At 72.9% G+C, this 57,671-nt stretch carries 54 protein-coding genes and 3 tRNA genes (1 of these 57 only partly in view); 37 read left to right on the forward strand and 20 right to left on the reverse strand.

Annotated elements, in window-relative coordinates:
* Positions 1 to 1,110, forward strand: the 3' portion of a protein-coding gene (locus tag OCU29_RS16275) for a PLP-dependent aminotransferase family protein (protein ID WP_261820742.1). It extends 204 nt beyond the left edge of the window; the window shows 1,110 of its 1,314 coding nt (coding positions 205-1,314); the start codon falls outside the window, past its left edge; the stop codon is at positions 1,108 to 1,110.
* 43 nt (positions 1,111 to 1,153) lie between these two features.
* A complete protein-coding gene (locus OCU29_RS16280; protein WP_261820743.1) occupies positions 1,154 to 1,921 on the forward strand; it encodes a 1-acyl-sn-glycerol-3-phosphate acyltransferase in 768 nt (255 codons plus the stop codon).
* A 161-nt stretch (positions 1,922 to 2,082) separates the two neighbouring features.
* On the opposite strand, the gene OCU29_RS16285 is transcribed toward OCU29_RS16280, so the two are convergent.
* From OCU29_RS16285 to rpmH, 8 genes are all read right to left on the reverse strand, one after another.
* Complete coding sequence (locus OCU29_RS16285) at positions 2,083 to 3,117, reverse strand: ParB/RepB/Spo0J family partition protein (RefSeq protein ID WP_261820744.1); 1,035 nt, start codon at positions 3,115 to 3,117, stop codon at positions 2,083 to 2,085.
* The gene (locus OCU29_RS16290; RefSeq protein ID WP_261820745.1) at positions 3,114 to 4,052 is read right to left on the reverse strand and encodes a ParA family protein; all 939 of its coding nucleotides are present in this window, start codon (positions 4,050 to 4,052) and stop codon (positions 3,114 to 3,116) included. The genes OCU29_RS16285 and OCU29_RS16290 overlap by 4 nt, the downstream gene beginning before the upstream one ends.
* A gap of 219 nt (positions 4,053 to 4,271) precedes the next feature.
* Complete coding sequence (gene rsmG, locus OCU29_RS16295) at positions 4,272 to 4,991, reverse strand: 16S rRNA (guanine(527)-N(7))-methyltransferase RsmG (RefSeq protein ID WP_261820746.1); 720 nt, start codon at positions 4,989 to 4,991, stop codon at positions 4,272 to 4,274.
* Between the two features lie 49 nt (positions 4,992 to 5,040).
* Entirely contained in the window at positions 5,041 to 5,568 is a 528-nt protein-coding gene (locus OCU29_RS16300; protein WP_261820869.1) for a R3H domain-containing nucleic acid-binding protein, read from the reverse strand.
* A 20-nt stretch (positions 5,569 to 5,588) separates the two neighbouring features.
* Positions 5,589 to 6,593, reverse strand: a complete 1,005-nt coding sequence (gene yidC / locus OCU29_RS16305; protein ID WP_261820747.1) for a membrane protein insertase YidC — start codon at positions 6,591 to 6,593, stop codon at positions 5,589 to 5,591.
* Positions 6,594 to 6,596: 3 nt separating this feature from the next.
* Entirely contained in the window at positions 6,597 to 6,905 is a 309-nt protein-coding gene (gene yidD / locus OCU29_RS16310) for a membrane protein insertion efficiency factor YidD (RefSeq protein ID WP_261820748.1), read from the reverse strand.
* Positions 6,902 to 7,246 (reverse strand): ribonuclease P protein component, encoded by a 345-nt coding sequence (gene rnpA / locus OCU29_RS16315; RefSeq protein ID WP_261820749.1) that lies wholly within the window; start codon positions 7,244 to 7,246, stop codon positions 6,902 to 6,904. Before rnpA ends, yidD begins: the two co-directional genes overlap by 4 nt.
* Before the next feature lie 19 nt (positions 7,247 to 7,265).
* Complete coding sequence (gene rpmH, locus OCU29_RS16320) at positions 7,266 to 7,403, reverse strand: 50S ribosomal protein L34 (protein ID WP_179614840.1); 138 nt, start codon at positions 7,401 to 7,403, stop codon at positions 7,266 to 7,268.
* Positions 7,404 to 7,953: 550 nt separating this feature from the next.
* Between rpmH and dnaA the strand changes: the two genes are divergently transcribed.
* The 18 genes from dnaA (at position 7,954) to OCU29_RS16410 (ending at position 29,090) form a co-directional block, all read left to right on the forward strand.
* Complete coding sequence (gene dnaA / locus OCU29_RS16325; protein ID WP_370463678.1) at positions 7,954 to 9,399, forward strand: chromosomal replication initiator protein DnaA; 1,446 nt, start codon at positions 7,954 to 7,956, stop codon at positions 9,397 to 9,399.
* A gap of 397 nt (positions 9,400 to 9,796) precedes the next feature.
* Positions 9,797 to 10,936, forward strand: a complete 1,140-nt coding sequence (gene dnaN / locus OCU29_RS16330; protein WP_179614842.1) for a DNA polymerase III subunit beta — start codon at positions 9,797 to 9,799, stop codon at positions 10,934 to 10,936.
* Between the two features lie 71 nt (positions 10,937 to 11,007).
* Positions 11,008 to 11,925, forward strand: coding sequence for a phosphogluconate dehydrogenase (NAD(+)-dependent, decarboxylating) (gnd, locus tag OCU29_RS16335; protein ID WP_179614843.1), 918 nt, complete (start codon positions 11,008 to 11,010; stop codon positions 11,923 to 11,925).
* A gap of 1 nt (position 11,926) precedes the next feature.
* Positions 11,927 to 13,099, forward strand: a complete 1,173-nt coding sequence (recF, locus tag OCU29_RS16340; RefSeq protein ID WP_261820750.1) for a DNA replication/repair protein RecF — start codon at positions 11,927 to 11,929, stop codon at positions 13,097 to 13,099.
* Between the two features lie 91 nt (positions 13,100 to 13,190).
* Positions 13,191 to 13,685 (forward strand): DUF721 domain-containing protein, encoded by a 495-nt coding sequence (locus OCU29_RS16345; protein ID WP_306799033.1) that lies wholly within the window; start codon positions 13,191 to 13,193, stop codon positions 13,683 to 13,685.
* Between the two features lie 254 nt (positions 13,686 to 13,939).
* Positions 13,940 to 16,093, forward strand: a complete 2,154-nt coding sequence (gene gyrB, locus OCU29_RS16350) for a DNA topoisomerase (ATP-hydrolyzing) subunit B (RefSeq protein ID WP_261820751.1) — start codon at positions 13,940 to 13,942, stop codon at positions 16,091 to 16,093.
* Between the two features lie 54 nt (positions 16,094 to 16,147).
* A complete protein-coding gene (gyrA, locus tag OCU29_RS16355) occupies positions 16,148 to 18,916 on the forward strand; it encodes a DNA gyrase subunit A (protein ID WP_261820752.1) in 2,769 nt (922 codons plus the stop codon).
* Positions 18,916 to 19,608 carry a DUF3566 domain-containing protein gene (locus OCU29_RS16360; protein WP_261820753.1) on the forward strand — a complete coding sequence of 231 codons (693 nt, stop codon included), beginning with the start codon at positions 18,916 to 18,918 and terminating at the stop codon, positions 19,606 to 19,608. Before gyrA ends, OCU29_RS16360 begins: the two co-directional genes overlap by 1 nt.
* 117 nt (positions 19,609 to 19,725) lie before the next feature.
* A tRNA-Ile gene (locus OCU29_RS16365) sits at positions 19,726 to 19,802 on the forward strand.
* A gap of 52 nt (positions 19,803 to 19,854) precedes the next feature.
* A complete protein-coding gene (locus OCU29_RS16370) occupies positions 19,855 to 19,980 on the forward strand; it encodes a DLW-39 family protein (protein WP_258017152.1) in 126 nt (41 codons plus the stop codon).
* Between the two features lie 48 nt (positions 19,981 to 20,028).
* Positions 20,029 to 20,101: transfer RNA gene (locus OCU29_RS16375), tRNA-Ala, on the forward strand.
* A gap of 96 nt (positions 20,102 to 20,197) precedes the next feature.
* Entirely contained in the window at positions 20,198 to 21,658 is a 1,461-nt protein-coding gene (locus tag OCU29_RS16380; protein ID WP_261820754.1) for a plasmid pRiA4b ORF-3 family protein, read from the forward strand.
* Positions 21,659 to 21,868: 210 nt separating this feature from the next.
* The gene (locus OCU29_RS16385; protein WP_261820755.1) at positions 21,869 to 24,907 is read left to right on the forward strand and encodes an amidase family protein; all 3,039 of its coding nucleotides are present in this window, start codon (positions 21,869 to 21,871) and stop codon (positions 24,905 to 24,907) included.
* A gap of 133 nt (positions 24,908 to 25,040) precedes the next feature.
* Positions 25,041 to 25,946: a hypothetical protein gene (locus OCU29_RS16390; RefSeq protein ID WP_261820756.1), complete on the forward strand. Its 906-nt coding sequence runs from the start codon at positions 25,041 to 25,043 to the stop codon at positions 25,944 to 25,946.
* 74 nt (positions 25,947 to 26,020) lie between these two features.
* The gene (locus OCU29_RS16395) at positions 26,021 to 26,815 is read left to right on the forward strand and encodes an SURF1 family protein (protein WP_261820757.1); all 795 of its coding nucleotides are present in this window, start codon (positions 26,021 to 26,023) and stop codon (positions 26,813 to 26,815) included.
* On the forward strand, positions 26,812 to 27,201 hold the full coding sequence (locus tag OCU29_RS16400; RefSeq protein ID WP_218876248.1) for a DUF3817 domain-containing protein: 390 nt from the start codon (positions 26,812 to 26,814) through the stop codon (positions 27,199 to 27,201). The genes OCU29_RS16395 and OCU29_RS16400 overlap by 4 nt, the downstream gene beginning before the upstream one ends.
* A gap of 19 nt (positions 27,202 to 27,220) precedes the next feature.
* On the forward strand, positions 27,221 to 28,063 hold the full coding sequence (locus tag OCU29_RS16405) for a patatin-like phospholipase family protein (RefSeq protein ID WP_261820758.1): 843 nt from the start codon (positions 27,221 to 27,223) through the stop codon (positions 28,061 to 28,063).
* 7 nt (positions 28,064 to 28,070) lie between these two features.
* Positions 28,071 to 29,090, forward strand: a complete 1,020-nt coding sequence (locus OCU29_RS16410) for a 1-acyl-sn-glycerol-3-phosphate acyltransferase (RefSeq protein ID WP_261820759.1) — start codon at positions 28,071 to 28,073, stop codon at positions 29,088 to 29,090.
* Positions 29,091 to 29,106: 16 nt separating this feature from the next.
* On the opposite strand, the gene OCU29_RS16415 is transcribed toward OCU29_RS16410, so the two are convergent.
* Positions 29,107 to 29,916, reverse strand: coding sequence for a hypothetical protein (locus tag OCU29_RS16415; protein WP_261820760.1), 810 nt, complete (start codon positions 29,914 to 29,916; stop codon positions 29,107 to 29,109).
* A 185-nt stretch (positions 29,917 to 30,101) separates the two neighbouring features.
* Here OCU29_RS16415 and OCU29_RS16420 point away from each other — a divergent pair, with 185 nt between their 5' ends.
* Positions 30,102 to 30,614: a peptidylprolyl isomerase gene (locus OCU29_RS16420; protein ID WP_179614854.1), complete on the forward strand. Its 513-nt coding sequence runs from the start codon at positions 30,102 to 30,104 to the stop codon at positions 30,612 to 30,614.
* Positions 30,615 to 30,658: 44 nt separating this feature from the next.
* A complete protein-coding gene (locus tag OCU29_RS16425; RefSeq protein ID WP_261820761.1) occupies positions 30,659 to 31,591 on the forward strand; it encodes a rhomboid family intramembrane serine protease in 933 nt (310 codons plus the stop codon).
* A gap of 365 nt (positions 31,592 to 31,956) precedes the next feature.
* Here OCU29_RS16425 and OCU29_RS16430 read toward each other — a convergent pair whose 3' ends face one another.
* Positions 31,957 to 32,415 (reverse strand): cell division protein CrgA, encoded by a 459-nt coding sequence (locus OCU29_RS16430; protein ID WP_179614855.1) that lies wholly within the window; start codon positions 32,413 to 32,415, stop codon positions 31,957 to 31,959.
* Between the two features lie 96 nt (positions 32,416 to 32,511).
* Between OCU29_RS16430 and OCU29_RS16435 the strand changes: the two genes are divergently transcribed.
* A complete protein-coding gene (locus OCU29_RS16435; protein WP_261820762.1) occupies positions 32,512 to 33,336 on the forward strand; it encodes a DUF881 domain-containing protein in 825 nt (274 codons plus the stop codon).
* Between the two features lie 4 nt (positions 33,337 to 33,340).
* Here the strand turns inward: OCU29_RS16435 and pknB are convergent, their stop codons facing one another.
* Genes pknB through OCU29_RS16470 form a run of 7 tightly spaced genes read right to left on the reverse strand, consistent with a single transcriptional unit; the run spans position 33,341 to position 42,315 of the window.
* Positions 33,341 to 35,167 (reverse strand): Stk1 family PASTA domain-containing Ser/Thr kinase, encoded by a 1,827-nt coding sequence (pknB, locus tag OCU29_RS16440; RefSeq protein WP_261820763.1) that lies wholly within the window; start codon positions 35,165 to 35,167, stop codon positions 33,341 to 33,343.
* The gene (locus OCU29_RS16445; RefSeq protein WP_261820764.1) at positions 35,164 to 36,876 is read right to left on the reverse strand and encodes a protein kinase; all 1,713 of its coding nucleotides are present in this window, start codon (positions 36,874 to 36,876) and stop codon (positions 35,164 to 35,166) included. The genes pknB and OCU29_RS16445 overlap by 4 nt, the downstream gene beginning before the upstream one ends.
* Positions 36,873 to 38,375, reverse strand: a complete 1,503-nt coding sequence (locus OCU29_RS16450) for a penicillin-binding protein 2 (RefSeq protein WP_179614858.1) — start codon at positions 38,373 to 38,375, stop codon at positions 36,873 to 36,875. The genes OCU29_RS16445 and OCU29_RS16450 overlap by 4 nt, the downstream gene beginning before the upstream one ends.
* Entirely contained in the window at positions 38,372 to 39,787 is a 1,416-nt protein-coding gene (locus OCU29_RS16455) for an FtsW/RodA/SpoVE family cell cycle protein (RefSeq protein WP_258017155.1), read from the reverse strand. The genes OCU29_RS16450 and OCU29_RS16455 overlap by 4 nt, the downstream gene beginning before the upstream one ends.
* Positions 39,784 to 41,124: a PP2C family serine/threonine-protein phosphatase gene (locus tag OCU29_RS16460; RefSeq protein ID WP_261820765.1), complete on the reverse strand. Its 1,341-nt coding sequence runs from the start codon at positions 41,122 to 41,124 to the stop codon at positions 39,784 to 39,786. Before OCU29_RS16460 ends, OCU29_RS16455 begins: the two co-directional genes overlap by 4 nt.
* A complete protein-coding gene (locus OCU29_RS16465) occupies positions 41,121 to 41,609 on the reverse strand; it encodes an FHA domain-containing protein (protein WP_179614860.1) in 489 nt (162 codons plus the stop codon). Before OCU29_RS16465 ends, OCU29_RS16460 begins: the two co-directional genes overlap by 4 nt.
* Positions 41,602 to 42,315: a DUF3662 and FHA domain-containing protein gene (locus tag OCU29_RS16470; protein WP_179614861.1), complete on the reverse strand. Its 714-nt coding sequence runs from the start codon at positions 42,313 to 42,315 to the stop codon at positions 41,602 to 41,604. The genes OCU29_RS16465 and OCU29_RS16470 overlap by 8 nt, the downstream gene beginning before the upstream one ends.
* 185 nt (positions 42,316 to 42,500) lie before the next feature.
* Here OCU29_RS16470 and OCU29_RS16475 point away from each other — a divergent pair.
* From OCU29_RS16475 to OCU29_RS16535, 13 genes are all read left to right on the forward strand, one after another.
* Positions 42,501 to 42,587 (forward strand) — tRNA-Leu (locus OCU29_RS16475).
* Between the two features lie 113 nt (positions 42,588 to 42,700).
* On the forward strand, positions 42,701 to 43,303 hold the full coding sequence (locus OCU29_RS16480) for a TetR/AcrR family transcriptional regulator (RefSeq protein ID WP_261820766.1): 603 nt from the start codon (positions 42,701 to 42,703) through the stop codon (positions 43,301 to 43,303).
* The gene (locus OCU29_RS16485) at positions 43,300 to 43,815 is read left to right on the forward strand and encodes an SRPBCC family protein (protein ID WP_261820767.1); all 516 of its coding nucleotides are present in this window, start codon (positions 43,300 to 43,302) and stop codon (positions 43,813 to 43,815) included. Before OCU29_RS16480 ends, OCU29_RS16485 begins: the two co-directional genes overlap by 4 nt.
* Complete coding sequence (locus OCU29_RS16490) at positions 43,812 to 45,026, forward strand: cytochrome P450 (RefSeq protein ID WP_261820768.1); 1,215 nt, start codon at positions 43,812 to 43,814, stop codon at positions 45,024 to 45,026. The genes OCU29_RS16485 and OCU29_RS16490 overlap by 4 nt, the downstream gene beginning before the upstream one ends.
* A 65-nt stretch (positions 45,027 to 45,091) precedes the next feature.
* Complete coding sequence (locus OCU29_RS16495; protein WP_261820769.1) at positions 45,092 to 46,075, forward strand: SDR family NAD(P)-dependent oxidoreductase; 984 nt, start codon at positions 45,092 to 45,094, stop codon at positions 46,073 to 46,075.
* A gap of 54 nt (positions 46,076 to 46,129) precedes the next feature.
* Positions 46,130 to 46,927 carry a DUF4129 domain-containing protein gene (locus OCU29_RS16500; RefSeq protein WP_261820770.1) on the forward strand — a complete coding sequence of 266 codons (798 nt, stop codon included), beginning with the start codon at positions 46,130 to 46,132 and terminating at the stop codon, positions 46,925 to 46,927.
* The gene (locus OCU29_RS16505; RefSeq protein WP_261820771.1) at positions 46,924 to 47,391 is read left to right on the forward strand and encodes a hypothetical protein; all 468 of its coding nucleotides are present in this window, start codon (positions 46,924 to 46,926) and stop codon (positions 47,389 to 47,391) included. The genes OCU29_RS16500 and OCU29_RS16505 overlap by 4 nt, the downstream gene beginning before the upstream one ends.
* On the forward strand, positions 47,392 to 48,363 hold the full coding sequence (locus OCU29_RS16510; protein WP_261820772.1) for a MoxR family ATPase: 972 nt from the start codon (positions 47,392 to 47,394) through the stop codon (positions 48,361 to 48,363).
* Positions 48,360 to 49,652 (forward strand): DUF58 domain-containing protein, encoded by a 1,293-nt coding sequence (locus OCU29_RS16515; RefSeq protein WP_261820773.1) that lies wholly within the window; start codon positions 48,360 to 48,362, stop codon positions 49,650 to 49,652. Before OCU29_RS16510 ends, OCU29_RS16515 begins: the two co-directional genes overlap by 4 nt.
* Positions 49,649 to 50,164 (forward strand): hypothetical protein, encoded by a 516-nt coding sequence (locus tag OCU29_RS16520; protein WP_261820774.1) that lies wholly within the window; start codon positions 49,649 to 49,651, stop codon positions 50,162 to 50,164. The genes OCU29_RS16515 and OCU29_RS16520 overlap by 4 nt, the downstream gene beginning before the upstream one ends.
* A gap of 46 nt (positions 50,165 to 50,210) precedes the next feature.
* Complete coding sequence (locus OCU29_RS16525; protein WP_261820775.1) at positions 50,211 to 50,912, forward strand: hypothetical protein; 702 nt, start codon at positions 50,211 to 50,213, stop codon at positions 50,910 to 50,912.
* A gap of 137 nt (positions 50,913 to 51,049) precedes the next feature.
* Positions 51,050 to 51,532: a glutathione peroxidase gene (locus tag OCU29_RS16530; RefSeq protein WP_179614884.1), complete on the forward strand. Its 483-nt coding sequence runs from the start codon at positions 51,050 to 51,052 to the stop codon at positions 51,530 to 51,532.
* A complete protein-coding gene (locus OCU29_RS16535) occupies positions 51,529 to 52,002 on the forward strand; it encodes an SRPBCC family protein (protein ID WP_261820776.1) in 474 nt (157 codons plus the stop codon). Before OCU29_RS16530 ends, OCU29_RS16535 begins: the two co-directional genes overlap by 4 nt.
* Before the next feature lie 94 nt (positions 52,003 to 52,096).
* Here the strand turns inward: OCU29_RS16535 and OCU29_RS16540 are convergent, their stop codons facing one another.
* Together OCU29_RS16540 and OCU29_RS16545 are read right to left on the reverse strand one after the other, a co-directional pair.
* Positions 52,097 to 54,466: an MMPL family transporter gene (locus OCU29_RS16540; protein ID WP_261820777.1), complete on the reverse strand. Its 2,370-nt coding sequence runs from the start codon at positions 54,464 to 54,466 to the stop codon at positions 52,097 to 52,099.
* Between the two features lie 87 nt (positions 54,467 to 54,553).
* Complete coding sequence (locus OCU29_RS16545; protein ID WP_261820778.1) at positions 54,554 to 55,180, reverse strand: TetR/AcrR family transcriptional regulator; 627 nt, start codon at positions 55,178 to 55,180, stop codon at positions 54,554 to 54,556.
* Positions 55,181 to 55,335: 155 nt separating this feature from the next.
* On the opposite strand from OCU29_RS16545, the gene OCU29_RS16550 reads away from it, so the two are divergent.
* Entirely contained in the window at positions 55,336 to 56,673 is a 1,338-nt protein-coding gene (locus tag OCU29_RS16550) for an NAD-dependent malic enzyme (RefSeq protein WP_261820872.1), read from the forward strand.
* Between the two features lie 27 nt (positions 56,674 to 56,700).
* Here OCU29_RS16550 and OCU29_RS16555 read toward each other — a convergent pair whose 3' ends face one another.
* Complete coding sequence (locus OCU29_RS16555; protein WP_261820779.1) at positions 56,701 to 57,513, reverse strand: hypothetical protein; 813 nt, start codon at positions 57,511 to 57,513, stop codon at positions 56,701 to 56,703.
* Positions 57,514 to 57,671 lie beyond the last annotated feature (158 nt).

Here is a 57,671-nt window from a genome sequence, read left to right on the forward strand (position 1 = left end):
GTGGAGCACCAGGGCACCGTGGCGATGCAGTACGGCTCGGGCCAGGGCGTCCCCGAGCTGCGCGAGCAGATCACCGACGTGATGCGCCTCGAGGGCATCGAGGCCCACCCCGACGACGTCGTGGTCACCGTCGGCTCCCAGCAGGCCGTCGACCTGGTCACCCGGGTCTTCTGCGACCCCGGCGACGTCGTGATCTGCGAGGCGCCGTCGTACGTCGGCGCGCTGGGCGTCTTCCGCGCCTACCAGGCCGAGGTCGTGCACGCCGAGATGGACGCCCACGGCCTGGTGCCGGAGGCGCTGCGCCAGGCGATCGCCTCGGTGAAGGCCGCCGGCAAGACGATCAAGTTCCTCTACACGATCCCGAACTTCCACAACCCGGCCGGCGTGACGATGTCGGCGCAGCGGCGCACCGAGGTGCTGGAGATCTGCCGCGAGGAGGGCGTGCTGATCCTCGAGGACAACCCCTACGGGCTGCTGGGCTTCGAGCGCGAGCCGCTGCGGGCGCTGCGCGCCGACGAGGCCGACACGGTGATCTACCTGGGCTCGTTCTCCAAGACCTTCGCCCCCGGCTTCCGGGTCGGCTGGGCGCTGGCGCCGCACCCGGTGCGCGAGAAGCTGGTGCTGGCCCAGGAGTCGGCGACGCTCTGCCCGCCGCAGTTCTCCCAGATGGCCGTCTCGGCGTACCTGGCCAAGCACGACTGGGTCGGCCAGATCAAGCAGTTCCGCGAGATGTACCGCGAGCGGCGCGACGCGATGGTCTCCGCGCTCGACGACATGATGCCGGCCGGGTGCACGTGGAACGTCCCCGAGGGCGGCTTCTACGTGTGGCTGTCCCTGCCCCCCGGCATCGACGCCAAGGCGATGCTGCCGCGTGCGGTCACCGCGCGGGTGGCCTACGTGCCGGGCACCGCCTTCTACGCCGACGGCTTCGGCTCCAGCGCCATGCGCCTGTCGTTCTGCTACCCCACCCCGGAGCGGATCCGCGAGGGCGTGCGCCGCCTCGCCGGCGTCCTGGAGGCCGAGATGGAGCTGCGCGCCACCTTCGGCGCCACCACGCCCGCGCGCGGTCTGCCCAGCGGCTACGACGCCCCGGGCACCGACGTCTCCTGAGCCTCACCCCCCGTCGCGCCGGCGGCGTGGCAGGATCGCTCCTGTGCTGGACCTGACCTATCCCCCGATCATCGTCGCTGCCAAGACCGGATTCCGGCTCCTGGGCCAGCGCATCACCATGACGGGCACCGAGCACGTGCCCCGCGAGGGTGGCGTCCTGCTGGCCTGCAACCACGTCGGGTACGTCGACTTCGTCTACGGCGGCCTGGCCGCCAACCCCTCGGGGCGCCTGGTGCGCTTCATGGCCAAGCGCGAGATCTTCGACCACCCGCTGGGTGGGCCGCTGATGCGCTCGCTGCACCACATCGAGGTCGACCGCGGCGAGGGCCTGGCCTCCTTCCGCACCGCGGTGGACTTCCTGCAGCGCGGCGAGGCGGTCGGGATCTTCCCCGAGGCGACCATCTCGCGCTCGATGGACCTCAAGGAGTTCAAGACGGGCGCGGTGCGGATCGCCGCCGAGGCCGGGGTGCCGGTGGTCCCGGTGATCCTGTGGGGCACCCAGCGGATGATGACCAAGGACCACCCGCGCGACTTCTCGCGCGGCAAGACCATCTCGCTGAGCGTCGGCGAGCCCCTGCACCCCGACGGCAGCGACCCGGTCGCCGAGACCGCGCTGCTGCGCGAGCGGATGACGACGATGCTCGATGCCGCCGTCGCGGCGTACCCCGCCGACGAGCAGCCCCCCGGCTCCTGGTGGGTCCCCGCCCGCCTGGGCGGCTCGGCCCCCACCCCCGAGGAGGCCGCCCGCCTCGACGCCGAGGAGAAGCGGGCCCGCGCCGCCAAGCGCGCGGCGAAGCGCGCCTCCAGCTGAGGGCGGGTCGGGAGTTTCATCGGGCACCCGATGGAACGGGCGGCGCCACCATGAACCTTCGTGGTGATGGCAAGAGACTCATCGGGTGCCCGATAAATCTTTCGGCAGGCGATATGTCGACAAATCGACTTGTCGCTACATCGATGTAGCGATCTGGCGACTCAGATCGGGCGGTCCTTACGGTTGCGGGGGTCGATGACGTCGATGATCCGCTGCAGGTCCTCCAGCGCGGCGAACTCGACGGTGATCTTGCCCTTGCTGCGGCCCATGTCGACCTTCACCCGCGTCTCCAGCCGGTCGGAGAGCCGCTCTGCGATGTCCTCGAGCCCCGGGGCGGTGGGCTTGGAGCGCCGGGTGCGCGGCCCCGGCCGGTCGTGGTCTCCCACGGCGACGATCTCCTCCAGGCCGCGCACGCTGATGCCCTCGGAGACCACGCGCTGGGCCAGCCGGTCCTGCAGCTCCGCGTCATCGACGGCCAGGAGGCTGCGGGCGTGGCCGGCGGAGAGCACGCCCGCGGCCACCCGGCGCTGCACGGCAGGGCTCAGCCGGAGCAGGCGCAGCGTGTTGGAGATCTGTGGGCGCGAGCGGCCGATGCGCTGGGCGAGCTCGTCGTGGGTGCACCCGAAGTCCTCGAGCAGCTGGGCGTACGCCGACGCCTCCTCCAGCGGGTTCAGCTCCGAGCGGTGCAGGTTCTCCAGCAGCGCGTCGCGCAGCATGTCGGTGTCGTCGGTCTCGCGCACGATGGCCGGGATCGCGGTCAGGCCGGCCTGCTGCGAGGCACGCCAGCGCCGCTCCCCCATCACCAGCTCATAGCTGTCGGGCGCGGTGCGCCGCACGACGACGGGCTGGAGCAGCCCGACCTCCTTGATGGAATGCACGAGCTCGGCCATCGCGTCCTCGTCGAAGACCTGGCGGGGCTGCACCCGGTTGGGCACGATCTGGCCCACGGGGATCTCGCTGAACCAGGCTCCGTGCACGGGAGCCAGGCCGCGGTCGGCCGCCTCGGCATCGGCCGTGGCCCGCGCCGCGTCACCGGGAGCGGCAGGATCGCTGTCAGCCCCGTCGACGCCGGCGGCCCCGGGGGCGTCGCCCGCACCCGGGCCGTCCTGGGACGGAGGCGTCACCGGGGCGGTCGGGATGAGCGAGCCCAGGCCCCGGCCGAGTCCCCGGCGGGTGGCGGGTCGGGGTGCGTTCACGAGCGGACTCCTCGGCTGGTGATCTCGCGCGCGGCCTCCAGGTAGGACAGCGCGCCGGGCGAACCGGGATCGTAGGTCATCACGGTCTGGGCGTAGGACGGCGCCTCGGAGACGCGCACCGAGCGGGGGATCGCGGTGCGCAGCACCTGGTCGCCGAAGTGCTCGCGCACCTCCTCGGCGACCCCGGCCGCCAGGCGGGTACGCCCGTCGTACATGGTGACCAGGATCGTGGACACGGCCAGCGCGGGGTTGAGGTGGGCCCGGACCATGTCGACGGTCTCGAGCAGCTGCCCCAGCCCCTCCAGCGCGTAGTACTCCGCCTGGATCGGGATCATCATCTCCTCCCCGGCCACCAGCGCGTTGAGCGTGAGCAGACCCAGCGAGGGCGGGCAGTCGACGATGACGTAGTCGAACCGGTCCTCGCCAGCGTCGGCAGCGCTGCCAACCAGGGGGTGGCCGTGGATGGCCTTGCGGAGCCGGCCCTCGCGGGCCACGACGCTGACGAGCTCGATCTCCGCGCCGGCCAGGTCGATGGTGGCGGGCACCACCCAGAGGTTCTCGACGTCGGGGCACGGGCTGATCACGTCCGCGAGCGGCTCCCCGTCGACCAGCGCGTCGTAGGTGCTGGGCACCCCGCGGTGGTGGTCGATGTTCAAGGCCGTCGAGGCGTTGCCCTGCGGGTCCAGGTCGATCACCAGCACCCGCTGCCCCAGCTGCGCCAGCGCCGCCGCCACGTTCACCGTCGTCGTGGTCTTGCCGACCCCGCCCTTCTGGTTGGCCACGACGAACACGCGGGTCGCGTCGGGTCGAGGGGCGGGCGGCAGCGAGCGTGAGCGGAGCCGGACCGAGAGGCTGTGCTCGGCGGCGCGCGCCAGGGGAGTGGCGTCATCGGCGAAGCCGGAGGGCTGGTCGGCCAGGTCGGCCGCGGTGCGCACCCGGTAGGGCGTCGGTTCGGTTTCACGTGGAACATCGGTCCCGCCGTCGGCTGTTTCACGTGAAACCTCATCGGGGCCGACCATCGGTACTCCTGTGGATAACTCGCTGAAACTGTGGAAAGTCACGCTCAGGACGCGACATGGACCGGTGGATAACTCTGGGGAGGGACCCCGGCATCACTCCGCGACCGGTTGCAGCCGAGCCGCGACCCGTCGGGGTCACGACCGCCCGCGGGGGCGGCCACGGCGACCACCGCGGCGAGACTTCCGTCCGGGGCGAGCCGTGGGGGACGCCCCGGTGCGCTGTGGCGGCCAGGATACCGACGCCGGGTCCGCCCAGGCCACCCGGAGCACCCATGTGGCCTCGTCGAGGACGCCGTCCCCCAGGCGACCGATCTCGGGATCGGCAACACCCCAGGCCTCGAGCTCGTCCCTGGTCCGATCGACCTCCTCGGCGACAGAGGAGCCCTTCATCGCCACGAGGGCCCCGCTGGGGGACACCAGCGGCATCGACCAGCCGAGCAAGCGCTCCAGGGGCGCCACGGCGCGCGAGGTCACCACGTCGAACCGTCGCTGCCCGTGCAGCTCCTCGGCGCGTGCGCGCACCACCTCGACCTGGTCACCCAGCCCGAGGTCGGAGACCACCTCCTCGAGGAACGTCGTGCGCCGCAGCAACGGCTCGACGAGGGTCACCCGGACGTCAGGGCGAGCCAGTGCCAGCACCAGGCCGGGCAGCCCGGCACCCGAGCCGATGTCGCAGACCTCCACCTGGGGCGGCACCCACTCCGACAGCACGGCGCTGTTGAGGACGTGCCGGTCCCACAGGCGGGGGACCTCGCGCGGCCCGATCAGCCCCCGCTCGACGCCCGCCCCCGCCAGCAGACCGGCGTACCGCTCGACCAGCTCCAGCCGCCCGGACGGGAACACCCCCCGGGCCACGGCGGGCACGGGGGGTGTTTCACGTGAAACCGGGCCCGGAGGCTGCTGGTCACTCAGGGAGGATCACCACGAAGCGTCGGGGCTCCACGCCCTCGGACTCCGAGACCAGCCCGGCCTCGGCCACCGCGTCGTGGACCACCTTCCGCTCGAAGGGGCTCATCGGCTCGAGGTCGACCCGGCGCCCGGACTCGCGGACCTCCGCGCACTTCTCGGCGGCGAGCGCCTCGAGCTGGGTGCGCTTGTCGGCGCGGAAACCCGAGATGTCCAGCATCAGCCGGGACCGCTCACCGGTCTCGCGGTAGACCGCCAGGCGGGTCAGCTCCTGCAGCGCGTCGAGCACCTCGCCCCGCGCACCGACGAGCTGGGAGAGATCGGCCCCGACGATCGACACGGCGGCACGGTCGCCCTCCACGTCCATGTCGAGGTCACCGTCGAGGTCGGCGATGTCGAGGAGCTCCTCGAGGTAGTCGGCCGCGATGTCGCCCTCGTTCTCGAGCCGCTCGAGGCGCGAGGTGTCGCTCTCACCGGCGGCGGGAGCCGACCCGGCTGCCGCGTCGTCGCCCTCCTCGAGGGTCACGTCCTGGGTCACGTCCTGGGTCACGAGGAACCTCCGTTGGTCGAGTCCGGCTTGGAGGAGCCGGACTGCCGGCGCTGCTGCCGGGTCTGCTTCTTGGGCTGCTGGCGCTGCGCGGGGCGGCGCTCGGTCGGGGGAGCCACGGGCTCGTCGACGGTGACGACGTCACCGTGCTTGACGGCCTTGGCCTTGTCGCGCTGCTGCTTGGCCTCGAAGGCCGGCGTGCCAGGAGCGGGGTTGTTGCGGATCACGTAGAACTGCTGGCCCATGGTCCACACGTTGGAGGTGGTCCAGTAGAGCAGCACGCCGATCGGGAAGGCCACACCACCGAGGCCGAAGGCGACCGGCAGCACGTACAGCAGGAGCTTCTGCTGCTGGGCGTAGGGACCGGAGAGGGCGTCCGCGGGCATGTTCTTGCTCATCAGCTGGCGCTGGGTGAAGAAGGTCGTGGCGGTCATCGCCAGCACCAGGACCAGGGCCAGGAACATCACGCCAGGGTCCCCGCCACCCTCGCGCCAGATGCCGGCCTGCCAGAAGCTGTCGGCGATCGGGATCTGGCCGAAGATCTCCGCCTCACCGAACTGGCGGGCCAGGTCCTCGGTCAGGAACCCGTGCGCGGTCTGCTTCTTCGCGGCCTGGTCGAGCAGGCGGAAGAGCGTGAAGAAGATCGGCATCTGCAGCAGCAGCGGCAGGCAGGACGCGAACGGGTTGGTGCCCGAGTCCTTGTAGAGCTTCATCGTCTCCTGGGCGAGACGCTCCCGGTCGTGCCCGTACTTCTTCTGCAGCTCCTTGACCTTGGGCTGGATCAGCTGCATGTTGCGGCTGGCCTTGATCTGCTTGACGAACAGCGGGATCAGCAGCGCACGGATCACCACGGTCAGGCCGATGATCGAGAGCACCCAGGACATGCCGCCGGCCGGGTCCAGGCCCAGCTGGGCGAAGAGCTTGTGCCAGAGGATCAGGATCCCGGAGATGGCGTAGTAGAGCGGCGTCGCGATGAAGCCGAAGATGTCGCCGATGATGCCCACCGATCAGGCTCCTTGCTGGGTCGTGTGCGGGGGAGGTGCGGGGCAGGGGGACTCGGTCTCGCCGGGTGGGGCGCTGTCCGACCTCGATGGCGCCCCTCGTGCCGGCGGGACCGGGTCGTAGCCGCCGGCCGCCCACGGATGGCAGCGCCCGACGCGTCTGGCGGCCAGCCACGTGCCCCTCAGACTGCCATGCACCTGCACGGCCTCGAGCGCGTACGCCGAGCAGGAGGGGTGGTAGCGGCAGACCTGGCCGTAGATCGGGCTCACCAGCAGGCGGTAGGCGCGCAGCAGCGCGACCAGCACGTGCTTCACGGCTGCACCCGCGCCAGGCAGCGGCTCAGGTCGGTGGCCAGACCGGCGTACGACGCGGACGCCGCCGCGGGCAACGCCCTGACCACGAGCACAGCAGAGCCCGGGAGCGACGGAACGTGCTCCCGGGCCAGGTGGCGCAGTCGGCGCTTCACGCGGTTGCGGACCACGGCGTTGCCCACGGCCTTGCTCACCACGAAACCGATGCGCACCCCGCCGCCGTCGTCGTCACCGTCGACAGCGAGGAGGTGCACCACCAGCGTGCGGGATCCCGCGCGCCGACCTCCGCGTGAGGCGGCTCGGAAGTCCGAGCCGTCACGCAGACGGTGGGCGGCGGGGAGCAACGGCCGTGGGGGCCGTGGCTCAGACCGAGATGCTCTTGCGGCCCTTGCGGCGCCGGCCGTTGAGGATCGCGCGGCCGGCGCGGGTGCGCATGCGCAGGCGGAACCCGTGCACCTTGTGGCGACGGCGGTTGTTCGGCTGGTACGTACGCTTGCTCACGGCTGATGTTCTCTTTCGCTGGACGTCTGTGCAGTGTCGACCCGGCCTGGTCCGAGGGGGTCTCCCCGGCTGCGGCGCAGGTTGTGCCCGTGCGCGGACGCACGGTCGGTGTCGCCCTTCGGCTGGCACCGCCCACCCACGACGCAGGCCCCGCAGGTACGGGGTTCGGCGTGGACATGCGGCACCAGTCGACATCGAGTGACCGGCCAACGGTACGCGCGGGGCGAGACCAGGGTCAAACCGGCGCACTCTACCTGTGGAGCAGCCCCGCGAACCTGTGGACAACATCTTGCTGGTGCCCGGCACGGGGGGATAGGTTCGACGCTCTCGGGGACCCCCTCGGGGTGCGGTCGGACCTGGGCGAGAGCCCGGGTCCCGTCCGCCGCGCGGGGTCGGAAAAGCGCTTCTGATCTGGGCAGACGTGATTCGGATCAGGCGGCCTCATGGTCGCCGGAGCCACACCCCCAGTACCCCACCCACACCACCCACAGCCTGTGGAAAAGGTTGTGGAACGAGGTGGGACCAGACCGGACGAGGCAGGAGATCCGCCGTGGAGGACAGCAGCTCGGAGCTGGGGAACGCGTGGGCCAGCGTGCTCGCGGACCTGCAGCCCAACCAACGGGCCTGGCTGCGCGCCAGCGAGCCCGTCACCCTGCACGGCAACACCGCCATCGTCGCGGTGCCCAACGACTTCACCCGCAACCAGCTCGAGGGCCGGCTGCGCGGGCAGCTCGAGGACGCGCTCACGGTGCGCTTCGGCCGCGAGATCCGGATCGCGGTGACGGTCAACCCGGAGCTGGAGGAGGGCCTCGCCGACGCACCTCGCCCGGCCACCCCCGCGGAAAGTCACTATGTCGACATGTCGACTCAGGTGGTCCCGGTCCCGGTGGAGGCGCCCATGGCGCACGTCCCGGACGAGCGCCCGGCGCCCGCGCCGGTCCAGGCGCCCAGCGCCCTCGAGACGAGGCTGAACCCGAAGTACACGTTCGAGACCTTCGTGATCGGCTCGTCCAACCGCTTCCCGCACGCCGCGGCCGTCGCGGTGGCCGAGGCCCCGGGCAAGGCGTACAACCCGCTGCTGGTCTACGGCGACTCCGGGCTGGGCAAGACCCACCTGCTGCATGCCATCGGCCACTACGTCCGCTCGCTCTACAACGGCGCCAAGGTGCGCTACGTCTCGAGCGAGGAGTTCACCAACGAGTTCATCAACGCGATCCGCGACGACCGGCAGGACCGGTTCAAGCGGCGCTACCGCGACGTCGACGTGCTGCTCATCGACGACATCCAGTTCCTGGAGGGCAAGACCCAGACCCAGGAGGAGTTCTTCCACACCTTCAACACCCTCCACAACGCCAACAAGCAGATCGTGCTGACCTCCGACCGCCCGCCCAAGCGGCTCGAGGCGCTGGAGGACCGGCTGCGCAACCGCTTCGAGTGGGGCCTGATCACCGACGTGCAGCCCCCGGACCTCGAGACGCGGATCGCGATCCTGCGCAAGAAGGCCGCGATGGACCGCCTCACCGCGCCGCCCGACGTGCTGGAGTTCATCGCCTCCAAGATCCAGACCAACATCCGCGAGCTGGAGGGTGCGCTGATCCGGGTCACGGCCTTCGCGAACCTCAACCGCCAGGAGGTCGACATGACCCTGGCCGAGATCGTGCTCAAGGACCTGATCCCCGAGGGCGGGGAGCCCGAGATCACCGCCGGCCTGATCATCGCCCAGACCGCCGCGTACTTCGGGCTGGCCATCGACGAGCTCACCGGCCCCAGCCGCGGTCGCCACCTGGTGATGGCGCGCCAGATCGCGATGTACCTGTGCCGCGAGCTGACCGACCTCTCGCTGCCCAAGATCGGCGCCCAGTTCGGCAACCGTGACCACACGACGGTGATGTACGCCGACCGCAAGATCAACCAGCTGCTCGCCGAGCGGCGCGCGGTCTTCAACCAGGTCAGCGAGCTCACCAACCGCGTCAAGCTGCAGGCCCGCCAGGGCTGAGCGCCGCGGGTCGAGCCGGCGCCCCGCGGCCGGTCGAGCCTGTGGACCAGGTGCCCCCCGACGTGCGAACTACACGGGGAGGATCTGTGGAACCACGGCGGACGGCGGCGCACGGACGAGCTGGCTGCACACGCCGACGCTGCTCGTCCGGATCCTCCTCCACACCCCCTGTGCACAGACATCGAGCGTGCTGACCTGCACGTTCGATGTTCATCCACAGATTCCACCGTTGCTATGACTCCTACGGACCTCCACCTAGGTCACGAGACCGGTCAACTTGTCCCCGATCCCCTTCCTGGGGAAAACGCCCCGGACCTCCCGACGCTCCCGCCCTCGTGGCAGGATCTGTCATCCATCCGCCCCAGACCGCGCCCGCCTCGAAGAAGGACTCCCCACCGTGAAGTTCCGCGTCGAACGTGACGTGCTCGCCGACGCCGTCGCGTGGGCAGCCCGCAGCCTCCCGGTCCGACCCAGCGTGCCCGTGCTCGCCGGCCTGCTGGTCGAGGCGACCGACCAGGGCCTGGTCCTGTCGACCTTCGACTACGAGACCTCGGCGCGGGCCACGCTGCCCGCGGAGGTCTCCGGCGAGGGCCGGGCGCTGGTGAGCGGGCGGTTGCTGGCCGACATCTGCCGCAGCCTGCCGGCCAAGCCGGTCGAGATGGTGATCGACGGGGCCCGGGTCTCGCTGACCTGCGGCTCGGCGCGCTTCAGCCTCCAGACCATGCCGGTCGAGGACTACCCCTCGCTGCCCGAGATGCCCGCCGCGACCGGCACCGTGCAGAGCGACCTGTTCGCCCACGCCGTCGCCCAGGCGGTCACCGCGGCCGGCCGCGACGACATGCTCCCGGTGCTGACCGGTGTGCGCATCGAGATCGACGGCTCGTCGATCTCGCTGCTGGCCACCGACCGCTTCCGGCTCTCCCAGCGCGAGCTCGGCTGGGATCCCCGCACGCCCGACGAGTCGATGGCCGCCCTGGTGCCGGCGAAGGTGCTCGGCGACACCGCCAAGTCGCTGACCGCCGGCAGCGAGGTCACCATCGCCCTGGCCGCCAGCGGGTCGGGCGAGGGCATCATCGGCTTCGAGGGTGCCGCCGGCGGCGGGATCCGGCGTACGACGACCCGGCTCCTGGACGGCGAGTTCCCCAAGGTCCGCAGCCTGTTCCCCAGCGAGCACCTCACCGTCGCCAAGGTCGACAAGGCAGCGCTGATCGAGTCGGTCAAGCGCGTCTCGCTGGTCGCCGAGCGCAACACCGCCGTCCAGCTGGCCTTCAGCGACGGCGTGCTGACCCTCGACGCCGGCTCCGGTGACGAGGCCCAGGCCTCGGAGTCGATCGAGGCCGACGTCGACGGCGAGGACCTGACGACGGGCTTCAACCCCCAGTTCCTGCTCGACGGACTCACCGCGATCGACGAGTCGGTCGTCGAGCTGGCCTTCACCCAGGCCTCCAAGCCGGTGGTCATCAGCGGCTCGCCCGCCGAGGGCGACACCGACCCCGGCTTCCGCTACCTGCTGATGCCGCGCCGCCTGCTCTCCTGACCCGGGCGCGCGGCCCCAGCAGCCCAGCAGCCCAGCCCACCCGCAACCGGCCCCACAGCTAGGAGCGCACCATGGACATCGGACTCGTCGGACTCGGCAAGATGGGCGGCAACATGCGCACCCGTCTGCGCAACGCCGGCCACACCGTCATCGGCTACGACCTCGACCCCGAGAAGCGTGACGCCGACAGCCTCGAGGCGATGGTGGCCGAGCTGCCCTCGCCCAAGGTCGTGTGGGTGATGGTGCCCTCGGGGAAGATCACCCAGGAGACCGTCGACGCGCTCGGCGAGCTGCTCGGCGAGGGCGACCTGGTCATCGACGGCGGCAACTCGCGCTGGACCGACGACCAGGCCCACGCCGCCCAGCTCGGCGAGAAGGGCATCGGCTTCGTCGACTGCGGGGTCTCCGGCGGGGTCTGGGGCCTCGAGAACGGCTACGCGCTGATGTACGGCGGCAGCCCCGAGGACGTCGAGAAGGCCCAGCCGATCTTCGACGCGCTCAAGCCCGAGGGCGACTTCGGTGCCGTGCACGCCGGCAAGGTCGGCGCCGGGCACTTCTCCAAGATGGTCCACAACGGCATCGAGTACGCCGTCATGCAGTCCTACGCCGAGGGCTGGGAGCTGCTGCAGGCCGTCGACGTCGTGGACAACACCACCGAGGTCTTCCGGTCCTGGCGCGAGGGCACCGTGATCCGCTCGTGGCTGCTCGACCTGCTCGTCGGGGCCCTCGACGACGACCCGGGCCTTGCCTCGATCGCCGGGTACGCCGACGACTCGGGCGAGGGCCGCTGGACCGTCGAGGCCGGCATCGAGAACGCCGTCGCCACCCCCGCGATCACGGCCGCGCTCTACGCGCGCTTCGTCTCGCGCCAGGACGACTCGCCGGCGATGAAGGCGGTCGCGGCCATGCGCAACCAGTTCGGCGGCCACGCGGTCAAGGGCGTGGAGAAGACGACCGACGAGCCCGGCCCGGAACCCGACCTGGCATGACGTGCACGTCTCGCACCTGACCCTGCACGACTTCCGCTCCTACGCCACCGCCGAGGTGGCGCTGGAGCCGGGTGCCACGGCGTTCATCGGGCGCAACGGCCAGGGCAAGACCAACCTCGTCGAGGCGATCGACTACCTCTCGCGGCTCTCCTCCCACCGCGTCGCCTCCGACGCGCCGCTGGTGCGGGCGGGGGCCGAGCAGGCCGTGGTCCGCGCGGCCGTGGTCCGCGACGGGCGCACGGCCGTGCTCGAGGTCGAGCTGAACCCCGGGCGCAGCAACCGCGCCCGGGTCAACCGGTCGCCGCTGCCCCGGGCCCGCGACATCGTCGGCCTGGTCCGCACGGTCGTCTTCTCGCCCGAGGACCTCGTGCTGGTCAAGGGCGACCCGTCCGACCGCCGCCGCTTCCTCGACGACCTGCTCGTGCTGCGCGCCCCACGCCTGGCCGGGGTCCGCGCCGACTACGACCGGGTGCTGCGCCAGCGCAACTCCCTGCTCAAGACCGCCGGGCAGGCCCGCCGCGGCTCCTCCTCGCAGGAGGGGGCGCTGGCCACGCTCTCGGTGTGGGACGACCACCTCACCCGCACCGGCGGCGAGCTGCTGGCCGAGCGGCTGGCGCTGGTCGAGGCGCTGCGTCCCCACCTGGCCCGGGCCTACCAGATGGTGGCGCGCGGGGCCGGCCGCGACGACGCGGCCCTGGAATACCGGCCCAGCCTCGACATCGGCGAGGCCCGGTCGGCCCCCGACCTGGCTGCCGCGCTGCTGGCCGAGGTGGAGCGGCGCCGCGGCGACGAGATCGACCGGGGGCTGTCGCTGGTCGGCCCGCACCGCGACGACCTGCTGCTGAGCCTGGGCCACGGCGCCGCGAGCGACGAGCAGGACGCTCCGCAGCGGCTCCCGGTGAAGGGCTACGCCTCGCACGGGGAGTCGTGGTCGTTCGCGCTCGCGCTGCGCCTGGCGTCGTACGACCTGCTGCGCGACGACGGCGACGACCCCATCCTGATCCTCGACGACGTCTTCGCCGAGCTCGACACCGAGCGCCGCGAGCAGCTGGCCGACCTCGTGGCCGGTGCCGAGCAGGTGCTCGTGACCGCGGCGGTGGCCGCCGACGTGCCGAAGGCCCTCGCCGGCGTGCGCTACCTCGTCGGTGGCGGCGAGGTGCGCCGTGAGTCCTGAGGGTCCGCCCGGGGACGCACCCGGGCAGCAACCCGAGCAGCAACCCGGGGAGCAGGCGGGCCCGGCGGAGGGGGTGGGCGAGGAGGAGCACGTGGACGACGGGCTCGACCTGGCCCGTCGCATCGCGCGCGCCACGGCCGGGGCGGGCGGCTCGCCCGCCAGACGGCGGCGGCCGCGGCGGCCGGGCGGGTCGCCGGGCGACAAGGGATCCGGCTCCCACCCCGACGACCGCGACCCGCAGACCCTCGACTCGACCCTGGGCAGGCTGGTGGCCGACCACGGCTGGGAGCTCGACCTGCGGGTGCACGGGGTCTTCGGGCGCTGGGTCGAGATCGTCGGCGCCGAGCTCGCCGACCACTGCACCCCCGAGTCCTTCGCCGACGGGCGGCTGGTCGTGCGCACCGACTCCACGGCGTGGGCCACCCAGCTGCGGCTGCTGGCCCCCTCCCTGGTGCGCCGCCTCAACGAGGAGCTGGGCCACGGCACCGTGACGGTGATCGAGGTGCTCGGCCCGCACCTGCCGACCTGGCGCAAGGGTCCGCGGTCGGTGCGCGACGGTCGCGGCCCCCGCGACACCTACGGCTGAGCGGACCGGGGCCGGAGGTCGCACAGGCGATCTGGGGCGCTGTGGGTGGTACCCGTACCCGTCGACACCCCCGGCAGGCGCTCCCAGAGGCCTCCACGAGCCCGTGAGCGACTCTTTTTGCGCCCCGACACCGCGTTGCTGGGGACGAGGGCGTGTCCTGCGGGCTCCTGAGCGGTAACATGGCCCCCGGGTCGCCTCTGGCGACCCGACCCATGTCCTGGCTCGCCCCACGAGCCTGCAACGAAGAGGTGGACGTGTCCGACGAGACCCCGACCCCGGACGACCAGCAGGACCCGGCCGCAGCCCCCGCGGCGACAGCACCTCCCCCCGAGACCTCCCCGGAGGTCGTCGAGGACAAGCGTCCCAACGGGGTCGAGTACGACGCCTCGGCGATCCAGGTCCTCGAGGGCCTCGAGGCGGTGCGCAAGCGCCCCGGCATGTACATCGGCTCCACCGGCGAGCGCGGCCTGCACCACCTGATCTGGGAGATCGTCGACAACGCGGTCGACGAGTCGCTGGCCGGCTACTGCGACCGCATCGTGCTGACCCTGCTGTCCGACGGCGGGGTGCGGGTCGAGGACAACGGCCGAGGCATCCCCACCGGCACCGCGCCGGGCCAGGAGCTGCCGGCGCTGACGCTGGCCCTGACCGTCCTGCACGCGGGCGGCAAGTTCGGCGGCGGCGGCTACAAGGTCTCCGGCGGCCTGCACGGCGTCGGCGTCTCGGTGGTCAACGCGCTGTCGACCCACGTCATCGCCGAGGTCAAGAACCGGGGCCACCTGTGGCGCCAGTCCTTCTCCATCGGCGTGCCCGACGCCGACCTCGAGCAGGTCCGCCCGCTGCGCGACGACGAGGGCACCGGCACCACGATCACCTACTACCCCTCGCCCGACATCTTCGAGACCACCACGCACTCGCTGGAGACGATCACCTCGCGGGTGCGCGAGTACGCCTTCCTCAACAAGGGCCTCGAGATCGTCGTGCGCGACGAGCGCCCCGCGGCCGACGCGGTGATGGACGCCGTCGAGGACGAGACGGTCGCCGACGACGTCGACGGCAGCGGTCCCGCGGCGATGCAGCGCGGCGCGGCCGGCGGCAGCGAGCAGGTCTTCCGCTACGACCGGGGCCTCGTCGACTTCGTCGAGCACCTCAACCGCACCAAGACCGTCGCCAACCCCTCGGTGATCTCCTTCGAGGCCGACACCCCCGAGTCGGTCGAGAACCACATGAGCCTCGAGGTGGCGATGCAGTGGAACACCTCGTACGCCGAGTCGGTGCACACCTTCGCCAACACCATCAACACCCACGAGGGCGGCACCCACGAGGAGGGCTTCCGCTCCGCGCTCACCTCGCTGATGAACAACGCCGGCTTCGACTGGGGGTTGATGAAGAAGCAGGAGGACCGGATCACCGGTGACGACATCCGCGAGGGCCTGACCGCGATCATCTCGGTCAAGCTCGGCGAGCCGCAGTTCGAGGGCCAGACCAAGACCAAGCTCGGCAACACCGAGGCCAAGGGCTTCGTGCAGCGCGTGGTCAACGACCAGCTCGGTGCCTGGCTGGAGCAGAACCCCCAGGAGGGGCGCGACATCATCCGCAAGGCCCAGGCCGCGGCGCAGGCCCGGGTCGCGGCGCGCAAGGCGCGCGACCTGGCCCGCTCGCGCAAGGGCCTGCTCGGCGGCGGTGGGCTGCCCGGCAAGCTCTCGGACTGCCAGTCGACCAACCCGGCCGAGTGCGAGGTCTTCATCGTCGAGGGCGACTCGGCCGGTGGCTCGGCCCGCCAGGGCCGCGACCCGCGGATCCAGGCGATCCTCCCGATCCGCGGCAAGATCCTCAACGTCGAGAAGGCACGCATCGACAAGGTGCTCGGCAACGCCGAGGTGCAGTCGATCATCTCCGCCCTGGGCACCGGCATCCAGGAGGAGTTCGACGGCGACAAGCTGCGCTACCACAAGGTCGTGCTGATGGCCGACGCCGACGTCGACGGCCACCACATCAACACGCTGCTGCTCACGCTGCTCTTCCGCTTCATGCGTCCGCTGATCGAGCACGGCCACGTCTACATGGCCCAGCCGCCGCTCTACCGGCTGCGCTGGAACAAGCCGCACGAGCACGAGTTCGTCTTCTCCGACGCCGAGCGCGACGCGCTGCTGCGCGAGGGCCAGGCCGCGGGCAAGAAGCTGCCCAAGGAGAACGCGGTGCAGCGCTACAAGGGTCTGGGCGAGATGAACGCCAAGGAGCTGTGGGAGACCACGATGGACCCCGACCACCGGCTGATGCTCCAGGTGACCCTCGACGACGCCGCGCACGCCGACGAGATCTTCTCGATCCTGATGGGCGAGGACGTCGAGCAGCGCCGCTCCTTCATCCAGCGCAACGCCAAGGACGTCCGATTCCTCGATATCTAGGTATCTAACCCAGACCTTAGACAATCGTAGAAGCGACGAGAGAGACACAGACACGTGACTGAGACCCCCACCGACGGCGGCGGCACCGGCGGACGCATCGAGCCGGTCGAGCTGCAGACCTCCATGCAGCGCGCCTACATCGACTACGCGATGGCCGTCATCGTCGGCCGCGCCCTGCCCGACGTGCGCGACGGGCTCAAGCCGGTGCACCGCCGGGTGCTCTACGCGATGTTCGACGGCGGCTACCGCCCCGACCGCGGCTTCTCCAAGTGCAGCCGCGTGGTGGGTGACGTCATGGGTCAGTACCACCCGCACGGCGACACCGCGATCTACGACACCCTGGTGCGCCTGGCGCAGCCGTGGGTGATGCGGGCGCCGCTGGTCAACGGCCAGGGCAACTTCGGCTCGCCCGGCAACGACTCGGCCGCGGCGATGCGGTACACCGAGTGCCGGATGGCCCCGCTCGCGCTCGAGATGGTGCGCGACATCGAGCAGGACACCGTCGACTTCCAGCCCAACTACGACGGCCGCTCCTCCGAGCCGGTCGTGCTGCCCTCGCGCTTCCCCAACCTGCTGGTCAACGGATCCGCGGGCATCGCGGTCGGCATGGCCACCAACATCCCCCCGCACAACCTGCGCGAGGTCGCCTCCGGCGCCCGCTGGGCCCTGGAGCACCCCGACGCGACCAAGGAGGAGCTGCTCGACGCGCTCCTCGAGCGGGTCAAGGGCCCCGACTTCCCCAACGGCGCCACGATCGTGGGCCGCGAGGGCATCGAGCAGGCCTACCGCACCGGTCGCGGCTCGATCACCCAGCGCGCGGTCATCGAGGTCGACGAGGACAGCAAGGGCCGCACCTGCCTGGTCATCACCGAGCTGCCCTACATGGTCAACCCCGACAACCTGGCGCTCAAGATCGCCGAGCTCGCCGACTCGGGCAAGGTGCAGGGCATCTCCGACGTGCGCGACGACACCTCCGACCGCACCGGCCAGCGGCTGGTCGTGGTGCTGCGCCGCGACGCGGTCGCGCGGGTGGTGCTCAACAACCTGCTCAAGCACACCGAGCTGCAGACCAACTTCAGCGCCAACATGCTCGCCCTGGTCGACGGGGTGCCGCGCACGCTGTCGATCGACGCCTTCATCTCCAACTGGGTCGCCCACCAGGTCGACGTCATCCAGCGCCGCACCCGCTTCCGCCTGGCCGAGGCCGAGCGCAACGCCCACATCTACCGCGGCCTGGTCAAGGCGCTCGACGCCCTCGACGAGGTCATCGCGCTGATCCGCCGCTCCCCCGACGCCGACGAGGCCCGCACCGGCCTGATCGAGCTGCTCGACATCGACGACGTGCAGGCCGAGGCCATCCTGGCGATGCAGCTGCGGCGCCTCGCGGCGCTGGAGCGCCAGAAGATCATGGACCGCCTGGCCGAGCTCGAGCTGATCATCGCCGACCTCGAGGACATCCTGGCCAACGAGACCCGGCAGCGCCAGATCATCTCCGACGAGCTCGAGGAGATCGAGGAGAAGTACGGCGACGACCGCCGCTCCCAGATCATCGCCGCCGACGGCGACCTCTCGATGGAGGACCTGATCCCCGACGAGGAGCTCGTCGTCTCCATCACCCGCGGTGGCTACGCCAAGCGCACCCTGCGCCACCAGTACCGCCTGCAGAAGCGCGGCGGCAAGGGCGTGCGCGGCGCGACGCTGCGCGGCGACGACGTCGTCGAGCACTTCATCGCCACCACCAACCACCACTGGCTGCTCTTCTTCACCACGGCCGGCCGGGTCTACCGCACCAAGGCCTACAACCTGCCCGAGGCCTCGCGCGACGCCAAGGGCGGCCACGTGGCCGGGCTGCTGTCCTTCCAGCCCGACGAGTCGATCGCGCAGGTGCTGGCGATCCGCGACTACGAGCAGGCGCCGTACCTGGTGCTCGGCACCCGCAGCGGCCTGGTCAAGAAGACCCGCCTGGGCGACTACAACTCCCCGCGCCAGGCCGGCGTCATCGCGATCAACTTCCGCGAGGACGACGACGAGCTGATCGGCGCCGAGCTGGTGGGCCCCGACGACGACATCCTGCTGGTCTCGCGCAAGGGCCAGGCGGTGCGCTTCCGCGCCGACGACGCCCAGCTGCGCCCGATGGGCCGCGCCACCTCGGGCGTCTCGGGCATGAAGTTCCGCGAGGGCGACTCGCTGCTGTCGATGTCGGTGATCCGGGCCTCCCAGGTCGCCGCCGAGGTCGCCGCGGGGCTCAGCGAGACCAACGAGGACACCCCCGACGTCGACCCGGCCTCGGCCGGGCTCGTCGAGCCGGTGGAGCCCGCGGAGGTCAAGGCGCAGTACGTCTTCACCATCACCGACGGCGGCTACGCCAAGCGCACCCGCATCAACGACTACCGCCTCACCAACCGCGGCGGGCTCGGGGTCAAGGCGATGGGCCTGGCCAACGAGGACCGCGGCGGCCTGGTCGGCGCGTTCATCGTCGAGGAGGGCGACGAGGTCCTCTCGATCACCGCCTCCGGCCAGGTCGTGCGCAGCCCCGTCAACGCGGAGTTCCGGCCCACCGGCCGTTCGGCGATGGGCGTGAAGTTCGTGACGCCCAAGAAGAATGACTCCGTGGCCGTCGTGGCCCGCTCGGTCGAGGCCAAGGTGGACGCCGAGGACGGTCTCGACGAGGGTGTCGAGGACGGGTCCGTCGAGGGCACCGCGCAGCTCGAGAACGAGGCCGGCTCGGCCTCGGGTGCAACAATCGGTGCCGACGACGCGTCCGAGACGGTGGAGCAGAGCCGCGAGGGCGGGCCTGCCGACGACACCGAGGGTGAGAGCTGATGACCGAGCGTTCGACCGAGCCCCGCTCGACCTCCGGGTCGAGGCCCGCCGCGAAGCCCGGCTCCAAGCCGCCGGCGAAGCCGGCGGGCAGACCGGCGGGCAAGCCGGCCGGCTCCCCGGCCAGCGCCCAGTCCGGCAAGCCGGCGGGAGCGGGCGGCTCGTCCGACGACACCGCGGTGCGCCCGCCCCTCACCGAGCGTCTCCAGGGCCGGGTCACCCGTGCGGCCGAGGAGCACAAGGCCAACCGCGAGGCGAAGAAGCAGGCCGCGAGCGCGGGGTCGACGGCGCCGGCACCGACGTCCGGCAAGGGTCCCTCACGCGGGCCTCGCCGGGCCCGGCTGCGCCTCACGCGCATCGACCCGTGGTCGGTGATGAAGACGGCGTTCCTGCTCTCGGTGGCCTTCGGCATCGTCACGGTCGTCTCCGTGCTGATGGTCTGGACGGTCCTCGACGGGGCGGGGGTGTGGGAGTCGATCAACCGCACCGTCACCGACGTGGTGGGCCAGGAGAGCGCGTCCGACTTCGACGTCGAGAACTACATCGGCACCTCGCGCGTCATCGGCTTCACGATGCTGATCGCGGCCGTCGACGTGGTGCTGCTGACCGCGATCGCGACCCTCGGGGCGTTCCTCTACAACATGGCCGCCGCCCTCCTGGGCGGCATCGAGGTCACGCTGGCCGAGGACAACTGAGGCCCGACGACCTCGGCGGCACCGCGTTTTGTCCACGCGCGAGCGCGTCGGGTAGTCTCCCCTCTCGGTCGTCCGGGTCGCTGACTCGCGCCGACCCCGCCGGTTCGCGCCGGTGTGGGGCCTATAGCTCAGACGGTTAGAGCGCTTCCCTGATAAGGAAGAGGTCACAGGTTCAAGTCCTGTTAGGCCCACCACCCCTCCAGCTCCACCCACCAGCGTGATCCGATCCGTGCCGGGAGGCCAGCCGTGAAGAAGATCCTGATGCTCCTGCTCGCTGCCGGTGGCGCCCTCGCGGCGAAGAAGAAGTACGACGAGTCGCAGGCCGAGCAGGCCCTGTGGGCCGAGGCCACGGACCCGGTCGCCAAGAGCTGACCACCGGGCCGGACGACGCCCGGGCCGTGCGGTCCGAAGTCGTCACCGGGGGCCTTGGCGCAATTGGTAGCGCACCTGCTTTGCAAGCAGGGGGTTAGGGGTTCGAGTCCCCTAGGCTCCACCGAGACCGAGCGCCGCTCGACCGGCACCCGCACCGTGCCATCGGCGCCGCAGCGACGCGAGAGATCGTCGACACCACGGTGATTGACTGTGCGTCATGGACGAACCGACCGACATCCAGCACCTGGTGAAGCAGCTGGTGGACGGTGCCAGTCCCGAGGAGAGCACAGCACTGCTCGAAGCGCTGATGAGCGGGCAGGTCACGAGCATCCTCGAGAGGCTGCAGCGCGAGGAAGCACCGACCCTGCTCCCTGTCCCGGACCGGGTGCTCGGGTTCCGGGTGCGGCTGGACCTGCACGGCGCGAAGCCGCCCATGTGGAGGCGGCTCGAGCTCCCCGGTGACCTCACCCTGCCGAGGCTGCACGACGTCATCCAGGCCGCGATGGGGTGGACCGACAGCCACCTGCACCGGTTCCGCACCGGCAGGGACCACCGCTCGCCGTACCTCGTGACGAGCTTCGACCTCGACGAGGGGGACGAGGGGATGCTCGAGGACGACGTGCGGCTCGACCAGCTCGTCGCAGAGAAGGGCGACGCGCTCTGGTACGAGTACGACTTCGGGGACGGCTGGGACCACCGGATGGTCGTCGAGCAGGTGCTGGACGACGCGCCCTCGACGACCCGCTGCACCGCAGGGCGGTCGGCGTGCCCGCCCGAGGACTGCGGTGGCATGGGCGGCTACGAGCAGCTGGCCACGTGGGTTCGGAGCGGGTATGACGACGCGTGCCTGCCCGCCGGCTTCGACGACGCCTCGCACGCTCGCTCCTGGTTGCCTCTCGACTGGCACCCCGACCACTTCGACGTCGACGAGGTGAACGCAGGCCTGCTCGTCGCGCTCGCCGAGCCCGTCGCGGTCACGGGGGAGCTGGCCGAGCTGGCCGAGCGGCTCGACCATGTCGGCATCCGCCTGCTGCGGGAGGTGCTGGGTCGCCCCCTCGCGCACGGACCGACCGAGGTCACCGAGGCCGAGGCCGTCCGCCTGGTGCAGACCTACCGGACCTTCCTCGACATCGTCGGCGACGGCGTCAGGCTGACCGCGGCGGGCTACCTCCCGCCCGCCGTGGTGCAGCAGGTCGCCGAACGCACCGGGATCACGGACTGGTGGATCGGGAGGGCCAACCGGGAGGACCACACGTTCCCCGTCGCCGACATCCGCACCACCGCGCGCGCTCTCGGGCTGGTCAGCGTCCGCGACGGCCGGCTGAGCCCGACCCGCGCAGCGCTGCGGTGTGGCCACGATGCGCAAGCGCTGTGGCACCACGTCGTCGGACGACTGCCCCTGGGCTCCTCGGACGCAGAGCGCCACGCAGGCTGGATGGCTCTCGCCGTGGTCGGCAGCGGCGCACCGGCCCAGGAGTGGCGCAGCGAGATCAGCGACCTCCTCTTCGCCCTCGGGTGGCGCAGCGGACACGACCGGGTCTCGTCACCTCCTCCCGACAGCGCGACCCTCGACGTCCTCCTGCAGCTCGCGGGGGCCTCGCCCGTGGGCTGGCGGGAGATCAGGGGGGTCGACCTCGCCGTCGCGGCCACAGCAGCCGCGGTGACCCGGCGCCGCTGACCCGGCGCCGCGGACCCGGCGCCGCGGACCCGGCGCCAGCTCGTCCGTCGATACCAGACGCTGCGGTCCGCGGGTGGTCGTCTCACGCCGGAGCAGGGGTGATCCACCGCACATGTCGCGAAACGTGGCCGCAACCTGACGGGTGTCAGGCGGTAACTGAAGGTGGTTAGAAATCGTGGGCCCCATCACCCACGAAACGAGAAGCACTCCATGTCCTCTGCCTCCACGGCTCCCCGCCCCACCCGGTGGGCGGCCGGTCTCGCCGCCGCTGCGGTCGGCGCCGGTGTCCTCGCGGCCGCGCCCCCGGCGCTGTCCCAGACCAGTGTCGACACCGACAACGGCGCGACCATCGTCATCAACGATGCCCGCCGGCCCGGCCTCGACACCGGTTCGATCCGCAGCGTCTCGGGCTCCAAGCTCGAGGGCTTCGGCAACGTCTTCGTGCACGTCGACCCCGTCGACGGCGACGAGCCCCGGATGAACGACCAGATGGTGCGCGGCTACGGGCTCACCGCCTCCAGCGCCGGCTCCTATTACTCCACCCGGTCGGTGCGCCTGGGTGACGTGCTGATGACCCGACGGGTCGAGGTCTCCCCGGGGACCGGCACCACGAGCTTCTTCGACACCTTCACCAACACCGCGGCCGAGCCGGTCTCGATCGAGGTCTCCTTCGGCGGTTCGCTCGGCTCCGGTCTCACCTCGACCACGAGCCCCAACAAGGCGAGCGTCATCGACTCGAGCAGCGGCGACGACGTGGTCGACCCCACCGACACCTGGATCGCGGCCGCCACGCCCGGCGCCACCCGCCCGACGGGCGTCGTGGTGGGCTCGGGCGTCGACTCGCTGGCCGACCAGCAGTCCGACCCGTTCACCACGCCGTACGTCGCGACCGGCAGCCGGGCCAACGACCTCGGCTTCCTGCGCGAGCTGAGCATCGAGCCCGGCGAGACCGAGTCGCTCCTGCAGTACGCCGTCATCGGCGCGGTCTCCGACACCACCCAGGTCGCCCTCGACGCGGCCGCGCTGGCCGCCGCCCCCGACCTGTCGACGCTGAGCATCGACGAGATCTGCACCCTGCAGAACTGGGACCTGGCCACCTACGAGGCCGCCTGCGTGGGCGCGGAGCCGCTGCAGGTCCCCGCCGCCGACCCCCAGGTCGAGCACATGACCGACGTCGCCTACGACGTCACCGGCAAGACCATCGCCGACCTGCAGGCCGACATGGAGGCCGGGACCGTCACCTCGGTGCAGATCACCCAGGCCTACCTGGACCGCATCGAGGCCTACGACTCGGGCTCGTGGGGCTTCCACTCCTTCATCACGGTGGCCGACGACGCCGTCGAGCAGGCCCGCGAGGCCGACCGGGCCCGCGCCGCCGGCGCCACCGGCGACCTGCTCGGCGTGCCGATCGCGCTCAAGGACATCTACGACACCGAGGACATGCCCACCACCGGCGGCACGCTCGCGCTGGAGGACTGGGAGCCGGGCCGCGACGCCTGGCAGGTCGAGAAGCTGCGCGAGGCCGGGGCCGTGATGATCGGCAAGACCAACCTCTCCGAGTTCGCCAACTCGGGCTCGTGGAGCGACAGCGGCTTCATGCAGAGCTGGAACGCGCTCTACCCCTCGAAGACCTCCTTCGGCTCCAGCGGCGGCTCGGCCACCGCGGTCGGCGCCGACCTGGCCCCGGCCGCGATGGGCACCCAGACCGGTGTCTCGCTCTACGCGCCCTCCACCGGCGCCGGGCTGTCCACCTTCCGCGGCACCGACGGCCTGACCAGCACCAACGGCGTGATGCCGCTGACCTGGGCCACCGACTACGCCGGCGCGATGGCCAAGTCGGTCACCGACCTGGCCATCCTGCTCGACGCCACGGCCACCCAGGAGACCGGCAACAACCCCGAGGACCTGCTCACCTCGCGCGTCGACAACGACCTGCGCCCGGTGGAGTGGAAGTCGTCGCTGAGCGCCGACGCCCTCCAGGGCCGCACCATCGGCTACGTCCCCACGGCCTTCCAGTCCTCCTCCGTCGTCGACGACACGGCCGGACAGGTCGCGCTGGCCAAGGCGCGCGCCGCGATCGAGGCCGCGGGCGGCACCCTGGTGCCGCTGGCCGAGGGAGCGGCGACGTCGCCGTCGGCGCCGCCCAGCGCGGACTACCCGACCAGCGGCAACGCCGGTGCCGAGGGCTGGGAGCGCTACATCGCCGAGGAGCGCCCCGGCGTCTTCCCCTACACGACCAAGGAGCTGAAGGAGCACGAGGCGAACCTGCCCTACAACGTCTCCGGCAACTACACCGCGCAGCCGATGGACGACGCCAGCGTCGAGAACCTGCTGGCCCGTCGCGACGCCTACAAGACCAACGCCGCCGCCTGGATGGACACCGCCTTCGGTGACCAGCCGGTCGACGCCGTCATCTACCCCGGCTTCCTGAGCAGCATGGGCAACAACGACGCCTCCTCGGCGATCATGAGCGCCGACCGCGCCTCGGGCGTCATCACCCAGAGCGTCGGCCTGCCCACCGCCATCCTCCCCGTCGGCTCGAACGACGAGGGCCAGTCCAACAACATCCAGATCGTCGGTCGCGCGTGGCAGGACGCCGACGTCCTTGGGATGGGCTACGCCCTGGAGCAGAAGGCCGACGCCGCGGTGCAGACCGCCTTCGCTCCGGCGCTCGAGTGGAGCGGGCCGGCCGAGTCGGTGACCTCGCTGAGCCTCGACAGCACCGCGACGACGTACGGCGAGAGCGCCACGGCGACGGTCTCGGTGGCGGCCGACCCGGCCGCCACGGGCTCGGTCACGGTCGAGGTCGCCGAGACCTCGGTCAGCGGTGAGCTGGTCGACGGCAGCATCGAGCTCGAGCTGCCCTCCGACCTGCCGGTCGGCACGCACCTGGTGACCGCGACCTACGAGGGCTCGCCCACCGTGTCGCAGAGCGTGGCCACCTCGACCCTCAAGGTCACCAAGGCGGCCCCGTCGCTGAGCGTGGCGCTGACCAAGAAGGTCGTGAAGCTGGGGCAGCGCGCCAAGCTCAAGGTCCTCGTCGAGGGCGCGACCAGCCGCGCCACGGTCCTGGTCTACGACGGCGACGACGTGGTGAAGTCGACCACGGTCCGCAACGGCTCGAAGAAGGTGAACCTGCCCAAGCTCGGCCTGGGCCGGCACCGCCTGCGCGCCTACGTGGTCACCGGCGCCGACTACGAGGCGGCGTGGAGCCGCAAGGCCATCCTCCGGGTGGTCCGCAAGAAGTAGCAGCCCCGGCACCTGAGCCGGCACCTGCGGAGCGGCAGCGCCTCGGACCCTCGGGTCCGGGGCGCTGTCGGCTGCTCGGCCCGCATCGGGGGGAACGGCCGTGGGGGCGGGGTCGCGGTGGCAGAATCACCGGGTGCTCTCCCGTCTCCCGCTGCTGCTCGCCGCCGCCGTCGTGGGGCTCGCCGGGTGCAGCAGCCCGATCGAGCCGCCCGACGCCAACGAGCCGGCCGTGCCGCTGGCCACCGAGACGGCTGCCGACGAGCGGCCCCCGGCCGCCCGGGTGGTGCTCGACTACGTGCCCGTCGACGTGGCGCGGGTGACGGTCACCGACTACGACCAGGTGGCCCTCCAGCTCGGGCTGGGCGAGCTCTCCAGCGACCTCGACGCCGAGGAGCGCTCCGAGTTCTGGCGACGGGCCGAGACCGAGACGGTGCTGCTGGCCGACGGGCTGCTGCGCCCGGTGCAGGGCCGCCTGCAGCAGCAGTTCTCGATCGGCCAGGAGGACGTGCGCTGGGAGGCCCGGCTCTTCGACGCGGCCGGGCGCGAGGTCGGCTTCGTCCAGCAGTGGGCCGCGGTCGTCGACCCCGCCGTGCTGCGCCGCGCCACGGCCGCGGGCGTCGGTGCGCTGCGCGGGGCCACGGTGGTGGCCGAGGAGAGCCTGGTGCTCTCCGGGGTGGCCGCGCCGGTCGAGGAGCCGTGGGGCGGGGACCAGCTCGCCGCGCTCGTCGACGGCCCGGCCACCTCGACGTACCTCGAGCTCGGCTGCGTCGATGAGGCGGGTGCGGGCGACCTCGACGAGCTGGCGGCGTACACCCTGTCCTTCGGCAGCGTGCTGGCCACCGCGCGCCTGGGCGCCCCCCGCCGCGACCTCTTCGACCGCCTCGAGGCCGCCGCCGGCGACGAGGCCTTCGCCGAGGTGTTCTCCGGCGGTGCCGCCGACCCCTCCAGCGGACGGCTCGGCTACGAGATCGCCTCCCCGGCGCGCGCGGCCGCGATCACCCTGCGCCGCCAGCTGCCCTTCGCGGCGTGTGCCGACTGACGGGCGCGACTGACGGGCACCACTGAGGGGCGACTCACAGCCGGGCCCGCCCGGGTCCCGCCTATCCTGGAGCGGTGACTCCGGCCCTGTCGCCCCGCTACTGGGGCGCCCACCTGCTCGCGCTGGTGCTGGTGGCCGCGGCGGCCGGCCTGGGCTGGTGGCAGTACGCCGCCTACCAGGCCCAGCAGGAGGCCGAGGCGCGTGACCTGACCCGCGCCGACCCCGTCTCGCTGGCCGAGGTGATGGGCCCCGACGACCCGTTCCCCGCCCCGTCGGTGGGCCAGCCGGTCACCGTCGAGGGCACCTGGGTGCCCACCGGCACCGTCTACGTCGCCGGTCGGGAGCACCAGGGCACCGACGGCTTCTGGGTGCTGACGCCGCTGGCCGTCGGCGGCGCCGACGAGCCGGCCCTGCCGGTCGTGCGCGGCTGGGTCGCGAGCCCCGACGACGCGACCACCCCGCCCGAGGGCCCCGGCTCGGTCCAGGGCTGGCTGCAGCCCGCCGAGGGCACCGGAGCGGCCGACGACGACCGCACCGACGACGTGGTGCCCCAGGTGCGCACCGCCGACCTCATCCAGCACGTCGAGCAGGACCTCTACGGCGCCTACGCCGTCGTCGACCACGACGCACCGGTCAACGAGGCCCTCGTGGGCGCCGACGCGCTCGAGCCCGCCGACCTCGCCGCGCTGCCCCGGGCCGCGGGCTCCACCGGCCTGCGCAACCTGCTCTACGCGCTGGAGTGGGTGATCTTCGGCGGCTTCGCGGGCTTCGTGTGGTGGCGCTACGTGCGCGACCTCACCCGCGCCCCGGTCGTCGAGGCACCGAGCGAGCCGGACCCCGAGGACCGCCCGGTAGCGTCGACCACGTGAACGACGAGCTGCGCGCCCCGCTGCGGGCGTACCGGGTGATGGCCACGATCGTGGGCGTGCTGCTGGTGGTGCTGGTGCTCATCGGGCTGCCGCTGCACTACGGCTACCTGGTCTCGGACGCCGCCTGGCTGGCGCAGGACAGCGGCGCCGGCTGGCAGCTGGGCTCCGACATCTCCGCCTACCTCGGCGTGGCGCACGGCTGGCTCTACATGATCTTCCTGTTCTGCGCCTTCTGGCTCTCGCGCCGGGCCGAGTGGGAGATCGGGTTCACCGCCGTCACCCTGGCCTCCGGCACCGTGCCGCTGCTGAGCTTCTGGGCCGAGCACCGCGCGACCCGCCGGGTGCGGGCTCTCCAGGCCGCCGACGCGGCGCCCGCGCACCGCTGACGACGGACGGCACGAGCCGATGACCACCGCCTTCGTCCTCGGGGGCGGCGGCGCACTCGGTGCCGTCGAGGTCGGCATGGTCGCCGCCCTGCTCGAGCGCGACGTGCGCCCCGACCTGGTGCTCGGCACCTCCGTCGGCGCGATCAACGGTGCCTTCCTGGCCCAGGACCCCGGCCCCGGGGTCGTCGAGCGGCTCACCGGGCTGTGGCGCTCCGTGGCCGCCAACCGCCACGAGGTGTACGGCGACCGCCCGCTGCGCAGCGTGCGCCGCGCGGTCGCGACGGGCACCCACCTCTACTCCGCCCGGCCGCTGGCGACCCGGCTGCGCGAGGAGCTCGGCGACGTCGACTTCGCCGACCTCGCGGTGCCGCTGCAGGTGTGCGCGGCCAGCATCGAGCGGGCGGCCGAGCACTGGTTCGACAGCGGCCCGGTCGTCGAGGCGGTGGTGGCGAGCGCAGCGGTGCCGGGGCTGCTGCCCCCGGCCCAGGTGGGCGGGGAGCACTTCCTCGACGGCGGCATCGTCAACTCGGTGCCCGTCGCCCGCGCCCACCAGCTGGGCGCCACCCGCATCTACGTGCTCCAGGTCGGCCGGGTCGACCGGCCGCTCCAGCCGCCCCGCCGGCCCTGGGAGGTCGCCCGGGTCTCCTTCGAGGTGGCCCGCCGGCACCGGATGAACCGCGAGCTCGCCGAGCTGCCGCCCGAGGTGGAGGCGCACGTGCTGCCCGCGCGGGGCACCTCGGCGCGCGACGACTCGGTGCGGGCCGGCACCGACTTCCGTGACGTCGAGCGGCGCATCGAGCTGACCCGGGTCGCGAGCGGCGAGTACCTCGACGCCCTGGGCCGAGGCACGGGGCTGACATGATCACCGCGTGAGCATCCTGCGCCGGGCCGTGACGGCGCCGGTGGTGGTGCTCCTGACGGTGCTGGTCTGGGTCACGCTGCCGCTGTGGCTGATCGGCGCGGCGGCGCTGTCCCCCTTCGTCCCCGGGCACTGGCGGGCGCTGCGGCTGACCTGGCTGCTGGTCGTGGCGCTCACCGCCGAGACGCTGCTGCTGGCGGTCCTGCTGGGCACGTGGCTGGCCAGCGGCCTGGGCGCGCGGCTGCGCACGGCGTACTGGGAGGGCGTGCACTACGACCTGGTGCAGGGCACCATGTGGCTGCTCTTCAGCGAGGCCCGCCGGGTGCTGCACCTGAGCATCCTCACCGAGGGGCCGGCCCCCGACGCCCACCCCGGCGAGCCGCTCCTGGTCTGCTGCCGACATGCCGGCCCGGGCGACTCCTTCACGCTGGTGCACGCGCTGATGGACTGGTACGACCGCGAGCCGCGGGTGGTGCTCAAGGACACCCTGGCCTGGGACCCCGTCGTGGGCACGCTGCTGCGCCGGCTGCCCTCGCGGGCCATCAGCCCCGGCTCGGGGGAGGACCTCGAGGCCCAGATCGCGGCGCTGGCCTCCGACCTCGACCGCGACGACGCGTTCGTCATCTTCCCCGAGGGCGGCAACTTCACCCAGGAGCGCCGCGACCGCGCGATCGAGCGGCTCGACGGGCTGGGCCTGCACGCCATGGCCCGCCGCGCCGAGACGATGATCCACGTGCTCGCCCCGCGCCCGGGCGGCGTCCTCGCGGCGCTCGACGCCGCGCCCGAGGCCGACGTGGTGATGGTCGCCCACACCGGGCTCGACCACCTGCTCACCGTGCGCGACCTGTGGCGCGAGCTGCCGATGGACAAGCAGCTGGTGATGCGCTGGTGGCAGGTGCCGCGCGAGGAGATCCCCCGCGGGCGCGAGGAGCGGATCGAGTGGCTCTACGACTGGTGGCAGCGCATCGACGAGTGGGTCGAGCAGCACCGGCCGGAGGATCTCTCCCCCGGCCGGCGCGCCCGACGCTAGACGACCTGCAGGTCGATCAGCTGTTGTGCTTGTCGTCGTCGATCTCGACGACCTCGGCGGGCTCGTCGGGCGTGGTCACCTCGTGGGCGGACCCGGCGGCCTCGTCGGCGAGCGCCTCGTCGGGCGAGGAGCCGCCCGTGTCGTCGCTGGCCCCGGCCATGGGAGCCGCCGGGGTGGGGGCGGCGCCCGCACCGGCCGCCGTCGCGGCAGCGGCCGCACCGGTGCTGCTCGCGGGCGGGCTCGGCACGTAGGAGGACTGCCAGTTCTGCGACTCCTTGCCGCCCTGCAGCTTCTTGGCCACGACCCCGGCCACCGCGGCCAGGCCGCCGACCAGGACCAGCTTCTTGAGCTTGCCGCCCTTCTTCTTGGGCTTCTCGCCCTTCAGCTCCGCGACCTTGCCGGTGGCCCTGCCGCCCAGCTCTCCCGCGCGCGCCGCGGCGCGCTCGTTGAGGTCGGTGGCCTTGGCGCCGGCGTACGCCGCACCCGAGGCGACCAGCGGGGCCGCCTTGGCCTTGGCGTCGGCCAGCGCGGGGGCCGCCTTCTCGCGGGCCTCCTGGCCCAGCACCACGGCGCGGTCGCGGGCGTCCACGACGTACGGCGTGGCGCGGGTGCGGGCGTCGACCAGCGCCGGACCCGCCTTGGCACGGGCGTCGGCGATGGCCGGGCCCGCCTTCTCCTTGGCGTCGGCCACCAGGTGGCGCGCCTCGTCGCGGGCGGTGCTGACCGCCGACTCGACCTGGGGACGCACGGAGTCGACGACCTGCTCCACGTAGTCACCGGCCTGTTCGATGAGGGACTTCTTCTTGCGCAGACGCATCCGCGTCACTTCCTCTCCTCGGTTTGTGATCCATTCGACCACGACGGTCATGGACCCACCCTGGCACCCTGCGCCCCGCCCAGGGGTGCGAGGTCACCTGCAGGAGGGCCTTTTGCGCCTCCGTGCGAGGATCGTCCCGCACGCACCACGCGTCGTCGTACACCCAGAAGTACCCCCTCTCGCGAAAGGCAGTCATGGCGGACCCGCAGGCCATCCTCAAGACCAACCGGGGCGACATCGTCCTGAACCTCTTCCCGAACCACGCGCCCGAGACGGTCGCGAACTTCACGGGCCTCGCCACCGGCGAGAAGAAGTACGACGCCGGCAACGGCAAGACCGGCCCGTTCTACGACGGCCTGGGCTTCCACCGCGTCATCGCGGGCTTCATGATCCAGGGCGGCTGCCCGCTCGGCACCGGCACCGGCGGCCCCGGCTACACCTTCAAGGACGAGCCGCACCCCGAGCTGGTCTTCGACAAGCCCTACCTGCTCGCGATGGCCAACGCCGGCCCGGGCACCAACGGCTCGCAGTTCTTCATCACCCTGGGTGCCACGACGTGGCTCAACCACAAGCACACCATCTTCGGTGAGGTCGCCGACCAGGCCTCGCGCGACGTCGTCGACGCCATCGGCAGCACCCAGACGGCCGCGGGCGACCGCCCCGTCGAGCCCGTGGTCATGGAGTCCGTGGAGATCGTGGAGGCCTGAGGCACCCGCCTCACGCGCCCACCCCACGCACACCGCCTGATCTCGTGAGCCAGTCGCCCTCGCCCGAGCCGGGCCCTGGCGTCGGGGTGCCGGTCTGCTACCGGCACCCCGACCGCGAGACCTACATCCGCTGCCAGCGCTGCGACCGGCCGATCTGCCCGGACTGCATGCACGACGCCTCCGTGGGCTTCCAGTGCCCCGAGTGCATCGCGGCGGGCGCGCGCGAGACCCGCCAGAACCGCACGGCGTACGGCGGGCTGCGCCCGACCCACGCGAGCCGCACCTCGATCGCGCTCATCTCGCTCAACCTCGGCGTGTGGCTGGCGATCCTGCTCACCGGCGGCTCGGCCAGCCGGCTGGTCGACCTGCTGGCGCTGCGCACCAACGGCGTCTGCCTGACCTCCGACGGCGGCTTCGACGTGCCCCGCGCGGTCTGCGACGGTGCCGGCACCTGGCTGCCGGGCTTCGTCGACGGCGCCTTCTGGCAGGTCCTGAGCGCCGGCTTCACCCACGTGCAGCTGATGCACCTGGGCTTCAACATGCTTGCGCTCTACATCATCGGCCCGCAGCTCGAGGCCGTCCTGGGCCGGGCGCGCTTCCTCGCGCTCTACCTGCTCTCGCTGCTGGCCGGCTCGGTCGTCGTGCTCTGGGCCGCCGGCCAGTACGGCGCCACCGTGGGCGCCTCGGGCGCCATCTACGGTCTCTTCGCCGCCCTGCTGATCGTGGCGCGCAAGATCGGCGCCGACATGCGCCAGCTGCTGATCCTGGTCGGCATCAACGTCGTGATCACCTTCGCGGTGCCCAACATCTCGTGGCAGGGCCACCTCGGCGGCTTCCTCGGCGGCGCGGTCGTCGCCGCCCTGCTCGTGCACGCCCCCCGCGGCCCGCGCCGCTCGGCCTTCCAGCTCGTCGGGCTGGTGCTGGTCGCCCTGACCCTGGTCGCCGCCGCGGTCCTGCGCATCGCCGCCCTCTCCTGACCCGGCGCGAATCCCCCGCCGACCCGTCCCATATCTCGCGCTGAGCCGTCCTGGATCTCGCGCCGAGCCGGCGCGAACCCGCGCGCCCTGCTGCCGCGTCGGCGGCGTACGCCGGTCCGGGCCGGCTCGACGGGAGATGTGCGCCGGGTCAGCGCGGGATTTGAGCCGGGTCAGCGCGAAGTCTGGGCCGGGTGGGCGGTGGTTGTCCACAGGTGGATCCACAGGTGTGGAGAACTACACGCGTGTGATTCCTCCACAGCGTTGTCCCCAGATGTGCAGAACCGCCCGCCACCGGAGGGTGACGGGCGGTGCTGGTGCGGTGCCGTGTCGAACGCTGGGGCGGGCCCGCGCGGGGCCCGTTGAGATCACTCCCAGCGGGTGGCGAAGATGAAGCCGACGCCCATGAAGGCGATGCCGACGAAGAGGTTCGACTGCAGCAGGTCGTTGAAGACCGGGATCTGGTCGAGCTTGTCGTTGGCGAAGATGTAGTAGACGCAGATCCACACCAGGCCGATGAGGAAGCAGCCGAGCATGCCGGTGACCACGCCGCGGCCGCGGCCCATGGGGGTGCTGGGGTGCGCGGAGATCGCCAGGCCCAGGAAGAGCAGCCCGAAGCCGATCACGTAGTTCCAGCGCACCAGGTCGGCCATCCAGGCCGGGCTGCCCGGCTCGGCCTCGAAGTCGGTCGGGTCGGCGCGCACGCCGAAGTAGTAGTAGAGCACCCATGCGATGCCGGCGACGACCAGCAGCAGCGCGGCCACCGACCGGGGCGTCACGACCGGGCCACCCGGCTCGGCCAGCTCGTCCTTGACCTTCTGTCTCACGTCTACTCCTGCAGGTGGTGGGCCACGACGCGTCCTCGCAGCCTGCGGCCCCCGCGGGCTCGGTGCGCCCGTGGGTCGCGGGCTACCTTAGTGGTCATGACGACGGGTTCCCACGCGAGGCCGGACCCGGGGCCGGGTCCCCGGGGCTGGTGGGCCCGCGTGCGCGCTCGTGCGGGCGTCGTGGCCGGGGGGTCGCCCGACGCGCGCCGCCCCGGTGGCTGGCGGATCCTGACGCCCACGGTGGCGCTGCTCTGCGGCAGCCTCTTCACCGTCAGCGCCATCAGCTCCGACGGCACCGACCTGCGCCCCGGCATCACCGACCTGGTCAGCCTGGTCAGCTCGGAGGCCGAGCAGTACGAGCAGCTGCGCAGCCGCGTGGAGTCGCTGACCGAGGAGGTCAACGACCTGACCAGCAGCCTGGCCGACCGCGACGTCGCCCGCGTGCAGGGCCGCATCGCCGACTACGCCGACCCGGCCGGGCTGGTGCCCGTCGAGGGCGAGGGGATGACGGTCACGCTGACCGACAGCCCCCTGGGCAAGGACGACACCGACCAGCCCGAGCGGTTCCTGGTCGTGCACCAGCAGGACATCCAGGCCGTGGTCAACGCGATGTGGCGCGCCGGGGCCGAGGCGGTCACCATCCAGGGCCAGCGGCTGGTCTCCACGACCGGCATCAAGTGCGAGGGGCCCTCGGTGACCCTGCACGGCGTGCCCTACCCGCCGCCGTACGTCATCTCGGGCATCGGGGACCCCGACGAGCTGCGGGCCTCGATCGACGCCGACCGCTACCTCTCGCTCTACCGCCAGCAGGCCGAGCAGGACGACATCCTCATCGGCTGGGACGCCGAGGCGGACGAGAGCATCGAGGCGCCGGCCTACTCCGGCCTGCTCGACCTGTCGTACGCCGAGCCCATCACCTGACGGCTCAGGCGCGGGGCCGGCGCCGACCCTGGCGTCCGTTGCCGTTGCCGTTGCCGTTCCCACGGCCGTTGCCGGGGCCCAGCAGCCCGTCGGACGGGGAGGGGTCGTCGGTGGGCTCCTCGCTGGGCTCCTCCGAGGGCTCCTCGCTGGGCTCCTCGGAGGGCTCCTCGGTCGGCTCCGGCTCCTGGGCCACGAAGAGGTTGACGTCCTGGCCCTGGGAGAGCCGCTCCCCGGCGGCCGGGATCTGCTCGGTGACGGTGCCGGGCTCGGCGTCGGGGTCGGAGTCCTCGCGGATCACCGGGTTGAAGCCGGCGTCGCGGACCTTCTGCTCGGCGACCTGCTGGGGGTCGCCGACCACGTCGGGCACCTTCTCGGGGCCTTCGGAGACGATGATCGTGACCGTCGAGCCGTCCTCGACCTGGGTGTCGGCCGGCGGTTGCTGCTCCAGGACGAGGTTGCGGTCCTCGTCGGAGGAGCGTCGCTGCACGTCGACGTCGAAGCCCTGGCCCTCGAGCGTGCTCGCCGCCTGGTCGCGGAAGAACCCGGTCACGTCGGGCACCGCCACCTCGGGCAGCCCGGCCGAGACGGTCAGCAGCACCGTGGAGCCCGGGGTGACGAAGCTGTCCCCCGAGGGATCCTGGGCGATGACGCGCCCGGCGGGCCGGTCGGAGGTCTCGAACTCGGTGTCGACCCCGAACCCCTCCTCGCCGAGCAGCCGGCTCGCGGCGGCCTCCTGGCGCCCGACCACGTCGGGGACCGGCACCTCCTCGGGCGCCGAGGGGAAGAGCCGCGGCCACACCAGCGCGCCGGCGACGACGAGACCGATGACCAGGAGCCCGAGCGCCACCAGCCAGCCGACCGGCCGACGCTCCTCCTCCACCGGCGGCAGCGGCGCGGCCTGGGTGGGCACCGGCCGCGAGGCCACCGCGGTGGCGGCCACCGGCGGCGGCAGCGGCGGGGGCACCGTGGCCTGCACGGGCCTGCCGGCGAGGTAGCGCTCGATGTCGGTGCGCATCGCGGCCGCGGACTGGTAGCGGTCCTCGACGCGCTTGGCCAGCGCCTTCATCACGATGGCGTCGACCTCGGGCGGCAGGTCGGTGTCGTGGTCGGAGGGAGGCTGGGCCTGCTCGCGGACGTGCTGGTAGGCCACCGCGACCGGGGAGTCGCCGACGAACGGCGGTCGCCCGGTGAGCAGCTCGTAGAGCAGGCAGCCGGCGGAGTAGACGTCGCTGCGCGAGTCGACGGTCTCGCCGCGCGCCTGCTCGGGGGAGAGGTACTGCGCGGTGCCGACCACGGCCGCCGTCTGTGTCATCGTCGAGGAGGCGTCGCTGATCGCGCGCGCGATCCCGAAGTCCATCACCTTGACGTCGCCGGTCGGGGTGAGCATCACGTTGCCGGGCTTGATGTCGCGGTGGATGATCCCGGCCCGGTGGCTGTAGTCGAGCGCGGCCAGCACGCCGCTGGTGATCTCGAGCGCCCGCTCCGGCAGGATCTTGCGGCCCTCGCGCAGGATGTCGCGCAGGGTGCGCCCGGCGACGTACTCCATCACGATGTAGGGCTGCTGCACACCGGAGCCGTCGGTGGCCTCCTCCTCGCCGGTGTCGTAGACCGCGACGATCGCCGGGTGGTTGAGCGAGGCCGAGGACTGCGCCTCGCGGCGGAAGCGGGCCTGGAAGGTCGCGTCGCTGGCCAGGTCGGTGCGCAGCCGCTTGACCGCGACCACGCGGCCCAGCCGGGCGTCGGTGCCCTTGCGGACCTCGGCCATGCCGCCGCGACCGAGCATCTCGCCGAGCTGGTAGCGCCCGCCGACGGTGGGAGGGGTGCCGCTCATCCGGTCGCTCCTTCCGTGGGCCCGCCAGCGGTGCCGGCCGCCGGGCTGGTGGCGGGGGCGGCGCTCGGGCGGCCCGAGGGGGAGCCGCTGGGGCTCTGGCTGGTGGTCTGGCTGGGGGTCTGGGCGGGGTCGGTGGGCACCGGCTCCTCGCTGGGGGTCGGGGAGGGCTCGGGCGCCTGGCCGTAGTAGCCCACGGTGACCGTGTCGCCCTCCTGGAGGGTGCCGGTCGGGTTGACCGACGCGACCACGCCCTCCTCCTGGGTGCCGTCGTTCTCGATCTCGTCGAGGGTCACCGAGAGGCCCTGGCCGCGCAGGTCGGCCTCGACGTCGCGCACCTGGCGCCCGGTGTAGTCGGACTCCGCGATCTCGACGGTGGCCGGCTGCGTCGGGGTCGGCTCGGTCGGCGTGGGGGTGGGCTCCGCCGACGACGACGTGGGGGACGGCTCGCGCGAGGGCTGCTCGACGGGGGCCTCCTCGTCGTCGCCGCCGGTGACGAGCAGCACCACGATCAGGGCCCCGACGGCCGCGAGCAGCAGCACCATCAGCACGATCGCCCACGGGCTGCGCCCCGAGCCGCGGTGCCCGTCGCCGTCGCTGGTGGTGGTCGTCGTGGTCACCGGCCCGGCGGCCGGCGTGCCGTCGGCGGGGGTCGCCCCGGCGGCCCCGGCGGCCCCGGCACCCAGGCCGGCCCCGGCACCCAGCCCGGCCGCTGCTCCCGCCGCCGCCCCGGCGCCCGCCGCCGGCATCACGCGGGTGGAGTCGGCGGGCTGGTCGACGACCGCGGTGGCCGCGGTGCCGGCGCCCGCGCCCGCGCCGCTGGGGTCGCGCAGCGCCGCCGCGAACGCCTGCGCGTCGGGCCAGCGCTCGGCGGGATCCTTCGCCAGCGCGCGTCGTACGACGGCCGCGAGCGGCGCCGGCACGGCCTCGGGCAGCTCGGGGACCGGCTGGTTCAGGTGCGCCAGCGCGGTGGTGACCGGGGAGTCGGTCTGGAAGGGGCGGCGCCCGGCCAGGCACTCGAAGGCCACCACGCCGAGGGCGTACACGTCGGAGGAGGCGGTGGCGGTCTGGCCGCGGGCCTGCTCGGGCGAGAGGTACTGGGGGGTGCCCATGACCTGGCCGGTCTGGGTGACCCCGACGGCCTCGGCGGCGCGGGCGATGCCGAAGTCGGTGACCTTGACCCGGCGGTCCGGGGTGACCAGCAGGTTGGCCGGCTTCACGTCGCGGTGCACGATGCCCGCGGCGTGCGCGGCAGCCAGGGCCGTCGCGGTCTGGGCGAGCAGGTCGGAGGCGACCTCGGGGTCCATCGGCCGCCCGGGGCGCAGCAGCGCCGAGAGCGGCTGGCCCTCGACGAGCTCCATCACCAGGTAGGGGCGGGGCAGCCGGGGCCCGTCGCCGGTGGCGGCCTCGCCGAAGTCGTAGACCGCGGCGATGCCGGGGTGGTGCAGCGAGGCCGCGTGCTGGGCCTCGGTCTCGAAGCGGCGGCGGAACTCGGGGTCCTCGGCGTACTCGGCCTTGAGCAGCTTCACGGCCACCTGGCGCCCGAGCGTGGTGTCGGTGCCGCGCCAGACCTCGCCCATGCCGCCGGTGGCCAGGCGGGAGTCGAGCCGGTAGCGACGGGCGCCGTCGGCGTAGCCCTCGCCGTCGCCGGAGCCGTCGTCGGGCCCGTCGCCGGTGGGCAGCACGCCGGTGGGGGTGTCGTCGTCGCTCATCGGTTGATCACCGCTTCCATGATGGCCTTGGCGACCGGGCCGCCGAGCAGGCCGCCGGCGATCTCGCCGCGGGCCCGGCCGGGGGCGTCCTGGATCATCACCGCGACCGCCACCTGCGGGTCGTCGGCGGGGGCGAAGGACACGAACCAGGCGTACGGCGCCACGTCGTCCTGCCCGCTCTGGGCGGTGCCGGTCTTGCCGGCGACCTGGAGGCCGGGGATGGCGGCCGGGGACGCGGTGCCGTTGTCGACGGTGGAGACCATCAGCTCGGTGAGCTGGTCGGCGGTCGAGGCCGACACCGCCTCCGAGAGCTCCTCCTGGTCGGTGGCGTCGAGCTGGTCGAAGTCGGGGCTCTGCACCTCGTCGACGAGGAACGGCTTCATCACGGAGCCGTCGTTGGCGATGCCGGCGGCCACCATCGCCATCTGCAGCGGGGTGGCGGCGACCTCGAACTGGCCGATGCCGGTCTGGCCGGTCTGCGGCTCGTTCATCCCCTCGGGGAAGCGCGAGGTGGCCTGGGGCAGCAGGTCGTCGAAGTACTGCTGGTTGAACCCGAAGGCCTCCGCCTGCTCCTGCATCGCGTCGGCGCCGAGGTCGACGGCCAGCCGGGCGAAGGTGGTGTTGCAGGAGTTCTCCATCGCCTGGGCGAAGGGGATGCGGTCGGACCCGCAGTCGCGGCCCTCGTTGTCGATGAGCCCGGAATCGTCGCTGGTCAGCGGCAGCTGGTAGCTCGGCCCGCCGGGCACCAGGTCGTCGGCCTCGTAGTCGCCGCTCTCGATCGCTGCGGCCGCGGTGACGATCTTGAACGTCGAGCCGGGGGGCAGCGTGGTCTGGATCGAGCGGTTCAGCAGCGGCTCGTCGTCGTCGGCCTCGAGCCGCTCGGCCGCGGCGTTGACCTCGGTGAGGTCGTGGGAGGCCAGCGGGTTGGGGTCGAAGGTCGGCAGGGAGACCATCGCGAGCACCTTGCCGGTGCGGGGCTCCAGGGCGACCACCGAGCCCTGGCCGTCCTCGCCCACCGCGGCGCGCAGGCCGTCGAAGGCGGCCTGCTGGGCGGCGGGGTCGATGGTGAGCTGGACGCTGCCGCCCTGGCTCTCCTTGTTGCTGAGCAGGTCGACCAGGCGGGTCACGAACAGCCGGTCGTCCTCGCCCGAGAGCAGCTCGTTGTAGGTCTGCTCGACCCGCTGCTGGCAGCCCGCGCAGGTGGCCGGCTGGGCGTTGTAGAAGTTGAACCAGCCGGTGAGGTGGCTGTAGAGCAGCGGCTTGAGGTAGGTGCGCTGGTAGTCGTAGCGGTCGTCGACCGGCTCGCTGACCGCGATCTCCTCCTTGCCGACCAGGATCGCGCCGCGCTGCTGGGAGAAGCGCTCGTCGAGGGCGCGGCGGTTGTTGGGGTCGTCGTTGAGCCCGTCGGCGCGCAGGAACTGCAGGTAGGTCACGTTGGCCAGCAGGGCCACGAAGAGCAGCAGGCAGAAGACGGCGATGGTGCGGATCGGCTTGTTCATCGCTGGACCCTCACCACCTGGGTGTCGTCGTCGGAGCCCTGGTCGCCGGCTGCCGAGAGGTCGGGCAGCGGGCGCCGGGCGAGGTCGGAGACGCGCAGCAGCAGCGCCACGATGACCCAGTTGGCCACCAGCGAGCTGCCGCCGTACGACAGGAACGGCGTGGTGAGGCCGGTCAGCGGGATCAGGCCGGTGACACCGCCGACCACCACGAAGACCTGCAGCGCGAGCACCGCGCCGAGGCCGGCGGCCAGCAGCTTGCCGAAGCCGTCGCGCGAGATCAGCGCGGCGCGCAGGGCCCGCTCGACGATGATGCCGTAGAGCAGCAGCACGGCCATCAGGCCGGTGAGACCGAGCTCCTCGCCGATGGCGGCGATGATGAAGTCGGACTCGGCGAAGGGCACCCGGCCCGGGTCGCCGGCGCCGAACCCGCGACCGATCAGGCCGCCCCAGGCCATCCCGAAGAGCGCCTCGAGGGGCTGCTCGCCCCGGCCGTCGGTGCCGGCGCCGTAGTGGGAGAACGGGTCGAGCCAGATGTCGACACGGGTCTGGACGTGGCCGAAGACCCGCCAGGCCATCAGCGCGCCGCCGAGGAAGAGCCCTCCGCCCACGACCAGCCAGCCGGGCCGCTCGGTGGCGACGTAGAGCATCACCAGGAACAGGCCGAAGAACAGCAGGCTGGAGCCGAGGTCCTTCTGGAAGACCAGGATGCCCAGGCTGATCAGCCACATCCCGAGGATCGGGCCGAGGTCGCGACCGCGGGGCAGGTCGACGAACAGCACCCGGCGACCCGCCAGCGCGAGGGCGTCGCGGTGCAGCACCAGGTAGCCGGCGAAGGCCACGACGAGCAGCACCTTGGCGACCTCGCCGGGCTGCAGGCTGAAGGGCCCCAGCTGGATCCAGATGCGCGCCCCGCGCACCTCGTTGCCGATCAGCGGCATCATCGGGGTCAGCAGCAGCACGATCGCGGCCAGCCCGCTGGTGTAGGTGAAGCGGGTCAGCACCCGGTGGTCGCGCAGCAGCACCAGGGTCGCCACGAAGAGGCCGACGCCGACGGTCATCCAGGTCAGCTGGCGCGAGGCGAAGCCGCTGCCCTCGGCCAGGTCGATGCGGTGGATGACGGCCAGGCCCAGGCCGTTCAGGGCCGCGACGACGGGCAGCAGCACCGGGTCGGCGTACGGCGCGACCAGGCGCACCACGACGTGGCAGCCGATGATCAGCGCGGCCAGCCAGCCGCCGTACCCGACGAGGTCGGCGGGCACGCTCTGCTCGACCCCGATGCCGACGGCGGCGTAGGCGCCGATGCCCACGAGGAGGGCCAGGACCAGCAGGAAGAGCTCGGCGCCGCGGCGGCGGCGGTGGACGAAGGCCAGCGGGCCCGAGGGGGCGGGGTGGCCGGTGGCGGGGCTGCTCACGGGGCCTCCTCCCCGGTGTCGCCGGTGTCACCGGTCTCGGGGGACATCTCGCCGGCCAGGTTGTCCACGATCGACTCGGCGTCGGCGAAGTCGTCGGCGACGATCCCGTCGCGCACGCCCTCGGCCACGAAGGCCGGCAGCCGGTCGAGCTCGACGTTGGTGGTCGCGAAGGGCTCGGAGAGGTCGAGGCCGGGCAGGCTGGTGTTGACCCCGCGGTAGATCGCCACGGAGCCGTCCTGCTCGCCGACGTAGTACTGCGACTGGCTCCACGACCACGCGGCGGCCGCGACCATCCACAGCAGGCCCGCGACGATCAGCAGCACCATCAGCCGGCGCAGCCAGAAGAACCGCGAGGGGGCCCGGGGGGCGTAGCGCGCGGTCTCCGGGTCGATCGGGTCGCTGGGGATCGCGTGCACGTCGGCGGGCAGGTCGGGCAGGTCTGCCTGCACGGGCTCGAGCTCGCCGGTGTCGCCCGACCGGTGGCCACGGAAGATGCCGGTGGGCCGCGGACCCTTGGGCGGGCGGCGGCGCAGCTCGGCGGCGGCGCCGACCAGCAGCGGCTGGAGCTCGGCGAGCTCGTCGGCGCGCGCGGTGGCGCCCTCCTCGTCGAGGACGTCGGCCACGACGCAGGTGACGTTGTCGGACGAGCCGGCCTCGAGGCTGGCGCGCACCAGCTCGACGGCGGCGTAGTCGGGGGTGCCGGTGGAGAGGATGTCGGCGAGCCGGGCGTCGTCGAGCACCCCGCTGGCGCCGTCGGAGCAGACCAGCAGCCGGTCGCCGGGCAGCAGGTCGGCCAGGAACAGGTCGGGCTCGGCCTCGTGCACGCCGTCGAGCGCCTTGAGGATCAGGTTGCGGTGCGGGTGGACCCGCGACTCGGGCTCGGTGATGCGGCCCTCGTCGATGAGGCTCTGCACGAACGTGTGGTCGTGGGTGATCTGGCTGATCTCGCCGGCGCGGTAGAGGTAGGCCCGGCTGTCGCCGATGTGGCCGACCCCGATGCGGGTGCCGTCGAAGTACAGGACGGTCGCGGTGGTGCTGGTGCCGTTGAGGGCGGGCTCGTCGTCGACGATCTCGCCGATCCGGTCGTGGGCCCGGTGCAGGGCGCCGGCCACCCGGCCCAGCAGGTCGTCGGGGGACAGCTCGCCGGGCGGGTCCTCGTCGAGGCGGCGCAGCTGCTGGACGGCGGTGCCGCTGGCGATGTCGCCGCGGGCGGCGCCCCCGACGCCGTCGCAGACCGTCAGCAGCCAGGGCCCGGCGTACCCGGAGTCCTGGTTGTCCTTGCGGACCCGACCGACGTCGGAGATCGCGGAGTAGTGGAGCCGGAGCGGGCCGCTCACTTGCGCAGCTCCAGGATCGTCTTGCCGATGCGCACCTGGGTGCCCATGGTGATCGTGGTGGGCTGGGTGATGCGCACGGTGCCGATGTAGGTGCCGTTGGTGGAGCCGAGGTCCTCCACGAACCACTGGTCCCCGGAGGCGGCGACGCGGGCGTGGCGGGTCGAGACGTAGTCGTCGTCGAGGCGGATCGCGGCGTCGGAGCCCCGCCCGATCAGCAGCGGCGCGTCGGCGAGGTCGGCGCGCTCACCGGCGTTGCCGCCCTCGACCACCAGCAGGTGGGTCGGGGCGCCCCGGCGCTTGCCGGGAGGCTTGGCGGCCTTGCCCCGCTTCTCCTTCTTGGCCGGCGCCGCCTGGGCGCCGCGGGCGGTCTCGGGCACCCGGGCGCCGAACATGTCGGAGCGGATCACCGAGATGGCGGAGAGCACGAAGATCCACAGCACCGCCAGGTAGGCGATGCGGATCAGCAGCAGGGTCAGCTCAGACATCGGGGTGCTCCTGCTCGATGCGCACGGTCATGGTGGTGCTGCCGATCTTGACCTCGGTGCCGTCGTCGGCGATCGAGCTGGTCATCTTCTGCCCGTCGACCAGCATCCCGTTGGTCGAGCCGAGGTCGCGCACGTCGACGCGCGGGCGCTCGCCGCCCGCGTCGACGCGGAACTCGATGTGGCGCCTGCTCACCCCGGGGTCGTTGATGCGCACGTCGGCGTCGGTGCCGCGGCCCACGACGACGCTGCCGCCCAGCAGCGGGTGCTGGGTGCCGTTGACCTCGAGGAGGGCCCGGGCGCGCCCGACCTGGGTGTGGGTGCTGTTGCCGGTCACCCGCGCCTGCGCCTGGCTGCGGATCCGGAACCGGCCGGTGGTCAGGTCCTCGGCGCCCTCGAACTCGATGCTGATGGGCCCCGGGAAGGAGTAGGCGTTGGCCTGGGCGTGCTCCTCGAGCTGGCGCACCAGCTCGTCGGCCATCGCGGTGTCGTACGGCGCCAGCCGCTCCAGGTCGGTGCCGGAGAGCTCGACGTGGAAGTCGTTGGGGACCAGGCGGCGCTGGCGCGAGAGGATCTGGGCGTTGTTGTCGCACTCGCGCTGCAGCGCGGCCGCGATCTCCACGGGCTGCACCGCGGAACGGAACGCGCGCGCGAACGCTCCGGAGATCATCTGCTCGAGCCGCTGCTCGAACCGCTGCAAGGCGCTCACTCGGCCTCCTTCCGTCCTCGGCGACGCGGGAGCCGGCTCCTCAGGCAGGCCGACCGGCCCGGCTGGGACGCCGGGTCGGACCCGATCGTAACGGGGTCGGGCGGCCGGGGTGGGCACCCCCGACCCCCAGGGGCGGCCCGGTTTGGGGAACGGCCAGCCGCTGGGCTAACCTCATCACGCTTCAAGCGCGAGTGGCGGAATAGGCAGACGCGCACGGTTCAGGTCCGTGTGTCCGAAAGGACGTGGGGGTTCAACTCCCCCCTCGCGCACCACCACATGACGAACGGCCGGGTCCTCAGGACCCGGCCGTTCGTCGTTCCACGAGGTCGTCGCGCCGTCTGGTCCACCCTTGTGCACTCCAGGGAACTGATACACACTGCCCGATATGTCTCAGGTAGCGCGCCGGCCCCGCTCGGACCGGACCCAGGTCGACGACCTCCTCGACGCCGCGGGCCTGGCCTTCGAGCGCTTCGGGGTCGCGCAGGCCACGATGGTCGACGTCGCCACGATCGCGGGCTGCTCGCGGGCCACGCTCTACCGGCAGTTCCCCAACCGGGAGTCGCTGCGGATGGCCTTCGTCCACCGGGCCACCCTGCGCATCGCCGTCGAGATCGCGCCCCACCACGTCCCCGGCGACCCCGCCTCGATGGTCGACCTCATCCAGCGCGGCATCCGCGCGGTCCGCTCCGACCCCCTGCTCGCGGTGTGGTTCGAGCCGCAGAACATGTCGGTGCCGATGGCGCTGAGCCAGGGCTCGGAGCTCCTGCGGGAGATGACCACCGCCCTCGCGCAGGAGTACGCCGACGACCCCGACGCGCTCGCCGACGTCGAGCTGCGCGGCGCCTGGATCCTGCGCTGCATCGTCTCGCTCCTGGCCATGCCGGGCGAGAGCGAGGAGGCCGAACGGGTCTCCCTTTCCACGTTCCTCGTCCCGCTGCTCCTCCCGGGCAGCGCCGACCACAGCCCCAGAACAGGAAGCCGACCATGACCTCTCTGCCCTGCGACAAGGTGGGACTCGACTTCTTCGACTCCGCCCCCACGCTGCACCGCGTCGAGCGCGAGCTGGCCGCGACGCCGGCGGAGGTGTTCGCCGCCTTCCTCGACGCCGAGGCCTGGAGGACCTGGGCCGTGCCGATCACCCGCGTCGAGTGGACCTCGGGGTTCCCGCTCGAGGTGGGCTCGACCCGCACCGTGCACATGTGGGGAGGCCTCGTGGCCCACGAGGAGTTCCTGGCCTACGACGAGGGCACCCGGATGGCCTTCCGGTTCAACGAGGTCTCCCGGAAGGCGGTGCGGGCCTTCGCCGAGGACTACCAGGTCACCGACCTCGGGGGTGGCCGCTGCCGGGTGGTGTGGACGATGGCCATGGACACCGGCCGTCGCGCGGGGGTGGGCGCCCGGCTCGTCGACCCGGTGATGCGGGTCGGGCTGGGGCACATGCTGGGCCGCTTCGCCCGGCTGGTGGAGTCGCGCTCGGCCTCGACGGGGGCGGGCCGATGAGCACCGGCCGGCTGGCCGACATCGACCTGACCGACGCCTCGGTGTGGGAGCAGGCCGCACCGCACGACTGGCTCGACCGGCTGCGCGCCGAGAGCCCGGTGCACTGGCACGACGAGTCCGACGGGCCCGGCTTCTGGGCCCTGACCCGCCACCAGGACGTCCACCGGGTCTCCACCTCGCCCCGGGAGTTCTCCAGCCACGCCGGCGGCCCGCTGCGCCTGGACCCCGAGCCCGACGCGCTGGAGCAGCTGCGGATGGTCATCATCGGGATGGACCCGCCCGACCACCGGACCTTCCGCGCCATCGTGTCCAAGGCCTTCACCCCGCGCACGATGGCCCGCCTCGAGGCGTCGCTGCGCGCGGAGACGGTGCGCGTGGTCGGTGAGCTGCGCGACGCGCGGCGCTGCGAGTTCGTCACCGACGTCGCCGCCCGGATCCCGATGTGGTCCATCAGCGAGCTGATGGGCGTCCCGCCCGAGGACCGGCAGCGGCTCTACGAGCTCAGCCACGCGCTCATCGACGACCAGGACCCCGAGATCGCGCCGACGCCGGACACCGCCCTGGTCGCCTCGGCCGAGATCTTCGCGTACGCCGCGGAGATGGCGGCGCGGGAGCGGGCGCACCCCTCCGACAACCTCACCGGCGCGCTCCTGCAGGCCGAGGTCGACGGTCGCCGCCTGGACGACATGGAGTTCACCCTCTTCTTCCTGTTCCTCATCGTGGCCGGCAACGAGACGACCCGCACCGCGACCTCGCAGGGCCTGCTCGCGCTGCTGCAGCACCCCGACCAGATGCAGCGGCTGGTGGCCGACCCGGGCCTGGTGCCCTCCGCGGTGGAGGAGATGCTGCGCTGGGAGCCGCCGATCCAGCACTTCCGGCGCACGGCGACCGAGGACCTCGTCCTGGGCGGGCAGGCCGTCGCCCGGGGCGACAAGGTCCTGATGTGGTACGCCGCGTCGAACCGCGACCCCGCCGTCTTCGCCGACCCGCACGCCTTCCGGATCGACCGCTCACCCAACCCGCAGCAGTCCTTCGGCATCGGCGAGCACTTCTGCCTGGGCGCCAACCTGGCGCGCATGTCGCTGCGGCTGCTCTTCACCGAGCTCCTCGCCACGGTCCAGGACATCCACCTCGAGGCGCAGCCGCGCCGGCTGCACTCCAACCTCATCAACGGCATCAAGGAGATGCGGATCGGCTACGACGTCAGGTAGGAGCAGCGGCCCGCGGGTGCCGGGGGTGAGCGGCCCCGGGCCGGCGCCTGCCTAGGCTCGGGGGCATGGACTCCCACGCGCTGCTCGCCCGTGCCGTCGACGCGACGCTGGACCGCTCGGTGGTGCTGGGCTACACCTCGATCGGCTCCGGCGTGCGCCGCAGGTTCTGGCCGGCCGACGCCGAGCCCGGCTCGCTCGCCGGCAAGCGGGTGCTGGTCACCGGCGCCACCTCGGGCATCGGGGAGGCGATGGCGCGCTCGTTCCTCGACCTCGGCGCGACCGTGCACCTGCTGGGCCGCAACCCCGACAAGGTCTCCGACTACGCCCGCGAGCTGCGCCTCGAGGTGCCCAACGCCGACATCGTCGAGGAGGTCTGCGACATCAGCGACCTCGACGCCGTGCGCGCCTTCGCCACCGACCTCGCCGGGCGCGTCGACGCGCTGCACGGGCTGGTGCACAACGCCGGGCTGATGCCGCCCGAGCGCACCGAGAGCGCGCAGGGCCACGAGATGTCGCTGGCCGCCCACGTGCTCGGCCCGCACCTGATGACCCACCTGCTGCGCGAGCGGCTCGTCGCCGGGCCCGGCTCGGTGGTGTGGATGAGCTCGGGCGGGATGTACGGCTCGGGCCTGGCCGCCCGCGACGACGACGCCATCGAGTACCGCCGCGGCGAGTACAAGGGCGTGCAGGCCTATGCGCGCACCAAGCGGATGCAGGTCGTGCTCGCCGACGCCTGGGCCACCGAGCTGGCCGGCACCGGCGTCAAGGTCGAGAGCATGCACCCGGGCTGGGTGCGCACCCCCGGCGTCACCGCGAGCCTGCCCACCTTCGACAAGGTCGTCAGCCGGCTGCTGCGCGAGCCCGAGGACGGCGCCGACACCGCCGTCTGGCTGGTCGCCACCCGGCCGGCCTCGGGAGGGCAGCACTTCTGGCACGACCGGGCCCAGCGCCCCACCACCTTCGGCTGGCAGCGCGAGCAGGACCCGGACCTGCGCGCGCGCCTGCTCGAGTACGTCGCCACGGTCACCGGCACGCCACGCCTGGGCTGAGCGTCCCCGGGCGGGCCCCTCGACCGGGGCGCCCGCCGCGGCTACGTTGACGCGATGGGGTCTCGGGCTTCCTCAGGAGCGGCGGCGCGCGCCGCCGTGGCGGCGGTGGTCGCGTGCACCCTGCTGGTGCTGCTGCTGGCGGTGTGGGCGGCCTCGACCGGCCCGGGGGAGGTGCTGCGCGGCGACGGGCCCGACCGGCTCACCCTGCCCTCGTCGACCCCGACCTCGCCGTCGGCCGCCGACCTCGGCCCTCCGGCCGACCGGCCGCCGCCACGCACCGAGGAGACCTCGCCGCTGCTCGGGCTCCTGGCCACGGTGCTGGTGGTGCTCGTCGGGGGAGCCCTGGCGCTGGGGCTGGTGGCCGGGGCGGTCCTGACCGCGCGCTACCTGTGGCGGCTGCGCCCGAGCACGGGCGAGGCGCGCGAGCACGTCGACTTCGACGTGCTGGACGGCTCGTCGCGAGAGGCGCTGCGGCAGGCGCTGCTCGCCGACCGCGACGAGCAGCGACGAGCCCTCACCCGGGGCTCGCCCCGCAACGCGGTCGTGGCGACCTGGCGTCGCGTCGAGACCCTGGCCGCCGAGGCCGGGGTGGCGCCCCGCGCGTCGGAGACCTCCACCGAGCTGGCCCTGCGCGTGCTCGACCTGGTCGGGGCCGACGCCGCGGCCGTCACCGCGCTGGCCGAGGAGTTCCGGGCCGCACGCTTCAGCCGGCGCGAGGTCGACGAGGCCGCGCGGGCCCGGGCGCTGACGCTGCTGGACGACCTGCACGCCGGGCTGGCGGCCCGACCGGGGGCCCAGTCGGGCGCTGGGCCGGGCGCTGGGTCAGGCGCTCCGACGGGGGCCCCGTCGTGAGGCGGCGCTGGACGTCGCGGGTCGCGGTCGCCATCGGGCTGCTCGGGGTCGTGCTGCTCGTGCTCCAGGTCGCCGGCTTCGACCCGGTGCCGGCCCGGGTGGTCCTCATCGGCGCGGTCTGCGCCGCCGCCACCTGGGTCACCCTGGACGTGCTCGTCGACGCGGGCCCCGGCTGGGAGGTCGACGTCGCCCCCGCGGTGCCCGAGCCGAGCGCCGACACCCGCCTCGCGACGTACCGGCGGATGCTCGACAGCCACCGCCAGGGGGCCGGGGACGACCCGGCGGTGCGCGACGCCCTGGCGCGACTGGCGCGGCGCTCGCTGGCGCACCGCCACCACCTGGCGTGGGACGACCCCGCCGCCGGGCAGCACGTCCACCCCGACCTGCGCACGCTGCTGGGCGCCCAGCGACCCCTGCGTCCCGCCGAGATCGAGCGCTGCCTGCACCACATCGAGGAGATCTGAATGTCGTCACCCCTGTCCGTCGCCGAGGCCGGACGTCGAGCCGCCGAGGTCCTCGCCGAGGTCGAGCGCGTCGTGATCGGCAAGCACGAGCAGCTCGAGACCGTGCTGGCGGGGATCCTGGCCAAGGGCCACGTCCTGCTCGAGGACGTGCCCGGCCTCGGCAAGACCCTGGCCGCGCGCAGCCTGGCCCAGGCCCTGGGCCTCGACTTCGCCCGCGCCCAGTTCACCCCCGACCTGCTGCCGGCCGACCTGACCGGCTCCTTCATCTACGACCAGCGCAGCCGGGAGTTCGAGTTCCGCCGCGGCCCGGTCTTCACGGGGCTGCTGCTGGCCGACGAGGTCAACCGGACCCCGCCCAAGACCCAGGCCGCGCTGCTGGAGGCGATGCAGGAGCGCCAGGTCACCGTCGAGGGCCGCACGTTCGTGCTGCCCGAGCCGTTCCACGTCGTGGCGACCGCCAACCCGGTCGAGCACGAGGGCACCTACCCGCTGCCCGAGGCGCAGCTCGACCGCTTCCTGCTGCGCGTCTCCTTCGGCTACCCCACCGCCGACGAGGAGTACGCCGTGCTCACCGGTCGGCTCGGGCGGCGCCGCGAGGAGGTCGTGCTCGACCCGGTGACCGACGCGGCCGGGCTGCTGGCCATGCAGGCGGCCGTCGAGGGCGTCGAGGTCGACGAGAGCGTCGGGCGCTACTGCGTCGCCCTGGCCGCCGCCACCCGCACGCACCCGCAGGTGCTGACCGGGGCCTCGCCGCGCGGATCGCTGGCGCTGGTGCTGGTCGCCCGGGCCCTGGCGGTGCTGCGCGGACGCGACTACGTGGTGCCCGAGGACGTCAAGGCCGTGGCGGCCCCGGTGCTGGCGCACCGGATCCAGCTGCGGCCCGAGCTGTGGATGTCGGACGCCTCGGCCGAGCAGGTCGTGGCCACGGTGCTCTCGTCGGTGCCGACGCCGGCCACCCTGGAACCCGCGTGACCCGCTGGCGGGCCACGGCGTCGGTGGGGCGGGCCAGCCTCGTCGCGGTGGCTGCGACCACGCTGGCGGTGCTGCTGGGCGACCCGGTGCTGGTCGTGCTGGTCGCCCCGCTGGCGCTCTGCGCGGCCCTGGGGCTGTTGCACGTCCCCGGCTCCACGCCCCGCCTCGACGTGCGCCTCGACCACTCGGTCCTGCACGAGGGGCAGGGCACCACGTCGCGGCTGCGGCTGCACGACGCCGACGCGGCCGAGCACGTGGCCAGGGTCAGCGGCCGCGCGCCGTACCTGGCGCTGCACCCCGCCGACGGCGTCGTCGGGGCGCTGCGGTCGGACCCGTCGTACGGACCCGCCCTCGAGGTCGGCCCGCGACGGTGGGGCGTGCGCCGGCCGGCGGGGGAGAAGGTGGCGCTGACGACCGCCTGGGGCGGCTGGCGGTGGGGGCCGGTGCCGGTCACCGCTCCCTCGCTGCGGGTGCTGCCCGGTCGCGCCGCCTACGACTCGCGCGCCGAGATGCCCCAGCCCGTCGGGCTCGTGGGGGCGCACCGCGCCCAGCGCACCGGGACCGGCTCGGAGTTCGCGGGGATCCGCGGCTTCCGCGTCGGGGACCGGCTGCAACGGGTCAGCTGGCGGGTCTCCCTGCGCACCGACGAGCTGCACGTCGTCTCCACGCGCAGCGAGGAGGACACCGCCGTGCTGCTGGTGGTCGACGCGCTGGCCGACCACGGCCGCTCGGGTGGCGTCGACGGCGAGGAGAGCAGCCTCGACCTGGCCGTGCGCGCCGCGGCCGCCGTCGCCCGGCACGTGGGGCGCAGCGGCGACCGGGTCGGCCTGCGGGTGGTGGGGCCCGCCACCGGGGTGGTGGGCTACGGCTCGGGCGCGCGTCACCAGCAGCGGATCCTGGCGACGCTGGCCGGCGTGCGCCCCGGCCGGGCGCCCGAGGTCGACGCCGAGCGGATCCGGCTGCCCGTGGCCCCCGGCACCGTGGTCGTGGTGTTCTCACCGATGCTCGACGACCTGGTCTCGACGCTCACCGCCACCCTGACCCGCAAGGGGCTGCCGACCCTAGTCGTCGACACGCTGCCCCGTGCTGTGCACAGTCCGGGGCACGGTCCTGGGACCGGTGCCGAGGAGCTGGCCTGGCGGATGCGGCTCGTCGAGCGGGACCTGCTGCTGGGCGAGGTGGCGGCGCACGGCTGCCCCGTGGTGCCCTGGCGCGGGCCCGGCACCCTCGACCAGGTGCTGCGGGGCTTCTCCGGCCCGGCCCGCGCATCGAGGGCGGGAGCCCGGTGACCCGTTGGCTGGGGCCGGTCGGCCGGGGTCAGTGGCCGGTGCGGGCCCTGGTGGCGACGATGCCGCTGCTCGCCCTGCTCTGCACGCTGGGTGCCGGCCAGGCGCCCGCGGTGTGGCTCGCCGGCCTGGTGCTGCTGCTCGGGGTGGGCTGGGCGTGCTTCCCCGAGTCGGCGGTCGGGGCCACCGTGCTGGTCGTCGTGGTGGCGTGGTGGGGGATCGGGCTGCGCGAGGGCCTGCACCCCTGGGCACTGCCCGCGGCCCTGGCCCTGCTGACCGCCCACGTCGCCGCGACGCTGGCGGCGTACGGGCCGTTGGCCATGCCGGTCGACCCCGCCCTGACCCGGCTCTGGGTGCGCCGCGGCCTGCTGGTCTGGCTGGCGACGCCGGTGACCTACGCGCTGGCGGTGGGCGTGGGCGGGAGCGTGCCCCCCGCCCCGGTCTGGCTGGTGGGCCTGGCGGCCGTGGCCGCGGCGGCCACCGCGGCGTCGGTGCTGCTGGGCAGGCCCGACTGAGCGGGGGGTCGGGCCCGGCCCGGGACGCCGCCCGGATACTGGGCGCGTGAGCCGTCGACTGAAGACCATCCTGCTCGTGGGCGTGCTGGTCGCCATGGTCAACCTGCCGCTGGTGGGCAGCCTGCTCCAGGACCGCGACCTGCGCACCAACGGCACCCGGGTCGAGGTCGCCGCCGAGCCGGTCGAGGTGGCCGACCCCAGCGGCGACGAGCTCGACCGGCTGGTCGCGGTGGCCCTGCCCGACGCGGTGGTCGAGGCCGTGGTGGGCGAGCAGGCCGAGGACGGCGCCGCCGAGGCGCAGGACGAGCGGATCGTGGTGCAGCTCGAGCAGGCGGCGTACGACGACGTGGTCGCGAGCGGGCGCGCCGAGGTCGTGCACCTGCCCGACAACCCCAAGGTCTACCGCGTCACCGGCCGCGAGACGGGCAGCACGGCGCTGGTCACCACCCTGGCCGTCGACGCCGCGCTGGTGGTGCTCGTCGGGCTGTTCCTGGCGCTGCGCGACCGCCTGCGCCCCGAGCTGCGGCTGGTGGCGACCGGCGACCTGGTGACCACCACCGAGGCCGACGGGCTGCTCGAGCGGCTCGAGGCGCAGTCCTACCGGGTGCGCGGGTCGGTCGCGCTCGTCGAGGACGACGACGTGGTGCTCGTGGTCGGCGACCGGCGGGTGCGGGTGCACCTCGACGGCCACCACAACCCCGCCGGCCGGCTCGACCACGTCGAGGTGCGCGGCACGATGGTCGGCTGAGGGGAACTGGCGCCGGCTCGGCGGGGAACTGGCGCCGGCTCGGCGGGGAAGTGGCGCCGGCTCGGCGGGGAAGTGGCGCCGGGTCGCGTCCTGGCGGGTGGGGCGGCGGTGACCGGCGGGCTGCCACACTTCCGGGCATGACCGCCCTGGACGACTTCACCGCCCGCAGCATCGACGGCCGGGAGGTGGACCTCGCCGACTACCTCGGCCAGGTCGTGCTCGTGGTCAACACCGCCTCGCAGTGCGGCTTCACCCCCCAGTACCAGGGGCTCCAGCAGCTGCACGACACCTACGCCGAGCGCGGCTTCAGCGTGCTCGGCTTCCCCTGCGACCAGTTCGGCGGCCAGGAGCCGGGCGCCGACGACGAGATCGCCGGGTTCTGCGAGCGCAACTTCGGCGTCACCTTCCCGCTGTTCTCCAAGGTCGAGGTCAACGGCGACGACGCCCACCCCCTCTACCAGTGGCTGCGCTCGGAGAAGGGCGGGCTGCTGGGCAGCAAGATCAAGTGGAACTTCACCAAGTACCTGATCGGGCGCGACGGGACGGTCGTCGACCGCTACGCGCCCACCACCAAGCCCGAGAAGATCGCCGCCGACATCGAGAAGGAGCTCGCCCGATGACCCGCTTCTCCGCCAGCACCGAGGCCACCGCCGTCGTGAAGGCCGCCCGCCAGGAGATCTGGGACCTCCTGGTCGACCCCGACGCGATCGCCGAGATGACCCCCTTCGTCAAGCGCATCACCGCCGACGGTGACCACTGGCGCTGGGAGATGAGCGGGCTGGAGGTGCTCGGCAAGAACGTCTCGCCCGCCTTCACCGAGAAGATGACCTTCACCGACCTCGAGCGCATCGAGTTCCGCCACGACCCGCCCGAGGGCACCACCGAGCGCTCGGCCGTCGAGGGCTGGTACGAGCTCTCCGACGCCGACGAGGGCACCCACCTGGCCACCAACCTCGAGATCACCCTCGACCTGCCGCTGCCCAAGGTCTCCTCCAAGGCCGTCACCGCCACGATGAGCGGGGTCATCGAGAAGATGGGCGACCGGTTCTCCAAGAACCTGCTCGACCGGCTGGGCACCACCGAGGCCTGAGCGCCCCCGGCGTACGACGACAGCAGCCCCCGGCCGACCGGCCGGGGGCTGCTGCGCGTGGTGCTGGGCCTGCGTGGTGCTGGGCCCGTGTGGGTCAGACCCGCTGGCTCTGCTCGTCGGTGAGCTCGTCGAGCTCGCTGTCGAGGTCGCTCTCCTCGTCGTGGTAGCCCGGGCCACGGTCGAGCTTCTCGCCCTCCACGTCGACGACGGGCAGCACCTTGTCGAGCCAGGCCGGCAGCCACCAGGAGCGGTCGCCCATGAGGTAGAGCAGGGCCGGGATCAGGACCATCCGCACGACGAAGGCGTCGAAGACGATCGCGATCGCCAGCGCGAAGCCCATCGACTTGATGATGGCGTCGTCCTGGAGCATGAAGGCGGAGAAGACCGCGGTCATGATCGCGGCGGCGGCGGTCACCACGCGGGCCGAGTTGCGGAACCCGTCGACGATCGCGTCCGGGGTCGACATGCCGTGCACCCGGGCCTCGCGGATGCGGGTCACCAGGAAGACCTGGTAGTCCATCGCGAGACCGAAGACGACGCCGATGAGGAACAGCGGGATGAAGCTGACCAGCGGCTGGCCCTCGACGAACCCGCCCCAGCCGAGCTGGAAGACCGCCACGGTGGCACCGAGCGTGGCCAGCACCGAGAGCAGGAAGCCCAGGGTGGCGGTCAGCGGCACCAGGATCGAGCGGAAGACGATCATCAGCAGGATGAAGGCCAGGCCCACGATGATCGACAGGTAGACCGGCAGCGCGTCGGCCAGGCGGTCGGAGACGTCGGTGGTGATCGCGGTCAGGCCGGTGACACCGAGGTCGGTGCCGGTGACGTCCTCGATGCCGGACTCGCCGTCGCGCAGCTCGGTGAGCAGGTCCTGGGCCTCGGCGTCGGCGGGGCCGAACTCGGGCAGCACCTGCACCAGGGCCCCGGTGGGGCTGGCCTCGGGGGTGCCGGGCTCGGCGGTGGGGTCGGCGTTGGTGGCCACGACCTGGGCGTTCTCGACGCCCTCGAGGCCGCTCGCCCAGCCCACGACCTCGCCGAACGCCGCACCCTGCTCGCCGTCGGCCACGTCGCGGGCGTCGACAACGACCAGCAGCGGGGCCTCGCGGCCGGGGCCGAACTCGGCCGCGATGATGTCGGAGGCCTGGCGCTGGGTGGTGTCGCTGGCGGCGGTGGAGTCGGTGGGGAAGGCCAGCTGCAGCTCCTTGAGCGGGATCGCGAGGGCACCCAGGGCGACCACGACGGCCAGCACGAGGGCGACCGGGCGCTTGCCGACCCAGCGTGCCCAGCGCACGCCGTTGTTGACCACCAGGCCCTGCTCGTCGCGCTGCGGGGCGTAGCGGCGCACCTGGGCGCCGAAGGCCTTGCGGCCCAGCATGCCCAGCACCGCCGGCAGCAGGGTGAGCGAGATCAGCACCGCGACGAAGACGGTGGCCGCGGCGGCCAGACCCATCGCGGAGAGGAACGGGATGCCCACGACCGAGAGCGCCGAGAGGGCGATCAGCACGGTCAGGCCGGCGAAGACGACCGCCGAGCCGGCGGTGCCCACCGCGATCCCGACCGCGCGGGCCCGGTCGTCGGTGTGGTGCAGCTCGGTGCGGTAGCGGGCCAGGATGAACAGCGTGTAGTCGATGCCGACCGCGAGGCCGATCATCGTGGCCAGGATCGAGGTGCTGCTGGAGATGTCGACGAAGGCGGTCATCGCGGTGACACCGGTCAGGCCGATGGCCACGCCGATGAGCGCGGTGATGATCGGCAGGCCCGCGGCGATGAGCGAGCCGAAGGTCAGGATCAGCACCAGCAGGGCCACGCCGATGCCGAGGGCCTCGGAGGCCAGGCCGGGGGTGGCGAAGCCGGTCGCGCCGGGGCCGTTGGCCTCGACGACCAGGCCCTGGTCGCGGGCGTCGTCCATCACCTCGTCGAGCGCGTCGAGCGTCTCCGGCTCGACGTCGGCGGGCGTCTCGACGTCCCAGGTCCAGGTGATCAGCCCGGTGCGCCCGTCCTCGGTCAGCGGCGAGAGTGCGGCCGCGTCGGCGCGGGCCTGCTGCACGTCGCCCCCGCTGGCGCGGGCCTGCTCGACGAGCATCTGCTCCTGGCCGGCCGCGACCTCGCCGGGGGGCAGGATCTCGACGCCGTCGGCCTGCTGGGGCAGCGCGGCGAGGTCGGCGATGAGCTGGTCGACGACCTCGGCGTTGGCGTCGTCGGCGAGGGTCTCGCCCTCGGGCGCCTGCACCACGACGTTGACGTTGGCCTGGTCGAAGGCGCTCGTGGCGCCGGGGAAGAGCTCGGCCTGGAGGTCCGCGGCCTGCTCGGAGGGGATGCCGGGGATGGTGAAGTTGTCCGACATCGGCTTGGAGAAGGCGGCGGCGAGGCCGATGATCACGGCCAGCACAGCCACCCACGCGGCGATGAAGAACGGCCAGCGTCGATAGGCGGTGGTCCCGAGTCGGGCGAGCAGGGTGGCCATGGTGTCTCTCTCCTGTGTACGGCGTACGGCGTCGGTGGGCAGCGTCGGCTGCGGGTGGGGTGGGGTACGGGTGTGGGGCGGGTCGGCTCAGCGGCCCAGCAGCTCGCCGGCGGCGTGCAGCTGGTCGACGAAGAGGTCGACGAGGTCGGTGTCGGTGGGGTCGTCGGCGGCCAGGTAGACGCGCATGGTGGAGTCGAAGACCCCGACTAGCAGGCGCACCAGCAGGTGGGCGCGGTCCTCTCCCAGGTCGGGGTCGCGCCGCAGCAGCAGGGCGGCGATCTCGTCGGCGGTCTGCTCGAAGTGCTGGTGCACCGCCTCCATGAGGCGGTTGGAGCAGGTGAGCAGGGTGCGCCGCATCGCGACGTTCTGGGGGTCGAACTCCTCGTCGGCCAGGATCGGTCGGGCGAGGGCCGCCAGGTCGGCGACCAGGCCGCCGGTCGGGCCGCCCTCGACGAAGGTGGTGAAGGCGGCAACGGCGACCGGGTCCTCGCGGCGGGTCGGTGAGCCGGCCGCCCCGAGCACGGCGTCGACCTTGGAGCCGAAGTAGTTGAACAGGGTGCGGCGCGAGACCTCGGCGGCCGCCGCGAGCTCGTCCATCGTCCAGCCGTCGAGGCCGCGGTCCCGGGTCAGCTGCATGGCGCACCGGTTGATGCGGGTGCGGGTCAGTGCCTGCTTGGAGGGGCGAGCCTCGACACCCGTTGCACTTTCAGCCATGGAGTGCATTCTGCACTATCGATCCAAAAGTGCAGAACTTTGTGCGCAGCGTCACAAGCGGGTGCGGGCGCGTGTCCGACTTGCCGGTAACCGCTCGGTGGGCGGAAGGTGAGCACGTGTCCAGGTCAGCCACCACCTCGTCGTACTCGATCACCATGCGCCTGCACACGGCGCCGGACCACGGGGTGGTGGGCGCGGTCGCGACCGCCATCAGCACCGCCGGCGGCATCGTCACCGCCATCGACGTCGCGGAGTCCAGCCACGAGCGGCTCGTCGTCGACGTCACCTGCTCGGCCGGCGACGCCGACCACGCCCAGGAGCTCCAGGACGTCGCCGCCACGGTGCCCGGGGTCGAGGTCTACCGCACCAGCGACCGGGTCTTCCTGCTGCACATCGGCGGCAAGATCGAGGTCGGCTCCAAGGTGCCGCTGAAGAACCGCGACGACCTCTCGATGGCCTACACCCCCGGCGTGGGGCGGGTCAGCATGGCGCTCTACGAGAACCCCGACGACGTGCGCCGCCTGACCATCAAGGGCAACTCCGTCGCGGTCGTCACCGACGGCTCGGCCGTGCTCGGCCTGGGCAACATCGGCCCCGGGGCGGCGCTGCCGGTGATGGAGGGCAAGGCGGCGCTCTTCAAGCGCTTCGCCGACATCGACGCCTGGCCGATCTGCCTCGACACCCAGGACACCGACGAGATCGTGCGCGCCGTCGAGCTCATCGCCCCCGGCTTCGGCGGCATCAACCTCGAGGACATCGCCGCCCCCCGCTGCTTCGAGATCGAGCGGCGCCTGCGCGAGAGCCTCGACATCCCGGTCTTCCACGACGACCAGCACGGCACCGCCATCGTGGTCCTCGCCGCGCTGACCAACGCCCTGCGGGTGGTCGGCAAGCAGCTCGACCAGGCGCGCGTCGTGGTGGCCGGGGCCGGCGCGGCCGGCACCGCCATCGTGACCCTGATGCTGGCCGCCGGCGTCGGCGACGTGGTGGTCTGCGACAAGGACGGCGCGCTCTCGGCCGGCGACGACACGCTCTCGCCCGCGATGGCCGAGCTGGCCTCGCGCACCAACCGCGAGCGGCGCCGCGGCGACCTGCACACGGTGCTGCACGGCGCCGACGTCTTCATCGGCGTCTCCGCGCCCGGCGTGCTCCAGGCCGAGTGGATCCCCGACATGGCCGACGACGCCGTCGTCTTCGCGCTGGCCAACCCCGACCCCGAGGTCGACCCGGCCGAGGCGTCGAAGTACGCCGCCGTGGTGGCCTCGGGCCGCTCGGACTACCCCAACCAGATCAACAACGTGCTGGCCTTCCCCGGCGTCTTCCGCGGCCTGCTGGACGCCCGGGCCTCCAACGTGACGATCGAGATGATGCTGCGCGCCGCCGAGGCGATCGCGCACGTGGTCCACGACGACGAGCTCAACCCGAGCTTCATCATCCCCACCGTCTTCCACCCCGACGTGCCCGGCGCGGTCGCCTCGGCCATCAAGGGCTGAGCCCCGGGCGAGCGAGGGTGGGGGCGCTCAGCCCTCGCCCGACGGGTCGGCCTCGGGGGCGGCCAGGCGCAGCTCGTCGAGCGGGCGCACGCTGACCCGCCGGTCGAGCGCCCGGCCGACGTCGGGGCGGCGCTGGGCGACCACCGTGACGGCGTACGGCGCGCCGCGCAGCAGGAAGCTGCCACCCCAGCGCCCCTCGTCGGGGCCCGACTTCAGTCTCGAGGCCCGCCACCGCTCGCGGCGCACGCCGCTGGAGGAGCGGTCGGCGTTGGACTCCACCCCGTGGAGCTGGTCGAAGTAGCGCCGCGCGGCCTTGGCGCCGTTGACCTGGCTGTAGGTGATCTGCACGGGCCCGGCGATCGAGACGTCGCAGGTCCACATCGCGGGGCGCTGGTACTGCGGGTTGGCGGCGAGCTCGTCGCGGCAGTCGAGGCGGTCGGGGTCGAAGGACGGGAAGACGTGGCGCAGCCCGTCGCGACCCGTGGGCAGCGCGCAGGAGCGCTCGTCGGTCTTCTCCTCGCCGTCCCAGCAGGTCACCGCGTCGGTGGCGGCGTCGCTGCCGGTGCCGCTGCTGGCCGACGGCTCGTCGTCGCCGGGCCACAGCAGGGTGCTGCCGACGTACGCCGCCACCCCGAGACCGACCAGGAGCGGCACGACCACCAGCGCGGTGCGGGCCCGGCTGGGCCGCGCGTAGAGCGCCTCGAGCATGCCCGGCGGCAGCCCCGCGGGCAGCGGGCCGCCGCTCCGGTCCTGGTCCGCGGCCTGTGCTGCGGCTTGGTCCGTGGCGGGCTCGTCGGACCGCTCGTCCGGGCGCGCGTCGGGACGTCGGGGAGCACTCACGTCCGCCTCCTCGTGGTCGGTGGCACGGCGGGGCGCCCCCATTGTGCCCCGCGTCACGGCCTCGTGGCCTCACCTGTGCGGGCTGGCGACGGTCTGGACCGGTGGCCGCCCGGGACCTTCGACCCGTGACCGGCGGCGCGGGAGCGCGCACCATGAGT

Source organism: Nocardioides sp. OK12, from assembly GCF_024341885.1.
Lineage (GTDB): Bacteria > Actinomycetota > Actinomycetes > Propionibacteriales > Nocardioidaceae > Nocardioides > Nocardioides marinisabuli.

Coding starts and splice junctions, on each gene's coding strand:
- OCU29_RS16485 (WP_261820767.1), top strand. CDS start 43,300: ATGACCTCTCTGCCCTGCGACAAGGTGGGACTCGACTTCTTCGACTCC.
- OCU29_RS16545 (WP_261820778.1), bottom strand. CDS start 55,180: ATGGCTGAAAGTGCAACGGGTGTCGAGGCTCGCCCCTCCAAGCAGGCA.
- OCU29_RS16360 (WP_261820753.1), top strand. CDS start 18,916: ATGACCGAGCGTTCGACCGAGCCCCGCTCGACCTCCGGGTCGAGGCCC.
- OCU29_RS16550 (WP_261820872.1), top strand. CDS start 55,336: ATGCGCCTGCACACGGCGCCGGACCACGGGGTGGTGGGCGCGGTCGCG.
- OCU29_RS16385 (WP_261820755.1), top strand. CDS start 21,869: ATGTCCTCTGCCTCCACGGCTCCCCGCCCCACCCGGTGGGCGGCCGGT.
- OCU29_RS16445 (WP_261820764.1), bottom strand. CDS start 36,876: ATGAGCGACGACGACACCCCCACCGGCGTGCTGCCCACCGGCGACGGG.
- pknB (WP_261820763.1), bottom strand. CDS start 35,167: ATGAGCGGCACCCCTCCCACCGTCGGCGGGCGCTACCAGCTCGGCGAG.
- OCU29_RS16500 (WP_261820770.1), top strand. CDS start 46,130: ATGGGGTCTCGGGCTTCCTCAGGAGCGGCGGCGCGCGCCGCCGTGGCG.
- OCU29_RS16435 (WP_261820762.1), top strand. CDS start 32,512: ATGACGACGGGTTCCCACGCGAGGCCGGACCCGGGGCCGGGTCCCCGG.
- OCU29_RS16450 (WP_179614858.1), bottom strand. CDS start 38,375: ATGAACAAGCCGATCCGCACCATCGCCGTCTTCTGCCTGCTGCTCTTC.
- OCU29_RS16530 (WP_179614884.1), top strand. CDS start 51,050: ATGACCGCCCTGGACGACTTCACCGCCCGCAGCATCGACGGCCGGGAG.
- OCU29_RS16540 (WP_261820777.1), bottom strand. CDS start 54,466: ATGGCCACCCTGCTCGCCCGACTCGGGACCACCGCCTATCGACGCTGG.
- OCU29_RS16480 (WP_261820766.1), top strand. CDS start 42,701: ATGTCTCAGGTAGCGCGCCGGCCCCGCTCGGACCGGACCCAGGTCGAC.
- OCU29_RS16405 (WP_261820758.1), top strand. CDS start 27,221: ATGACCACCGCCTTCGTCCTCGGGGGCGGCGGCGCACTCGGTGCCGTC.
- OCU29_RS16490 (WP_261820768.1), top strand. CDS start 43,812: ATGAGCACCGGCCGGCTGGCCGACATCGACCTGACCGACGCCTCGGTG.
- gnd (WP_179614843.1), top strand. CDS start 11,008: ATGGACATCGGACTCGTCGGACTCGGCAAGATGGGCGGCAACATGCGC.
- OCU29_RS16510 (WP_261820772.1), top strand. CDS start 47,392: ATGTCGTCACCCCTGTCCGTCGCCGAGGCCGGACGTCGAGCCGCCGAG.
- OCU29_RS16380 (WP_261820754.1), top strand. CDS start 20,198: ATGGACGAACCGACCGACATCCAGCACCTGGTGAAGCAGCTGGTGGAC.
- OCU29_RS16495 (WP_261820769.1), top strand. CDS start 45,092: ATGGACTCCCACGCGCTGCTCGCCCGTGCCGTCGACGCGACGCTGGAC.
- OCU29_RS16420 (WP_179614854.1), top strand. CDS start 30,102: ATGGCGGACCCGCAGGCCATCCTCAAGACCAACCGGGGCGACATCGTC.
- OCU29_RS16535 (WP_261820776.1), top strand. CDS start 51,529: ATGACCCGCTTCTCCGCCAGCACCGAGGCCACCGCCGTCGTGAAGGCC.
- OCU29_RS16465 (WP_179614860.1), bottom strand. CDS start 41,609: ATGTCTGAGCTGACCCTGCTGCTGATCCGCATCGCCTACCTGGCGGTG.